We start from the raw sequence: 55,218 nt of genomic DNA on the forward strand, positions 1-55,218 counted from the left end.
CTCCAAGTCTATCCACTCAGTAGAGACATCGAGGCGGTCGATTTCGGCCATGGACATCCGAAGCTTCGACCGCCTCGTTCCTAACTTAACACCACCGTGGCAGTCGGACCAACGTATTTGACCTCGGAGCGCGTACCACGATAGCATGAGGTTTGTCATCGTGGGTTATGGCCGAGTGGGCTCGCGGACGGCAACGATCCTCGCCGAAGAGGGCCACGAGGTCGTCATCGTCGACAACGACATGGACCGCCTCGAGCGCGCCAGCGACGACGCGCTCGAGACGATCCGGGGGGACGGTGCCGACGAGGACGTTCTCGTCGACGCCGGGATCGAGAGCGCCGACGCGATCGGCACGTTCACGCCCGATCTCAACGCCAATTTCGCGGCCTGCATGGTCGGTACGCACCACGGCTGTCGGACCGTTCTGCGGATCGACGAGGACTACCGCGAGGACATCTACGAGAAGTATGCCGAGGAGGTCGACGAGATCATCTACCCCGAACGGCTCGGGGCTGCCGGCGCGAAGACGGCCCTGCTCGGCGGCGACTTCAACGTCGTGGCCGACCTCGCCGCGACCCTCCAGTTGACGGTCCTCGAGATTCGCGAGGGGTCGCCGGCGGTCGGCAAGCGAATGAGCGAACTCGACTTGCCCGAGTCCGCGCGGATCTACGCCCACGGTCGCGCCCGCGAGTCGCTGACGATTCCGCTCCCGGGGACCGAACTCGAGGTCGGCGACGAGGTCGCGCTCATCATCGAAAGCGATCGCACGGACGACGTTCGGTCGACCCTGTTGCCCGCGAACGCCTGATCGAGCGGATCGCTGTACCCGATTCGATTTCCGCTCGGGCGGTATCGTTCATCTGCTACTCTCAAAAGGGGGGAGAGGAACGGGAGTAGGCGCGCAGACGGCTGGATGGGGGAGGGGTGGGGAGACCGTCGCGCGCCTATTCCTTTCGTCACGCTGGGGCCCAATAAAACCGCGTCAGACGACCGACAGACGGGAGTCAGACTCGGTCGGTTTTACCCCGTCCGCGGTGGGCATCCGACCCACCGTCAGGCATCACTTGCCGCCCGGCGGCCGGCAGCAACGACTCGGCCGCGGTTCAGTTCCCGGCCTCGAGACGGAAGACGAGGACGTTCTGGTGGACCATCGAGGGGACGAACGAGAAGGGGTAGCCGTAGACGTGGAGGTCCTTCGTCGGATCGTACCAGATCAGGTTCGCCGCGAGCGTGAGCGGGGCGGTCGACTCGATCGCCCGCGCGAGGTCCGCCGAGAGGAACTCGTAGGACTGCTCGCGGTACATGTCGCCGATGAAGACGACGACGTGACCGTCCGGCGTGACGGCGTCGGTGAACCGGTCGAACTTGTCGGCCATGTCGGCGAGCCACTCGGCTTTCGTTCGTTCGCTGCCGCCTCCATCGTCCGCATCGGTGTCGACGGTCGCGTCACTGGCTTCGGCACCGCCGAACGATCCCAACTTGCTCTCGCGCGTTTCGCGCTCGTTGCGCGTCTGCTCGAGTTCGTCCATGTGCCAGTACGGAACGTCGGTCAGCAGGAGGTCCACGGAGTCGTCGGGGACGTCGGCGAGTAATTCGACGCAGTCCCCGTGGCGCATGTCTTGCTCGGCGAGGGGCGGGTCGCCGCGAGCGCGGCGCTCGTCGTTTTCCGCCTCGAGAACCTCCCGGTAGAGATCGACCCAGCGCTCGGTCCGTTCGAATCCGATTGCGTGCCGCAGGCCGGTCCCCTCGTGTTCGCAGAAACTCGCACCGAGCAGGGTGCCGCCGACGCCCGCAAAGGGATCGAGGACGGTGTCGCCGGCCTTGCTGAACCGGCCGATCAGGTCCGCACAGAGTCGCGGCGGTTTCTGGCCGCCGTGTTCGTTGCGCCGGTCGTGCTGGACGGCAGGCGGGTAGCCCTCGGCGATCACGGACTTCGTGGCGTATTTCCACTCCTTGCCCGTGAGGTCGTTCACTCGATTGCGCTCGTCGTAGATTCCGCGTCCCTCGACGTAGCGCTGGTGGTCGGCAAGGTCGTCGGTATCGATCACCTCGCCGTCTTCGACCGGCAGGGATTCCTCCCGTGCACGGTCGGCGTCGAACGCGCCGTCGTCGTCCGTGAACAGGCGGCTCTGGCGGTGTCGATCCCCGTCGTCTGCCATACCTCGAGTGCTCACTCGGGCCGCTTAAACGCTTGTGCCTCGGGTCGACCTGCGCGGGAGATCGGACCGCTGCGTGCCCGCCATTTTTGGCCGTTCGTCCGAAAGGCGACTGCTATCGATGGTGCTCCTCGAGGATGTCGTTCTGTTCGGCATCGCCGCCCTCGCTCTGTGGCTCGGCGCACGGTCGCTCGTGACCGGCGCATCTAGACTCGCCAGTGCGGCGGGCGTGTCCGCGCTCGTCGTCGGCCTCACTGTCGTCGCGTTTGGGACGTCAGCGCCGGAAATCGTGGTCTCGACCGGGGCCGCAGTCGAGGGTCGGGGTGACGTCGCGGTGGGAAACGTCATCGGTTCGAACGTGTTCAACACCGGCGTCATCCTCGGTCTCGTCGCCGTCATCACGCCGTTTCGCGTGATGGAATCGTTACTCCGCCGCGACGCGATCGCGATGGCGGGGTCGACGATCGTCGCAGCCGCCGTCCTCGCCGACGGCGTCGTTTCGCGACTCGAGGGGGCGATACTCCTCGTTCTCCTGACCTGCTATCTCGGTGTGCTCTGGGTCGCGATTCGAGCGGCAACCGACGGAGACGGCGGGCGAGCGGAACCGATCGACGGCGGTACGACCGCTCTCGCTGAGCGCGACCGACACGACGTTCGTGTCGGTATCGAGGGTGGACGCATCCTCGTCGGTCTCGTCCTCGTCATCGTCGGGGGGCGCGTCCTGGTCGATTCGGCAGTCGGACTCGCCCTCGCCGCCGGTGTTTCGGAGTGGGCGATCGGTGCGACGGTCGTCGCGGCCGGCACCTCGATCCCGGAACTCGTGACCTCCGTCGTGGCCGCTCGCGGGGACGGCGTCAGTATCGCCGCGGGGAACGTCATCGGATCGAACATTTTCAACGTCGTCGGCGTGCTGGGGATCGCCGCGGTGTTCCGGCCGCTCACCGCCGATCCGGCCGTCTTCGTTGCGTTGGCGTGGCTGGGCGTACTGACCGCGTTCGCCACGGCCGTGCTCGCGACCGGACGGCGGCTCACCCGCCTCGAGGGAGTCTCGCTCGTCGTTCTCGGGGTGGGCTACTCGGTCGTGAGTCTGATTCCGTGAGCCGCTGGACACCGACCGGATCGAACGCGTGCCGCCCCGAAAGCCCGGTGACACGAGTGTTAGCGAGACCATTTGTATCCAGCCACCCTCCGTTCGTGTATGAATATGCTCGTCGACGGCGAGTGGCGGACCGACGCCTACGAGTCGACTGGCGACGACGGCTCGTACGAACGCCAGACGACCCCCTTCCGGGACGAGGTTCGGGACGAACCCGACGCTCGGTTCCAGCCCGAGGCCGGCCGATACCACCTGTACGCCGCCTACGCCTGTCCGTGGGCTCACCGGACGCTGATAACGCGGGCACTGTTGGGACTCGAGGACGCGATCTCCGTCTCGATCGTCGACCCGTACCGCGACGCGGACGGCTGGCAGTTCACGCCGGACAAGGAGGGCTGTACGCGTGACCACCGCCACGACGCCGATTTCCTCCGCGAGTTGTACGTGCGCGCGGACCCGGACGCGACCTGTCGCGTAACGGTCCCGGTCCTCTGGGACAAGAAGGAGGGGACCATCGTCAACAACGAGTCCGCGGAGATCATGCGGATGCTCGACACCGAGTTCGACGACGTCGCGTCTCGAGACGTTGATCTCTATCCCGAGGGATACCGCGACGAGGTCGACCGGATCATCGACGAGATCTACGAGCCGATCAACAACGGCGTCTATCGGGCCGGATTCGCCACGGAGCAGGGGCCCTACGACGAGGCGGTCGACGACCTCTTTTCGGCGCTCGATCACTGGGACGAGGTGCTGGCCGATCAGCGCTACCTCGCCGGCGACCGACTGACCGAGGCCGATATCGCGATGTTCACGACGCTCGTTCGGTTCGATAACGTCTATCACACGCACTTCATGTGTAACGTCCAGTACATCCGCGAGTACGACAACCTCTGGCCGTACCTCCGTGATCTGTATCAGACGCCCGGCGTCGCCGGGACGGTGAACATGGCCCACATCAAAGAACACTACTACACGACCCACCCCGACGTGAATCCACACCGGATCGTCGCTCGCGGCCCCGATCTGCACTTCGAGGCTCCCCACGACCGCGACGACCGTCCGGGCGGACCGCCGTCCGATCTCGTCGCGGCGGCGCGTACCGACGACTAGCCGGACGGGACACTCGAGCGGAAACCGAACGGGCCGGCGGCGTTAGGACTCCGCGGCCGTTCGGTCGGCCTCGGCGTCTGCAACATCGGCGTCTTCGGCGTCCGATTCGTCGGCTTCGGTTTCCGGTTCGACGGAGTCGTGGCGGCCGGAGCCGGTGCGCCCGGACTCGCGACGCCAGGTTTCGAAGCTGTGCTCGAACTCCTCGTCCGCGACGAATACTTTCCAGAGAATCCAGACGGGAACGAGAACGGGGATCAACGGGATGAGAACGACCACGAGCACTGCGGCCATGATATAGCCGAACAGTGACATCTGGGTGTTCGGCCCGTAGCCCGTCGACTCGGACACCTTGACTGACATGTGCTCGGCTACGAACGTGTCGGTATTCCGTCTTTCGATCCCCTCGAGCGACCGCGATACCGATGCCGGCAGTCATCCTACCTGTCATTTCGATGGTGGGTTGGTCGAGTGACGACGCGACGCTCCCTACAGGTCGTAGGCCGTTTCGATCGCGAACGTCTCCTCGGGCTCCGGGACCCCGAATTCGGACTGGTGATCGACCGCGGCGGACCGGTCGAGCTCCCGGAAACCGTATTTGTACTCCGGCCCGCGCCGCACGAGTGGCTCCCCGAACACCGCGAGCGTCGGCCCGTACGCCGACGCCAGCGTCTCGAGCGTTTCCCGATCGACGACGACCCACTTGAACGACCCGCTGCCGTCGTCAAGGAGGAGCATGCGGACGTCGATCGCGGCGAGAACGGTGTCGTTCAGTGCCGTCCCGAGGGCTCGACACAGGCGACTCGAGTGCGCGCCGTCGGTCGGCGGGTATCGAAACGCGGCCGTCGCAACGGGGTCGTTCGCATCGTCGACCACGACCAGCCGGAACGCTCTGGGATGATCCGGATGCTCGGGTTCGATCCACTCGTCGCTCCCGATGCTCCGAAATTCGAACCCGTATCCGAACTCGGCCAGCGCTCTGTCGAGCGGCACCTCGAGAGTGCGTTTGTGGTGGTAGGTGTTGTCCGCGGTCACGCCGCGGCCGCTCTCGCTCAGGATGCCCTGTACCGTCCCGGTTTTCGCGCGTTCGGGATCGCTGCCGGTACCGAGCCCCCGTACAACGGCCCCGTCGACGGCGACCGCTTTCGTCGCGTCGCGTATCGAATCGGGAGCCTCGATCGCGCCGCCGACGATCTCCTCGTCGGAGAGACCGAACTGGCGAAGGACATCGACGACGTCCGCCGCAGCGGTGATCGCGTCGTCCGATGGAGAGTCGCGGGCCATGTTTCCCGTATGCGGCCGCGATACCATAATTCGTTCTGTCGCGTTGATATTCTGTTGTCAGGGGGCGGATTGCGGACGGAGTGGAGTCGCGGCCGTTCGTCCGCTGTCGGATCGCCTCATTCGTCGTTCAGAACCGTCTCGGCGTCGTCTCGTGGCCGATAGCCGAGGTCGCGCATCGTCTCGGACAGCGAGAGGAAGCGTTCGGCGTTGGCGGAGATTCCGTGTGCGGTCAGGGGCGACCCGCCAAGGGTTGCCGTCACGGCCGCGTTGAGCAGCCGCCGGCAGTCGTCGGGACTCAGCCACATCGCGCGGGCGTAGCGCTCGCCCGCACCGTCCCGCTCCTGACACTCCCGTCTGAGATCGTCACGGGTGAGCAGCCAGCCGATCCGCAGGTTCACCACCTCGAGGCCGTGGCGCTTCGCGTAGTACGATCCCATGGCTTCGCCGAAGACCTTGGTGACGCCGTAGTAGGTGTCGGGGTCCGCCGGATCGTCGGGTCGGACGATGGCCGGACGGCCCACGGTCGACTCCGGCCGGATTCCCGAGACGGTGTTTCGCATGTTGACCGCGTGGTTCGAACTCGCGAAGACCACCCGCTGGAGGTCGTGCTCGATCGCCGCTTCGAACGCGTTGTAGACGCCGCCGATGTTCGGCCCTCGCACCTCGTCCCACTCGGCCCGCGGCGACGGATTCGCCGCGAGGTGGAGCAACACGTCCTGGCCCTCGAGCGCGCTCGCGAACGCTTCGCGATCCTTGATCTCGAGGGGCTGGGTGTCGAGGTCGTCGGTCTCGCTGTGTGAGAAGCACGTGAGTTCGTGGCCGTCGTCCGGAAACGCCGCGATGGCTTCCCTCCCGACGGTCCCCGATGCGCCGGTGATTGCGATGGCCGTCATACGGACCGGACGGTCACGGCGCGGAAATAGATCGGGCCAGCGCCTTCCGGCCTCGCGCCGGCGACTCGAGATGGTGACGCAACGCTGTCAACGGTCGGCCGCAGACCTTTGTCCGACCCGATCGTACCCGGTCCCGTGACTGCCCCCACGACTTGGGAGGTCGAACTTCGCATCCCCGAGGACGCGGCTCTCGACGCCGCGGGCGAGTCCCGGACCATCGAGGTCCGCGAGGATCAGTCGATCCTCGCGGCGGCCCGATCGGCGGGCCTCTGGCTGTCGGCGGACTGCCAGCAAGGGTGGTGTATCACTTGCGGTGCGAAACTCCGCTCCGGCGAAGTCGATCACAGTCTGGCCAAACGATACTACCCGTCGGACGAGGCGGCGAACTTCGTTCTCACCTGCGTCGCTCGGCCCCGCTCCGACTGCGTCATCGAGGTCGAACAGTCCGAGGCACTGCTCCGGCATCGCGCCGACCACGACAAGCCGCCGGGGCGGTCGAAACTCGATTAGGGGCGAACGCGGTTCGACGTAACCGGACCCGGCACTTGCCCCACGGAACGTTTTCCGCCCCCGCGGCGTACCGGTGAGTATGGCCGACCCACAGTTTACGGGTCTCCTGCTCTACGACGGCGACTGCCCCTTCTGTTCGGCGGCTTCGACCGCGGTGCGACGCCTCGAGTCCGTCGGCGTCGTTCCGTGGGACGACCCGGCCGCACAGGAGTTCCTCGCGGCCCAGTTCGGCGACACTCCCTTCGCGCTCTTTTTCGTCGATATCGAGGCCGAAACGGTCTGGGCGGGGCGGGCTGCCGCCACCGAACTGTGCGAGCGGGCCGGACTGCCCGTGCTCGTCCGGGACATCGTCGACGAGAGCTACGAACGGGTCGCGGACGCCGTACAGTTCGTCTCGGGAACCGATCGAGAGATCGATCCCTATCACGACGCCTATCCGCTGTCCGACGACGCCGCGGCGCTGTTCGATACTCTCGCGACTGCCGGGACGCGGACCCATAGTCCGGACGCCTGAGATTGGTTTCGGCGGCCCGGCCACGACCCTCGTGGGCGAGCGGTTCGATCAAGCGACCGCTCGATTACTGCACCTCGATCGAACCGCGTCTCGAGTACGGCAGTGCCGACCCGATCCGCTACGCCGGATTCGGCGCGGGCAAGGCACGGCGATCCCGCGGCGGCACGAGGTAGTTCGCCCGGTTGCGGACGCTGATATACTGGAGGATGCCGTTGTTCGTCCGCGAGTTGACCGATCCCTCGGTGAGGTCGCTGCCGGTCATCGCCCGCCGCGTCGTCACGAAGTCCTCGATCGAACGCTGCAGGGAGAGGAAGTGGAGGGCAGCCCGGTCGTCGTCGGTCGAGTCGAAATCCCGTCGGAGAATGATCGGTTCGCCGTCCTCGCGGGCGCGAGCCGCCTTTTGCGCGTGACCGACCGTTCCCTCGTTTCGCGCGTCGTCGGCCGCGCTCCCGCCGACCTCGGCGATCCGGCTCGAGTCGCCGAGATTGTGGCCGGCCCCCTCGACGAGCCCGTCTTCGGCGTGGGCCGGGGAGAACATCTTGGCGACGCGCTGGTCGCGGCTGTCCTGTTCGTACCACTGGTGGAGGTGCAGCTGGATCTTCGAGAGGTGAATCGTCGTGCCGCCGGCGAACGGGCCCTCGTCGATCGTCACGCGGTCCTCGCTGGCCTGGGTCTTCCTGAACCCCGATTTGAATCCCATAAACAGCGGCGCGTCCGCCGGAACGGGTTCGCCGTCGGGAATGCCGCTGACGCCGGCCTGGTTGTCCGCCGGGAGGCCGCGGCCGATGAATCCCGTCCGGCGCTCGGCCACGTCGAAGACGCCCGCGAGCGAGCCCTCGACCGCGAGGCCGTTCAGTTCGTCGAGGTCGCCTTTCAGGGCTTCCTCGGCGCTGAGCGTGACGTGGCCGTAGTCGCTGGCCAGATGGACGAGCGCGTCGTACGCGTCGAGTTGCGGGTCCTCGATCGGCGCGAGCGCTTCGGGCGCGGGCAGATCGACGCCGTCGGGGAGGGCGGTATCGAACCGATCGAAGTAGTTCGGCCCGTAGCCGATCGTAAACGCCAGCCCCTCGTTTCCGCGCTTGTAGGCCCGTTCGAGGGTTCGAAGCGCGGCCTCGAGTCGCTCGCGTTCGCGTTCGACCTCGGCCGGGCCGTCGCCGACGTACTCGAGGCCGAGCAGGAGGTGGTGTTCGGGTGGGACGACGTTCCCGTGGTCGTCCGTGGCGAGGAACTCGTTCCAGGCGTGTTGGCGGTCGGGGAGTTCGTCCGGCGCGAGAGCGGCCTGCGGGACGTCTTCGGGCTCCTCGCGCTGGAGACAGGCGGACAGTGCGCTCGCACCACCGATGGCGACGGCACTGCGGACGAACGCGCGACGCGAGAGGCCGTGATCCGAACCGTTCATACGCGACCTTCGGGGGCTGACGAGTAAGGATATTGCGGTCACCCTATCGGGTGCACGTCCGACGAAATCCCGACGTTCGCGGGCTGCAGTTGCAAGCAAAGATTCATGCAGCGAGTGCTGGGAGTGGGTCGGTGGATGTCAAACGACAAACCACACGCGGCGGGCACCGTCGATGCAGGGGAGACGAGCGAGCGCGTCGGCATGGCCGTCCTTCGCGAACGGGGACTCGAGCCCGAGGACCTGCGCGAGAAACTGATCGACGCCATCGGTGCCGAATTCACGACGTACTACTACTACACGAACCTGCGAATGCACCTCGCCGGTCACGAGGATTACAAGGAGATCACCGAGGATGCCCGCCTCGAGGACCGGGCGCACTTCGAGTTGGTCGCACCGCGGGTGTACGAACTCGGCGGTGCGCTCCCCAACGACATTCGCGAGTTCGCGGATCGGGCGTCCTGTCCCGACGCCGCGGTCCCGGTCCCGATGGCCGGCGACGGGAGCTTCGATACCGATTCGCTCAGCGCCGAGGGCATCCTCGAGGTACTGCTCGAGGCCGAACGCTGTGCCATTCGAACGTGGTCGGAGATCTGTGACATGACCCACGGCGTCGATCCGCGCACCTACGACATGGCCCAGCGCATCCTACAGGAGGAGATCGAACACGAGGCGTGGTTCGTCGAACTCCTCTCGATGGAGCGCGACGGCGAGATCAATCCGGCCGGCCACTTCGTCCGGGGTGAGCCGGGCGATGCGCCGCTCTCGACGAACCGGCGGTTCAACGACAGCGCATAGGCGACAGGCACCCTCCGCGGGAGAGACGGTGGCGTTTCGACCGATACAGCCATCCCGCTGAGCGTGGTAGTAAGTTGCATGAACCAGGTCGAGGTCTTCGTCGAGATCGACGCCCCGCCCGCGGTCGTCTGGGAAGCGCTTCTCGCCTTCGACACGTATCCCGAATGGGACCCGATCAGCCGGACGATCGAAGGGGTTGCAGTCGATCCCTCGATGCAACGGACCGGGGACGCGTCGGCCGACCTCGGGCGGTTCCTCGACGGCCCGATGGCCATCACCGTCGAACCCACCCGCCGACTCGCCTGGCTCGACCGGCTCGTGGTCCCGTTCGCGTTCGACCGCTACCACGAGTTTCACCTCGAGCCGATCGACGACGGGCGGCGCACGCGGCTGCTCCAGCGCGAAACCGTTCGCGGCGCGTTCGTCCCGCTGGTCTTCGACGCGGCCCGCGTCGAACGGGCGTTCGTCGCGATGAACGAGGCGATCGCGACCCGCGCCGAGCGACGGGCGAGCGCGACTCCGTGACCGCGCCCCTCCGTCCGACGTGCAGGAGTGCCGGCGTCGTATCCGTCATCGTCGGGCGGTGGTCGAGCGTTCGCGGTGAGTCACTGTCCACCGTCGGCGACGGTCAGGAGAAAGTACTTATATATCGGTTTACAACTCGGGACCGACTCGGTAGTTGGCATGACAGGAGCCTCGTCCGAATCCGCGACTGCGACCGGCGGCGCGACGACGACGCGCGCTGCTGTTCGGGTGCTCGTCCGATCGCGTCTCGGAATCGATCCGCGGGCGCTGGCCGCGTTCCGGATCGGGCTGGGGCTGGTCGTCGTGCTCGATCTGATCGTCCTCCGAGCCCCGGGACTGGTCACGTTCTATACGGACGCGGGAATCCTCCCGCGGTCCACCCTCGACGAACTGTCGCCGACGCTCGCACGCTGGTCGCTGTACGCCCTGTCGGGCTCGGTATGGGTGCAAGCCCTCTTGCTCGCTGTCACCGGTGCTCTCACGGTGTGTGTGCTGCTCGGCTACAGACATCGACTCGCGGCCATCGGATCGGCGCTTCTCCTCACATCGCTGCACGCTCGCAACCCGTACCTGGTCAACGGCGGTGACACGATACTCATCTCGTTGCTGCTTTTCGCGGCGGTGCTCCCCCTCGACGCTCGGTGGGCGATCCGTCCTCGCCAGCGCGACTCCCGCGACGGACAGCGCGTGGTTTCGACGGCGACCGCCCTCCTCCTCTTGCACGTCGTCGTTATCTACGCGATCAACGCGGTTCTCAAGTTCCGGAGCGAGGAGTGGCTCTCCGGCATCGCGGTCCAGCGTATCTTTCGACTCGAGAGCTTCACCGGGTATCTGGGGCCGACGATCGCGGACTATCCCGCCCTCCTGACCGCGATCAACTGGCTCTGGGTCGCCGTTCTCTCGGCGTCGGTCCTGCTCGTGCTCGCGACCGGCCGGCTCCGAACCGCGACCGTCGCCGCCTACGTCGGCGCACATCTCAGCATGGCAGCGACGATGCGTCTGGGTATGTTTCCGCTGATTATGGTCACCGTCCTGGTGGTCTTTCTCCCGCCGCCGGTCTGGGACCGGCTCGAGCACCTCGGTTCGGCAACCGGGCTCGCACGCCGACTCGGCGCGCTTCGGCCACGCGGCGAGCGAACCGAGGCGGGATCGATGTCCCGGTCCGTGCTCTCACCGCGCGTCCGACGCGGCACGCGACTCGCCGCGGCGGCGCTTCTCGTCTGTGTGTTCCTCGCTGCGGCGAGTTGGCAGGTCACGGCGGCGGGTCTGGTCGACAACCCGAGTGCGGGCGGCGACAGCGTTCTCGAACACTCGAGTTGGGCCTTTTTCGCGCCGAACCCGCCCGATACGTACAGTTGGTACGTCGTCGAAGCGACCGACGCGGCCGGGGAGTCGACCGATCTCCTTCGCGGCGGACCGGCGACGTTCGACGGCCCGCCCGACGTCGCCGCGCGGTATTCGTCGACGCTCTGGGAGCGGTACGGACGGAAAGGACAGGGTGCAGGCGAACCCGCGCGCGAGGCCGCGGGATCGTACTTCTGTGCGCAGGCCCCCGATGGCGTCGAGTCGGTAACGATCTATCGCGTCGATCAGTCGGTCGATGCGAACGGCCCGGTCGGCGAGCCGACGCCCCACGAACTGATCGTCAGTCGGTGTTGACGGCCTTCGACGGGTCGACGGTATACGACCGCGGGCGGCCGTCTTCCGAGCGACACACCGAGCGGTGCGATCGCTGCCGGCCGCCGCTCCCGTCCGCAGGTTCAAGTACGGACACGCGGCCAGACTCGCCGTGAGCACCGAACTGCATTCCCGCTTGCGCCTCGAGTGGCTCGATTCGCACCGTTTCGACCGGGTGGCCGATGGGACATAGAGCCCTCGTCGCCTACCGGCGGCCGGATCGCCTCTACGACCTGCGATACAGTCACTGGGGCGGTGAGACGCTATCGCTCGCGGACGAGATCACGGCGACGACGCCCCTCGCGGACGGCGCGGTCGAGGGGCCCCTGTTGGCGGCCTCGATCACGCTCGAGCGAATCCTCCGGGACCACCTCGAGCCCTGCGTGCACGAGGCGTTCTTTCTCGTCGCCCCGGCGGACGACTACGGCGTCGAGGCGTATCGCGTCTGCTGGCTCGAGTGGGGCGACGGTCGCGGCGGCGACCGCGGCGCGATCGTCCCAACGCGGCCCGCCGATGAAGGGGTAGTCACGGTCTGGTTTCGCGCGACCAAGACGGCTCTGGGCGATGTCATCGAGATGGGGGCGCTCCCGCGACGGGCGGCACGGGCGTATCTCGAGGCCCGCGTCTGTGAGGAGCGAGACGGAATCCCGTACACGTACGGCGAGTCGACCGGCGGCGAGTCGACGGATACGCCCACACCGGACCGCTGGTTCGCGGCCGCGAACCGCGACGAACCGACGGACGAGAGTGTCGAGTTCGAGGAGTGAGTCCGAAGCGGGCTCGGACTCACTCCGTCCAGCGAGCGTCCGCGAGCGTCCGCTGGACGGCCTCGTTGCCGACCGCCTCTGCCAGCGTCTCGAACCCGGCCCGCTCGGTCCGGGTGCCGGCGTTGGCAACCAATCGCGAGACGATGAACTCCGGCGTCGACCGGCCCACGGTGTCGAACCGGGGCTGATAATCGACGCGCAACTCGAGGTCGGGGTCGAGCCCCTCGGCGAAGATACCGTCGACCCGCGCTTCGGGCGGCAGGGGCTCTAAGTCGTCCGCGAGGTGGGTGACGAACACACCCAGCGCCTCGCGGTCGACCGAGAGCGTGACGAGCCCGTGGAGCAGGTCCGCCGCGCTGCCGGGTTCCGTGATCGCCTCGAATTCGTCGACCAACAGCAGGGTACGACCCGCCGCCGAGAGCGGCGGGACGATCGAGCGCAGCGTCGATTCGAGGACGCCGGCGTTGAAACTCGCGTGCCGGCGGTGAAAGACCAGCGAGTCGACGGGCGTCACCTCGGCCCGGTCGGCGGGAACCGGCAGTCCCATCATCGCGAGCAAGACGACCTGACACAGCGTCTCGAGGACGGTCGTCTTCCCGCCGCTGTTGGCCCCCGTCAGGATGGCGACACGTTCCTCGCCGGGAACCGCGGTGACGCCGTCGGGCACGCTCGGGATACCGTGCTCCCCGAGCGCGTAGGTGACCGGCTGGACCGACTCGTCGTCGCGGGCTGCGAGGCGCAGGTTGCGCGCATTGACGACGGAGACCGCGGCGTCGTCCTCCGCGACGAATATGGGGCGAGTACAGCCGTACTCGAGCGCGAACCGTGCCAGCGAAAGGTGCAAGGCGATGTCGTCGACCGCTTCGACGGCCCGGTCGACCGCGTCGCGTGCATCGGCCAGCGCGTCCTCGAAATCGGTCGCGACGGTCCGCTCGCGCTCGTCGACCGCTTCGGTGAGGTCACGCCGAAGCGTCCGCAGCGTGTCGCCGACGAAGTCGGTCGCGTCCGTCGCGTCGGTGGGCATCGCGTCCCGCACCCGGTCGATCGTCACGTCCGTCTCGGTCAACAGGCGGTCCTCGAACGACTGGCGGAACCCCTCGGCGTCGTGGACGCCGTCGGCGCGCAGGTCCTCGATCAGCGCGAGCGCGTTCGCGTCCATATCCTCGACGGCCCCGAGTGCGTCCCGGAGGCGATCGAGGTCCCGGTCGGCACCCTTTCGCACGCGGCCGTTGTCGAGTGTCCCCAGCGCCTCGGCGGCCGTCGCGAGTTGCTCGCGCTCGAGGTCAGCGATTACGGCAAACGGGCCGGAATCGACGCCGGCCGCGAGCAGCGCGAGCGCGGCCTCGACGGCGGCGTGTTCGCTGCCGTCGCGCTCGTCGTAGCGTTCGTAGGCCTCGAGCACGGCGGTCCGATCGTCTTCGGAGAGCGCGGCCCAAGCGTCTCGTGCCGCGAGCACGTCGTCGAGACGCTCGTTCATCGCCTCACGGCTGTGGAGCGGCGTTAGCACTCGGATTCGGTCGGCTGCACGCTGGGTGACGGCGTGGTCGACCGCCAGATCCAGCAGGTCCTTGTACGCCGCGCGGGAGTCACTGGTCGCCAACACGTCCATCCCCGACCCGTCGGTCGCGCGACGGAGGATCCGCGTCGCTCGGCCGCGGGCGAGTCCGGCATCGGACAGCGCCCGCACATCGCCGCTTTCGATCGCCCGGATCGCCGCCGTTCTTCCCAACTCGTCGACCAGTGTCGCCCGCGTCTTCGGGCCGACTCCCCAGTACTCCTCGAGTCGCATACGTGGGGCACTCGCGGCGAGTGTCTTGAACACTGTTCATTGGCCGCCGTGGTCTCCGCACAACGACTGCCCGGGCCGGTGTTCGCCTACAGCGGCAGCGAGACGCAGCGGCGGGTTCTCGAATACCACCGCGTGTCCACACACAACATATACACGGGTATGCGTACTAGGCTGGTCTTCGGAGAGCTGAACAAGCACAAACACGGGGGTTTTTATCGGCTCGGTGCCCTACTGACTTCCATGACTGATGGGCGGGGCGAAACTCCCCGGCGAACAGGAATGACCGAAAAGTGCGGCGTCGTCGGCGTCTCACTCGACGGTCGAGACGCGGCACGTCCGTTGTACTACGCGCTCTATGCACTCCAGCATCGCGGCCAGGAGTCGGCCGGGATCGTTACGCACGACGGGTTTCAACAGCACAGCCACGTCGAAATGGGGCTCGTGGGGGACGCGTTCGGGGAGGACGACCTCGACGCGCTCTCCGGCGCAGCGGGGATCGGCCACGTGCGGTATCCGACGGCCGGCTCGGTCGACTCCTCCTGTGCACAGCCGTTCTCCGTCTCGTTTAAGAGCGGATCGCTCGGGCTCTCGCACAACGGGAACCTCGTCAACGCCGACGAGATCCGCGACGAACTCGCTGCCGCGGGCCACGCCTTTACCAGCGACGGCGACACCGAGGTCATCGCCCACGACCTCGCCCGGAACCTCCTCGAGGAGGACCTCGTACGAGCGGTCAAGCACACGATGGGCCGCATTCACGGCTCGTACTCGCTGACGATCACCCACGACGACACGGTTCTCGGCGTGCGCGATCCACAGGGGAACCGGCCGCTGTGTATCGGCGAACTCGAGGACGGCTACATGCTCGCCTCGGAGTCGGCGGCGATCGACACCCTGGACGGGGACCTGGTCCGGGACGTTCGGCCGGGCGAACTCGTCGTCCTCCAGGCGGACGGCGCGGGGTTCGATTCCTACCAGCTCGTCGATACCGAGAACACCGCCCATTGTTTCTTCGAGCACGTCTACTTCGCGCGACCCGACAGCGTCATCGACGAGACGCTCGTCTACGAGGCGCGGCGCAACCTGGGACGCGAACTCTGGGAGGAAAGCGGCGTCGAGACCGACGTCGTGATGCCGGTTCCCGACTCGGGGCGTGCCTTTGCCTCGGGGTACGCCGACGCCGCAAGCGAGACGACCGCCGACGGCGAACCGCGGGATGCGGACGATGACGGCGTCGAGTTCGCCGAGGGGCTGATGAAGAACCGCTACGTCGGCCGGACGTTCATCATGCCGACGCAAGACGAACGCGAACGCGCGGTCCGGCTCAAACTCAACCCGATCAAATCGACGATCGAAGGCAAGACCGTCACCGTCATCGACGATTCGATCGTCCGCGGCACCACGTCGACCCAACTCGTCCAACTCCTGAAGGACTGCGGAGCCGAGGCGGTCCACGTCCGTATCGGCGCTCCCGCGATCGTCGCCCCCTGCTACATGGGTATCGACATGGCCACCCGCGACGAACTGATCGCCGCGGACAAATCGACCGCCGAAATCCGCGACGAGATCGCCGCCGACAGCCTCGCCTACCTCTCGACCGACGCCGTCGCCGACGTGCTCGGCAAGGACCGCATCGATCTCTGTCTGGGCTGTGTCACCGGCGAGTACCCCTACGACATCGACGGCGAGGAGACCGATCGTGACGTGAGCCGGCCCGACGTGGGCGGCCAGCAACTCCCCGCGGACGACTAGAACACCGAACGCATCTTCCTTCCCCTCCACTCGCTTCGCTCGCTCCGGACGAGTCCGAGGCCAAGTCAGGTTACGACCGGTGACTCCCCGCGGAGTGACCTACCGCAGACAGGCCGCCACGACCTCGAGCATGCCCTCGCCGCGGACCTCCTCGGCGAACAGGGGGACGCGGCGAACGTCGGTCCCCCGGAAGAGGTCCTGTGCCTCGGCTAACGCGCCCTGCTGGACGTCCCAGCGGCGCTGACAGAACTCGCAGTCGTCGAGGTTCGGCTGCAGGAACTCGCCGTCGATGTCGTCGGTCACGTTCGACAGCGGTTCCATCACCCGATTGACGACGACGGTGCCGACCGGAATCCCGAACTCCTCGAGTTGCTGGCGCAGGCGCTTGGATTCGAAGACGCTCATCTCCTCGGGCACCATGACGATCCGAAAGTCCGTCCGCGCGGGGTCGCGCAGGGCCGCCCGCAGGCGCTCGATGCGCTCGCGAAGGACCTCCAGGTCCTCGAGGTCGTCGCCGTCGTCCGGCGTCTCGCCGCCGAACATCCCCTTGACGCCATCGAGCATTCCGCCGAGGCGCTGGCGGAGTTTCATCAGTCGACCCATCATCGTGTCCATGATTTCGGGGAGTTGCAGCAGGCGGAGCGTGTGTCCGGTCGGGGCCGTGTCGATGACGACCCGCTCGAAGCGCGCGTCGTCCATGTACTCGAGCAGGAGTTGCATGGCGGCGGCCTCGTCGGCACCGGGCATCGCGCCGCCCAAGAGGGCGTCCATCGGCGAGTCGCCGCCGAGCATGTCGCCGAGGCCGCCAAGCGGCCCGCCCTCGTCCCCCTCGCCGGGGAACGGGGAGCCGCCCGCCTCACTGCCCGCGAAGTGGTCCGTCTCGTCCGCTCCCCCACCTGCCCCGCTGAAGGGCGTGTCTCCCTCCTCGAGCGCGGTTTCGGGATCGATCTCGGCCGCGTACAGCGGCACGTCGTCCCGGATTCGGCCGGGTTCCGCCGGGATGTCGGTCTCGAAGGTGTCGGACAGCGAGTGGGCCGGATCGGTCGAGACGACCAGTGTCGGTGTCCCGCCGCGGGCGCTGTCCAGCGCCGTCGCCGCTGCCATCGTCGTCTTGCCGACGCCGCCTTTCCCGCCGTAGAGGACGTAGTCGGGGCCGTCCATCGGCTCGTCGGACGGCTCGACGTCGATGGTCTCGCGCTCGGCCGGGTCCCCGTCGTCGACGGAGTCGGTCGGCGTCACCTCGATGGTGTGGTCGCCGTCGTCGCGCTCGCTCGTCGCCTCCTCCTCGTCGACCGGTTCGACGTCGATGCCGCTCATACGCCGCTTTTCCCGGTCCCGACACGAGTATTCGTCGGTCTCCGGCGGCGGGGCACGCCGCCCGCGACGTTAGTTCTTCGGCGTCACGTCGAACGTCGGCGTGGCACCGCGGATGGCATCAGCGAGCGCCAGACAGATCGGAACCGTCCACAGCGTCGCGTACAGGGCCTGCGTAAGCGGGTTCGAGACCAGCGAGTACCGGAACCGATCCCACCGGCTGTCGAACGTGACCGCCTCCCAGGCCGCACGGTACGACCGCCAGCTATAGTACCACCAGACGATGCCGTTGAACGCGATGACCGGGGTCAGCGACGCGGGGACGACTCCTGTCGAGTCGGTGACGGTCAGCCACAGGACGGCGAGTCCGGCCGGCAGGCCAAGGACGTTCGTCACCGACAGGAGTTGGGTCAACACGGTTCCCGCCCAGAACCGACCGCGCTCGCGCCCCGACCAGCCCGGCGTCAGCAGGTGCCGGTACGGGCCGCGAACCCAGCGGCGTTTCTGCCGGACCCAGGCCTCGAGGCCGGCCGGACAGAGGTCCTGTACGTAGCGGTCGATGATGCCGAGGGTACAGCCCCGTTCGTGGGCCGCAACGCCTAACGCCATATCCTCGGTCACCGCGTCGAGTTGCCACCGGTCGAGTTCGTACAGAACGGTGGCCGACGTGAAGTACGCCTTCCCGAGCAGTTGGTAGGGGCCGTCGGCCGAGTTCGCATAAATGAGGTCGGACCACGCCGCGATCCCCATCGACTCGAGCAGCGGGAGGAGTCCGTCGTCGACGTTTCGCGCCGTCTGTTTCGCCTGGACGATGTCGTACTCCGTGAGGCCGGCGACGGCGAGTTCGAACGTGTCGAGGGGGACCTGCGTGTCCGAGTCGAAGACCGTTACGACGTCGTCGGGCGCGAGCGAGAGCGTCGTGAACGCGTAGGTCAGGGCGGCGGCCTTCGTCCGCGGGACACCCGTCCCACTGAACGTCCAGTCCCCGGGCGAGCGATCGGCCGCGAGCGCCGCCCGATCGACGGCGACGAACTCGACGTCGAGGTCGTCCTCGCGAGCGGCGGCGGACTCGCGGACCGCCGACACGGTCGGATCGTCGGGTTCGTGGATCACGGAGACGGAAACGGCCGCCGTGGGATACCGCTGGGCGGCGATGTTGTCGAGGGTCTCCGCGAGAACCGCCGGCGTCTCGCGGTAGATCGGCACGAGAACGCGGACCCGACGGACCGCCGACTGTGGAAGCCGGCAACCCGATCGGGCCGTCGGTCGCGGCTCGCTCGCCGGCCGGCTCACGTCCGTCGATGGGGGATCGGCTCCACCACTCACTCCCCCATCAGACCGTGCCGGTACCCGAGTACGGTCGAGATCCGTTCCCGCGACGACTCGCTCGAGGGTCCCGTCATCGACCAGGGCGTCGGGCCGACGAACGAGCAGCGACACCAGCGCGCCGTTGCCGACGCAGTAAGCCAACTGGGTCAGGACGAACACCGCGACGACGGCCTCGAGAAGCATTACGCGGGTAGTCGGCCGCCCGACGTATCGGTATTTCGGCCGGACTGTCGTCGCCGCCGAACGGTCAGGGCCGTCAGTCGAAGTACGCAGCCAACCGCTCGGCCGCCTCCGCGACGCGCGGCGTCACGAGCGCAAACCGCAGCCACTCGGTTCGGGAGTCGCCGAAGGCGTCGCCGGGCATCCCCGCGACGCCGGCCTCGTCGATCAGTCGCTCGACGTTTGCGATCGTGCCCGGATAGCCGTCGAAGCGGGCCATCACGTAGAACGACCCGCTCGGTCTGGTGTACTCCGCGCCCGCCGCATCGAGCGCGTCGGTGAAGGTGTCGACGCGCTCGCGGAGCAGGTCACGATTGCGCTCGTAATAGTCGGGTCCCGTCTCCCGAAGGGCGTTCAGGACCGCGTACTGACCGGGGCGCGTGGTGGCGACGTTGACCAGCATGTGGCGGCTCTTGGCGTCGGCGACGAGCGCCGGCGGGAAAATCGCATAACCCACGCGAGCACCGGTGATCGCCATCGACTTCGAGAAGCCGTTGGTGACGATCCGGTTGGCGGAGTCGGTCTCGAGCGCGCTCGCAAACCGTCCCGAGAGGTCGTAATGGTCGTACACCTCGTCGCTGATGAGGATCGCGTCGTACTCCTCGGCGACGCCGACGAGGTCCCGCATCGTCTCGGCGGAGTAGACCGCCCCGGTCGGATTGTTCGGCGTGGTCACGACGATCGCAGCCGTTTCTTCGCTTGCGGCCGCACGGACGTCCGCGGGATCGAGTCCGCCCTCGTCGTCGGTCGCGACGTACCGCTGGGTGCCCCCGAGCATCGTCGTCTTGCCCGGGTAGTAGGGGTAAACCGGATCGGTCAGCAGGATCTCGTCGCCGCGCTCGCGCTCGAGCGCCCGCGCCATCGCGAGGTAGTTCGCCTCGCCGGTCCCGTTCGTGACGACGACCTGGTCGACATCGACGCCGCGCCGCGCGGCGATCTCCTCGCGTAACTCGAGCAGGCCCTCGCTTGGCGCGTACTGGAACCGGTCGGGTTCGAAGTCGGCGTACTCGTGAAGGCCCTCGCGGAGCGCCTCGGGGGGCTCCCAGTCGGGGTTCCCGCTGACCATGTCGATGACATCGTGGCCCGCCGCGTCCGCGTACTTCATCACGCGGAAGAACAGCGGCGTCTCGTAGTTCATGTCGGATACTTGGCGGTCGCGTCCCGTCTTTCTTTCCGTTTCCCGATCGAGCGGAATTGGTGTCGGTGACTCGAGGGGAGCCGACGCGCTCGGATCTGGGTTGCGTTCGGCCGGTACCCCCCGCATTCACAACGCCGCCGCCCATGGAATCGGGCATGAACGACGCCATCGACCGCGACCTGTCGCGGGACGTTGCCAACGCGCTGTGCGACGCCGAGGAGACCCTGGCCGTCGCCGAATCCTGTACCGGGGGCCTGATCGGCGCGGAGATCACCGCCGTCCCGGGGGCGAGCGACTACTTCGATTCGGGCCTGACGACCTACGCCTACGATGCCAAGCGCCGCCATCTCGGCGTCAGTCGCGAGGCGCTCGACGAGCACGGGGCGGTCTCCGAACCCGTCGCCCGCCAGATGGCACGGGGGATCAGGGACGTCACGGACGTCACTTGGGGCGTCTCGACGACCGGAATCGCCGGTCCCGCCGGCGGAACGGCGGCGAACCCGGTCGGGACCGTCTACATCGGCGTTTCCTACGGGGGGCCGTGGGGCAGCGAGGAGTCCTACGCGACCGTCTCCCGCTACGTCTTCGACGGCGACCGGGCGGCCGTGCGAGCACAGACGGTCGAGCAGGCCCTCACGGACCTGCTCGCCGAAATCGACTCGCGGTGAGGCCGGTCGAAACGAGTCCGGACGACTGACTCTCTCGAGAGAAAACTATTCCCTCGTCGACTCCCCAGATGCGGCTAGATGAACAAGAAAGGGCACGTACTGAATGCCGTCCTCTTGAGTATCGGGCTCGGGTATCTCCTCGAGCCGACGGGCGACCTGGAGACGTTCAAAACGATCGTCATGATCGGCGTCCCGGTTTCGCTCGGCGCACTGTTTCCGGACGTCGACACTGCTTTCGGCAAGCACCGCAAGACGCTCCACAACCTGCCGGTTCTGGCCGGTTTCGTGGCGTTTCCGCACGTGTTCGGAAACCTCGAGTACGTCTGGATCGGCGTGTTGACCCATTACGTCCTCGATGTCGCGGGGAGCAAGCGCGGCATCGCGCTGTTCTATCCCGTCTGGAAGAAGGAGTTCGGCCTCCCGATCGGCGTCGCGGTCAGCAGCGAGCGCGCCGACCTGATGATGGTCGCCGTGACCGTCGCCGAGCTCCTCCTCGTCGCGCTGGTCGTCTTCGAGATTCCCCAGTGGGGGCTCGAGATGGGACGGCGGGGACTCGGGCTCTAGCCCCCGACGCGGGCGACTAGTCATCGCCGCTCGTCGCTATCGAGGGTCGGGCGGCGGAACACGGGACGAAACGGCGGCACATCTATCGCCGGTTCGGCGACCACTCGTCGCAGGCGTCCATGTCGTCCATGGCCCTGTCGTGGCGAGCGCAGTAGGGAACCATCCCCTCGGATGAGCGGACGTATTCGAAGTGTTCGCAGTTCCCACAGTAGCGGTCCGTCGGTTCGTCGGGCGTCTCGGGCGACGGTTCGACGATCTCCGCGTCGCGGCCGTCGCCGGACTCGAGCGGCGAGGTAATATCGCTCGCAGCGGACCCGCCGTCACTGGTCGCAGCGCCGGCGGGGCGGCCGGGTTCGGTGGTGCGGGTTCGCCGCGAGGAAGCGGCCGACCGTCGGGTGGACCGGCTCTCGCCCTCGCTTTCGTCGTACGAAAGCGACGTGCCGCCTGACTCGGTCGCGCTATCCTCGTCGGTCCCGTTGGTCTGCGTTTCGACATCGCCGTTCGGCGTCCCGCCGAGGAAGCCGATGCCGCCCAGCCCGCCCGCATCGCTCGAGTCGTCGACTTCGAGGACGGTCTTGTTGTGGCGGGTGACGTTCATCTCGAGGTTCCCGCCGGGGTCGTTGCGCTGCTTGAACGTGGCGACGGCGCTGAACAGACACCAGATCGCGGGCAGGAGTCCGAGCAGGTAGATCGCGGAGACCTCGAGCGTGAGTTGTTCGCTGCCGTAGCGCCAGTGTTCGGGGTAGGCGTACCAGAAGAGGACGACCCCGAGCAGGCAGAGGCTCGCGCTGATTGCGGCCGTGGCCTGGACGCGACGGCCGGCCGGCAACACGACGAAGACGCCGACGAGGACGGTCGGGACGCTGAGGCCGGCCAGCATGCTCGCGGCGCGGACGGTCGCGAACCGGGCGGACATGTCCCCCGAGAGCGCAACCGCGTATCCGCCGAGGAGGTCGGTCGTCGCCACGAGCACGGCCACGACGGCCATGAGTGCACCGAGGACCACGAGCGCCATCCCCGAATACAGGCGGCGACTCGTCACCCCCGGTGCGGTCCCATCGTAGGCCTCCGTCAGGCTTGTCATACCCGCCCGTTTGGCGTCCCATCACAAAACGATACGTCAGACACACCTCGGCTGTCGGAGAGGTCCGGCCGTGGTCGACACCCGCTTCGATGGCACCCGCTGAAACGAAAGCTTGAATCGCCGCCCTCGCAAACGACCCGCTATGAGCGACGAGGACGAGGACGCGGAGCCGGCAGTCTCGCTCGGAGAGCACACTCCAGTCGAGGGCGCACCGCTTGCCCGCGTGAGTTCGCGGCTGACCTGGCCCAAGGAGAAGAGCGAAGTCCGTCGGCTCGAGGGCGACGCCGTCATTCGAACGCCCGATGGCCCACGGGAACTGTCGACCGTCCTCGAGTCGATCGACGAGACGTATTTCCAGCGCCGCCAGGAGTTCGAGGGGCACGTCCGGGACGTGATCGGGACCGGTCCCGTCCCGACCGCCGACGAGTGACACCGTGGCCTCCGAGTCCGGGCGGCGCGACGGCCAGTGGCTCCCCGATCGCCTGAGGCTCACCTGGGTCAAGCAGTCGTTGCTGTTCGGTGCCGTCCTAACCGTCCTGTGGATGCGCGTCGTTCCCAGTGCGTTGACCCACCGAACCGTCGTCGACGGCGTTCTTCTGATCGGGGGACCGCTCGCGCTTGCGCTCTCGCAGGGAAAGCGAATCGGCTGGCGGATCGATCGGCTCGCGCTCCGAAATACGGTTCTGCTGGCCGCGTTCGTGCTGCCGTTCTACATCGTCGGCTCGACGCTACCGACCATCCGCGCGTTCTATCCGATCTGGGAGACCTCGGCCGCGCCGGCGGCGTTCGTCCCCCACGCGGTCAAACTCCTCGTCCTCGCGTTGGCCGCCGAGACCTACTATCGAGGCTTGCTCTGCGTCGGCGTCAAGAAACTCGGCTTCGGCGCGGTGTTCATCAGCCCCGTGATCTACATGCTCCACCACGCCTCGAAACCGCCGATCGAGTTCGTGCTGTCGGGGCCGACGGACGTCCTGTTCGGTGCCGTCGACTACAAGTCCGACTCCATCCTCCCTTCGGTCGTCGCCCACGGCGGCGGCCTCGTCTTACTCGACTGGCTCGTACTCCACGAGCCGGTGTTCGAACCGACGCTGGTGCTCCGGTTCCTCGAGTGGCTGCCGGTCCCGGTGTAGCGGTGAGCCGCCCGGCGGCTCCGGCCCGATCACGAGGCTCGTTACGGGCCGGCGACGGTCGCCGCCGCCTCCTGTAACCGCGACACACAGTCAGAAACACCAATACTTATGGGTTCTGTTCAAGACGTTGAAATATGGACGCCCGAACGACGTTTCTCGCCCTCCTCGTCGCCGTCCTTTGCGGGCTCGCCGCCCTGTTGGTTCTGCCGCTCGTCGAGTACGTGCTGGCGGCCTGTCTGCTCGCCGTCGTCCTTCGACCGGCCTACGACCGACTCGAGCCGCGAGTCGGCCCGCGGCTCGCCGGACTCGCGTGTACCGGCAGCGCCGTCGCCGCCGGCATCGTTCCGCTGATGCTCGTGTCGCTGGTGGTGCTCCGTACCGGCGTCTCGACCCTCGAGTCGATCGAGAGCGCCCAACTCGTTGTCTCCGCCCGCGAGATGGCTCGGAACGAGTTGGGAATGGGCGACGAGACGGTCTCCGCGCTCGAATCCGCATTCCGGTCGGAACTCGAAGGATCGATCTCCGATGTCGCGGAACTGACGCTGGTCCGCAGCGTCGATCTCGTGACGACAGGCATGGACGTCGCGGTCGGGGTGCTCGTCGTCGTCTTTCTGCTGTACTATCTGTTGGTCGATGGGCCCGCGTTCGTGGCCTGGCTCCGCGAGACCGCGCCGCTCGAGGGGGACGTGCTCGACGAACTGTTCGCAGAAGTCCACGCCGTCACCCGGGCGGCCCTTCGGGCACACGTGTTCGTCGCGATCGTCCAGGGGATACTCGGTGGCCTGGGGCTCGCACTGCTCGGCGTCCCGTACGCGACTACGCTGGCGATCGTCCTCGTGTTCGCGGCGTTTCTCCCGACGGTCGGCGTCTGGCTCGTCTGGGGCCCGGTCACGCTCGCCCACGCGGCCTCGAGCGACCCCGTCCGCGCCGTCGTCCTGCTGGGATACGGGCTCGCCGTGCTCACCGTGGCGGACAATTATCTGCGCGCGTACCTCGTCGACCGGCGCTCGGGGTTACATCCCGCGACGGCCCTCCTGGGGGTCATCGGCGGCGTCTCCCTCTTCGGCGTGGTCGGTCTGTTCGTCGGGCCCGTCGTCCTCGCGGCGTTCAAGGCCTGTCTGACGGTCGTCGATCGACTCGAGGGGACCGCTTCGGATACTCCGGAGTCCGATCTCGGCCGCGAGCGTACCATCGTCGAAACCGAGTGACCGACGAGCTGGCCGCGAGCGGGTCGTCTCAGTCGGCCGTCTGGACTCGTTCGGCACGGTCGGTCGTCGGCACGCCGCGACCGGTCAGCGTCATCGCGAACAGCACGAGCGGCGACAGCAGCCCGAACAGGTAGAACGGCGCGTACTCGAGGGTGGGAACGCCGGTCGCCGAGGCCATGAAGACGCCGCCGGCGTGCCACGGAATGAGTGCGCCGGTGGGCGTCCCGGCCGCTTCGACGGCCCGCGAGAGTTCGTCGCTATCGAGGCCGAACTCCTCGTAGAGGTTTCTGAGCGTCAGCCCGGGAAGGACGATACTCATGTACTGCTGGGCGGTGAGCGCGTTGATAAGGATCGCGGAGAGACCGGTACCGGCGATCAGGCTGCCGGAACTCCAGACGGCCTGCGAGAGCCGGTCGGCGAGCACCGCCAGCACGCCGGTGTGCTCGAGGAGGCCACCCAGCGAGAGCGCGGCGACGACGACGGTAATCGTCCAGGCCGAGCCGGTGAGGCCGCCGGTCGCGAGGAGTTCGTTCACGAGGTCGGTCCCGGTTTCGGGCGCGGTCCCGTTCATGAAGACTTCCCAGGCGGCGACGAAACCCGCGCCCTGGACCAGGATCGAGGTGCAGACTCCGGCGACGACGCCGACTACGAGCGTCGGAAGCGCGGGATAGCCGTAGAGGGCGAGCCCGAAGGTCACGATCAGCGGCAGGAAGACGAGCACGGAGAGGTCGTACGTCCCCGAGAGCGCGGTCTGGATTTCGGCGACGCGATTGACCGGAATCTCGCCACCGGCCCGGAGCCCGAGCACGGCGAAGCCGAGTATCGAGAGCCCGAACGCGATGGCCGTCCCCGTTCGCATGCGGTGGATGTGGTCGTACAGCGACGTGTTCGTCACGCCGGCCGCGAGGTTCGTCGTGTCCGAGAGGGGCGACTGCTTGTCGCCCGCGTAGGCACCCGAAATGACCGCGCCGACGGTCATCGGCGCGGGAACGCCCAGCCCCGCCCCGATTCCGACGAACGCGACCCCGAGCGTCCCAACCGTCGTCCACGAGGATCCGATCGAAAACGCCACGACCGCGGCCAGGACCACCGTGACCGGCAGGAACACCGTCGGCGTGAGCAACTCGAGGCCGTAGTACATCATCGCCGGAATCGTCCCGGCGTCGACCCAGGTGGCGATCAGCGCGTAGATCGTAAAGAGGATCAACAGCGCCTGGCTCCCCATCAGGAGGCCGTTGGTGATCCCATCGGAGAGGTCGGTCCACTGATAGCCGAGATAGCGACCGAACGCGCCGACGAAGACGATACTCCAGAGCAGCGGTACGTGGGGGGCCAGCCCGAGCAGGGCCGACCCGATCCCGAGAAACGTGACGACTGCGAGCACCGGAACGAGTGCGAGAACGAACGACGGCCGTCGTTCGGGGTCGAGGTCGTCGACTGTAGTCGGCGTAAAGTCGAATGTCATCATCGGCGGTATGCATTTCGGGCATAAAAATTGAGCGATTTATTACCTCAGTGTATGCGGGCTGGTAGCAGTGGACACATTATTGTCGAACGAACAGTCATCTCCAACAATATTTCGGCTCGCCCCAGGCTCGAGACGGTCGGTCCCGCGAGAGAACTCACGAAGCGAATCACGACGGGTTCCAGCGGTGGCTGGACCGAAGCACCGCTGTCGGCGGTCTCTCGGTCGTCGGTCGACGCCCCCGTCGCCCGTTACTTCGCGTTCGAGAAGGCGTTCAGATTCGATTGCAATCCGGCCGCGAGTTCGGATTTGCGCCGCAATCGCGCGCCGGAAACCGGCAATCGGGTCGCGACCTCCGACACCGCCCCGTGGAACGTTTCGGCCTCGCCGTACTCGCCCTCGAAGGCGTTGCGAACGCTTTCGCGGACCTGCCAGACGCCGACCGGGGCCCAGTAGTCGTCCGATACTTCACGGAGAACGAGACACTTCGCCTGCCTGCCGATCGACTCGAGGTGCTCGAGGACGCCCAGTCGAGCGGCGTAGTAGGCCCCCGCGGTCTCCTCGACGTAGCTCGAGCGACCCTCGTACCCTTCCGAGGCGCTGGCCATCCAGAGGTCGTCCTCGGGGTTCGGGTTCCAGATGCTGCCGGGGGCTTTCATCTCGACCAGTTCGAACTCCCAGGTGCCCGGCGCGAGGACGATCCAGTACCGGTTACCGACGTACTCGTTGGCCCAGACCTGGACCTCGTCGATACTGGGCGCGTTCCGGATGCGCCCGCGGAGGTACTGCCCGACGGTGTCGTCGACGGCCGTGATCGACCACCGCGTCGGAACCAGCCGGCGCTGTTTCGTCTGCCCGAGCGCGCCCGCCGAGAGGATCGAGTTGATCTCGTAGACGTCGAACCCCCGGCGATAGAGGTAGGTCATCGCGCCCTCGGCCTGCCAGTCGTCGTCTTCGAGGGTCTTCTTGACCGGCCGCGGGACGTGGGGGTTCTCGGTGAGGTCCGCGTTGCGGGCGTTCGCCTGCGGACCACGCGGCGTCGCCACGTCCGTTCCGGCATCGAGTCCGAGATCGGGTTTGTCGTCCAATCCGATCTCGAGGTCGACCGGACGGTCGGCGATGGCGACCTCCCGCTGGACGCCGACGAAGCCGTCCCACGTGTCGTGGACCGACGGGGTCAGCCGGCTGGCGATCGACGGGGACTCGACGTTCGCCCGCTTGCTCGAGTTCAGCAGCCCGGTCCGGCGCTGGAGGACGTCGTCGATCGCGTACCCCTGTCGGTACCAGTCGCCATCGGTGACGTACTCCTCGGCGGCACCCTCGTCGCCGACCGGGGAGAGCAACCCGACGGGAATGTCCGGGTAGTTCGATCGACCGACGAAGATCGACGGCGAAGTCGACCCGACGAGGGTATCACCGCTCAGCGCGTCGTCGAACTTCCGTTCGAACTCCTCTAAGTGGTCCGTGATCGCGTAGGACTTCTCCTTGGCGAGGCGGCGACGCTCGGCCTCCTCGTCGGGCTCCAAGTCCTCGATGTAGTCGTCGAGGCGCATTCACCCGACGTAGGGACGGCACGGTGTTGAATGTTGAGTTCCGGAAGCCGGTCGCTGTGCGGGTTCGTGACTGCCAGCGACCGTGGAAGATGTCAGAGGCAGAGGTTCGGTCGGTCGTCGGACCCCCGAACCTCATTCGAGCGTTCTCGCCGATCCGTAAAGTACCCGCAAGGGCGTTTTCAGGCTCAGAAACTCCGCCCGGAACGGCGTCCTGCATGTCTCGTGTTAGTCTTTCTCGAGGGTGGGCGTGCCTTGAAAAGAGTTAAAAACGGCGGGCGGGAAAGGAGGGGTATGAGTACGACCGACGACCGAGAGACGCGTTCCTGCGTCTCCTGCGGGCTCAACATCGCGGGCACGAACGCCGCAGCGTTCAAGTGTCCCGACTGCGGCCAGCAGATCTACCGCTGTGCCAAGTGTCGCAAACAGAGCAACCTCTACGAGTGCCCCGACTGCGGATTCACCGGACCGTAACTACCATGGGAAAAGTCGCTGCCAAAATCAAGGTCATGCCGGACAGCCCCGATATCGACCTCGACGCGCTTCAGGAGCGCCTCGAGAGTGCCCTCCCCGAGGGCGCGAAGATCAATGGCGTCGAACGCGACGAAGTCGCGTTCGGTCTCGTCGCGCTCTACCCGACCGTGATCGTCCCTGACGGCTCCGGCGGAACGGAGACCGTCGAGGAGAGTTTCGCGGACGTCGAGGGCGTCGAAAGCGTCGGCGTCGAAAACGTCGGCCGTATCTAAGGCCGTTTTCGCGGATTTTAGTCGTTCCAGAACGCCGATAGAGGCGTCCAGTCGCGGCGTTGCGAGCGGCGTCCGTCGCGAACCGCAGCCACCGGACCGTCGCCAATGCGTGTCGTGGTGTGGTGTCGGCCCGGCCGGTCGGCTCCTCCGCCAGCGCTCACGAAATCGGCGGTCCCGTACAGTTCTCTTCGCCTCTGGCTCGAGAGACGACCAGCTATCGTCCCCGGACGCGGAAGCACCGTCGGCTACCGCGCGGTGGGTGTTACTGTTCTTGCTCCCGGTTCGCGCCTAGGTCGGCCTGCGAAACGATTTCCGCGCCGACCGCGGAGAGGTCGACGGTCACGTCTTCGGTCACGGCCTTACTGACCTCGTCCAGGTTGCCCGCGAGCACCGTCAGTACGTCGTCGGGGTTGGTGTAGACCAGCATGTTTCCGTCCTGTCCCTCGGCGACGAGTTGGGTATCGTTCAGGACGACCTGATCGTTCTGGATCGTCGCCGAGACGACCGGCAGCGCCGCCGGCTTCCCCGGTTCGTCGTCCCTGACCTTGCGGATGTGAACCGCGTCGAGGTCGATGACTTCCTTGTACTCCTGAATCTGTTCGGCGCAGTCGACCATGTCGTTGAGGACGGCGGTCCGTTTCTCGTTGCCGTGGTCGCCGTCGAGACAGTGCTGACAGACGCGGAGTTCGAGTCGCATTGTGCGTCGGTTAGTACCGGACACCGATGAGAATTCCGCTTCCGTCCGTTTCCGTTCGCCCGCACACTCGAGTGGGAGCGCACCGTTTCGGAGCGGGACCCCCGCTGGATGGCGGTCCGGCCACGGCGTTACTCGCGCGACTGGCGGGCGATCTCTCGAATGCGTTCGGTCCCCTGGTCCACGTACCCTCCGTGGTAGCAAACGGTGTGATCGATCTCGAGGTCCGCCAGCGTCCTGACGGACTCGATCGCCTGCTCCATTGCCGGCGTGAAGCGAGGCTTCGGACCGGCGAGGGGAGCGTCCCCGTCAGCGACGAGCGCATCGCCGGCGACGAGCAGGTTCGCGTCCGGGAAGTACAGCGAGACGTGTCCGGGTGCGTGCCCGGGCGTCGCGACGACCTCCATCGGCCCCGCGAGCGTCGGGAACCGGACCCCGTCGGCCAGTTCGATATCGACATCGACGGGCGGATAGCGATCGCCGTCGCCCGCGGCCGGTTCCGACTCGCCGGAGACGTACGGCGCTGCCGCGCGGTGGGTCGCGACGACCGCATCGACTCGCTCGAGGAGGGCCGCAAGCCCGCCCGCGTGGTCGCCGTCGCGGTGAGTCACGAGGACGAGCCACACGTCGGCGAGGTCGTACCCCAGCGATCGCAGGTGGGTCCGAACCCCGTCGAGGGCACCCTGCGGACCGGCGTCGATCAGGATCGGGCCGCGGTCGGTTTCGACGAGCGTCGGCGTGATCGTGAGTTCCTGCCCGCCGTACTCGACCGTGATCGGCAGCACGTGGACGCCTGTGTCGTGTTCGTCGTCAGTTGCCGACATACTCGAGTCGTTCGTGCTCGCCATGAAAGCATCATTCGGCTCCGTCCGCGCGACTCGTCCTCGACACCGGTCCCCGGCTCATTGAACTAATACCGTACTAGTTGTCAACAAATAATTTATAGCCGCCGGCTCTAGTGATAAGTAATGAAAATAGAGGCAAAACGTCCTCCGCTCGAGATCGAATCGGATCCGTTCTCGGACGCACAGCGGCGGACGCTCTCGGAAACGGTGCGGCCGCTCGCCGACGCGTACGACGAACTGATCGCCGACCGGGACCGCTCGGCGTGGCGGTGGTTCGACGCGATCGAACCCGAGTTCAGACTGTCGTGCGTGAGCGACGAGTACGGCCAGCGAGTTCGCGACGCGAAAGTACTGGCAACCATGTTCATCACCGTCATCGACGATGTCGCCGAGTGCCACAGCGATCGGACGACCCTGGAGGAGTTGCTCCTGGTCCCGTTCGATTCCCGGCCCGCCGATCCGACCCGAGCGGGCGTCGACGGCGAGTACGTCCGGTTTCAGCAGGACCTCTGGGACGCGCTCGTAGAGCAGTACGCGGCGGGTCCGCGCGCGGCGGAGTTCGCCGATCTGTTCCGGTTCGACGTCCGACAGGCACTGCAGTCGGTCGATTACTCGGCGCTGTTGGCTCAGTACCCGGGCCTCGTCGGCGAACGCGAACTCCGCACGTACGATGTCTACAACATGATGCTCTTTCCGTTCGCCGATATCGATCTCGCCAACGCCCTCGCGTTCGAATCCCGGGAGCTATCGGCCGTTCGGAACGTCGTCGCTCACGGGCAGCGGATGGCACGGATCGGCAACTGGATCGCCACCTGGGAACGGGAACTCGCCGAGGGCGATTACAGTTCGGCCGTCGTGGTTCGCGCCCTCGAGTCGGGGGTCGTTTCACGCGCGGATCTTCAAGCGATCCGGACAGCCCCGACCGATGCGACCGTCGATCCGATCGTCGATCGAATCCGCGAGTCCGGGATCGAGGATGAGTTCATCGACCGGTGGTGTCACGAGTACGAGTCGGCCATCGACTACTGCGGCGAGATCGACTCGCTCGACGTTCGAGCCTATCTCGAGGGGTTCGAGCCGATCTTCCGGTCACAGCTCGCGAGACGGCCGTCGGCCTGACTGATTGCCCGCCGGACCGACGTGACGTCCCGAAACCCGAATCGCGGACCGCAACCGGGACATGGGATCGGTGCGGTCTTGTGGCCCGCCCGCGTACGGCCGGGCATGCCGGTTCCGAAGTCCGAATTCGAGCAGCTTCCGCCGTGTGACTTCTACACGCCCGCGGAGTTGCTCGAGGACGACCAGATGTACACCGTCTACGAGATCGCCCGGATGCTACAGGGAGCCGATCCCGACGCCGAACTCGACCCCGAAACCGAGGACGTCCTGCTCGACTGGGCGATTCCGTGGGTCATGACCAACGCCGACGACCTCGTGGTCGCCGAACCCCGGGACGAAGACGAGCCCGGCTACTACGGCCTGAAAGAATGATCCTCCTCGTGGTCGGTGCCGATCGCGTCGACGCCGGCAAGACCACGTTCTCGGCCGGCCTGCTCGAGCGAACCGGTGCGGTAGGGTATAAGCCGCGCGCCGGCAACGACTTCTGGTTCGACCACGACGACTGCCGGCGAGCGCTCGCCGAGGGCCGCCTCTACGGCAAGGACGCGACACGCCTCTCGGCGGCGGACGGCCGCGATCGACCGCCGGAACGACTCAACCCCGTCCACCGACTGTGGCGGCCCGCTCCCGACGGCGGGACCGGTCTGCTCGGCCGAGCGGACAGGGAGTTCCTCGTCGACCGGATCGGTCGCGACGGCGACGACCCGCTGTTCGTCCGCAACGCGACCGCCGATCTGCCGGCGCAGGTCGCCGACGCGCTCCCGCTCGAGGACGCGATCCCCATCGAGAGCGTCGCCGAGTTCAACGAACTCGCCGAATCGCGGTACGTCCCCGCGTTCGAGCGACTGGCTGCCGACATCGAGGCGACCGATGTCGCCGTCGTCGAATCCTACGGCGACATCGCGCGGCCGCTCGAGGGGCTTGCCCCTTCCTCGATCGCCGCCGTCGCGGCCGTCGAACCCGGCCGCGCGCGGATCTATCCGGGCGATCGCTACTGTCGCGCCTGCGAGATCGCCAGTTCGAGCCCCAGGGACGGGGCCATCGAAAAGCGCGTTCCGAACGTCCTCGACTATCTCGACCCGCTCGAGCACGTGTCGCTTCCGGCACTCGGCAGCGATCGACGGGCCGATCCCGAACGGGTCGCACGCGCGTACGCCGACGCCTACGAGGCGTTGCTCGAGGCCGCCGGACGGGAGTGAGGAGTCGGCCGCCGTCGATCGCGACGAACCGGCGCGTGGCTCTGGACCCGGACTCAGGCCTGCCGTGCCATCCGGGCCGACAGTTCGACGTGCTCGTAGGGCTCCGTCGTCACGCTCGGGCCGTGACCGGTGTGTAGTGCCGCGAGATCGGGGTCGATTCGCTCGAGGACGCGGTCGATACTCTCGATCAGGGTCTCGCGATCGCCTTCCTCGAGATCGGTGCGTCCGAAACTGCCGTTCTGGAAGACGAGATCACCCGCGAACAGCACGCTCGCCGGCTCCGAGTAGAAACAGAGGTGGTCGTTCTTGTGTCCGGGGGTGTGGAGCGCGACGTACTCGTCGTCACCCAACCGGACCGTGTCCTCGTCCGCGATGGGGTGGTCGACGCCCTCGATCGAGGTATCGTACCCCCACGCATCGACGTCGAAGGCGTCTTTCACCGCGGCGAGGTTGCCGACGTGGTCGCGGTGCGTGTGCGTAAGGAGCACTGCCTCGAGGTCGTCGACGCGGGCGCGGACGGCATCGACGACGTCGAAGTTCGCGCCCGCATCGACGAGCACGGGTCGGTCCCCGCTCACCAGAAAGACGTTGCTGGTAAACGCCTGCACGCCCTGCGCGATGTTTGAGATCATGTGACCCGGTACGCGGTCGTCGGGTTTGTGGGTATCGACACGGCGCGTCGATCGCCGAACGCGGCCCGGGTGCGTCGAAATGGGCCTTAGAGTGGCTAAGGAGGGAGTTATGGCGTGGTTTGGAAGTCAAACGATCTGATCCGTGTATTCACAAGGATTTTTAGCTGCGGCACGTAGTGGGAGACGAATGAATCGGCCGGTTTCCGTCGGACTCGTCGCTCTCATCATCCTCGCGTCCGTTGCCGGCGCCAGCGGGTCGGTTGTACTAACGGCCGCCGGGATCGCTCCCCAGTCACCCTCGGAGCCCGCTCCCGCGGACCCGGCCCCGTTCGTCTCACAGGAACGAGACTGGGACGACACGACCTTCGATATCACGGTGTACGAGAACGGCAGCGCGACGTGGACGTTCCGTCACGAACGGCTGTTCGCCAACGAGGAGAACGCGACCGAGGCCGAACGGAACTTCAGGGCGTTCGCCGAGTCGTTCGAGGCCAACGAGACCGGACGGTACGAGGCGTTTATCAATCAATCGCGTGAGTTGGCCGCGGCCGGCTCGCAGAAGACCGGTCGGGAGATGGCTGCGACGAACTTCGATCGGTCCATCCGGGTCGACGAAGGACGGATCAATCCGCGCGGCGTCGTCGAAATGTCGTTCACGTGGACGAACTTCGCCGCCGTCGACGGCGAGACGATCATCGTCGGCGACGTCTTTCGGGGTCTCTATCTGGCCCCCGATCAGTCGATTGAACTCGAGGCGGGCGGTGATCTCCGGTTCCGGTCCGTCAGCCCCGACCCCGACGGCCAGTACGACGGCGGTTCGCTCGAGACCGCGACCTCGGTCGAGTGGAGCGGCGAACAGCAGTTCGACGATGGCCGCCCGCGTGCGGAGTTGACCAGTTCGACCAGCGGTGCCGTCGGGAGCGACGAACAGGGACCGGTCGGTGCGATGAGCGGTGACCGCGGCTGGTATCTCGCCGCCCTCCTCGTCGTCGGCGTCGGCATCGCGGCCGCCGTCTGGTACCGCCGCTACGGGCCCGGAACCGGCGATACCCCTGCCGACACTGTGACCGACCGCTCGGCCGAGCGGACGCCGGAACCCAATATTGCCGGCGACTCGAGCACGGGCGACGGGGCGGCCGACTCGGCTGACGCCGGGGCCGCTCTCTCCGAAGAAGAACTCATGACCGACGAGGATCGCGTCGTCGCGCTCATTCGGGAGAACGGCGGCCGAATGAAGCAGGTCAACATCGTCGAAGAGACCGGCTGGTCGAAATCCAAGGTCAGCATGCTCCTCTCGGACATGGAGGACGAGGGAACGATCAGTAAACTCCGCGTCGGCCGTGAAAACATCATCAGCCTCGAGGGCTTCGAGCCCGAAGCGACGAAATCGCCCTTCGAGGAATAGCGGCGACCGTCGGCGGTGAGTCGCCGGCACGTGATCGCGTGGGACCGTGCGACACCCCTGGATCGAAACGGAATGCTTAAACATCGTACTGCGCTACGATGGAGTGAAGACGAAGCCCGCTCCGATGGTGTAGTCCGGCCAATCATATTGCCCTCTCACGGCAATGACCTGGGTTCGAATCCCAGTCGGAGCACTCCCACTTCTTTCGTCGAGTTGAATCCGACACAGCGTCGGTAATCCGTGTCCCAGCGAGTGACGAGCATCCGGACTCCCCTCGTCTCCGCTGTCGGTTCGAACGGTGACTTCCCGGACACGGTCGTGGCCCTGGTTCCGGCGGTATCGTCCCCACTACATTCGAGAGCAGCGACGAACGGGGCGGTGAGAGAAGCACGCTCCACACTGTTCGCCCAGTCACGAGTACGGGTTCGGATCGGTCGCCTATTCCGTAGCGAACCGAACGCCGGTCGCTCGTCTCGCCGATACCCGACTCGTCTGTCCGGCCGCGGCGTCAGTCGTGTTTGTATCGACTCGGCACGTACTCCACGACCGGCTCGGGGACGGACCCGAACACGACCGGGGCGAGAGTCGCCAGCTGTCGCCGAAGGAGGCCGTACACCCCGCCGACCAGCACGCCGAGACCGACGAGCCAGCGGAATGGCCCCTCGAGGACGATCCAGAGCGGGGCACCGACGGCCAGCGAAAGGACCACGTCTTCCGGTGCGCCGTCGTAGCGAATCCAGCGTTTCGGTGCCCGCCAGCGGTCCCTGACGTGGTCGTACACCGCCCGATCGGAGGTCCCTTCCCACGGCCGAAGCTCGAGGCCGCCACCGTACCGGTCCATTCGAGAGTGGAGTGCGGCACCGGCAAACAGGAAGGCGGCGGCGACAAGCCACGGGGTCGCGACGAGGAGTGCCGCGATCACGACCGGGACGGCAGCGACGACGTACAGCGTCGGATAGTGGAGCGTCCGCCGGTGGCCCGCGTAGAGGTCCAGGTCCGGCAACACGCTGCCGAGGAACCCGCCGACGAGCGCCGCCGGTGCGAGCTCCGGGGCGACGACGACGAGCGGCGCTGCGATAGCCAGTCCCAGCAGCGCGTGTGTCGGGAGCATCATGTATCAGTTCGAAGGGGAGTCAGCGAGATAAGCCCACCGGCGGGTTTATGGACCGATAGTGTGTCGGCCCTGCACATGCCGAGGAACGGCAGCGGTGCTCCTTCGGACCCGACTGTGGACGCGGCGAAGGACGCGTTCGAACGGCTGTTTCGAAGCGGTCGGGCAAACGCCTTCCTCGCGTGGCTGGTGGTCGGGGTCCTCGCGATGGTGTTCGTCGAAAGCGCGCTCGATTTCGACCGCCAGTGGCTCATCTTCGTCGCCGGCGTCGGCACGGTCGTCCTGATTCCGCCCATCGCCGCCGGAGCATGGCGCGTCATGTTGCCCTGGGAACTCCTCGTCCTCGCGACGTTGCCCATCCTCGTTCGGGGACTGTTCGGGGGCAGCGTCGGCACGTTTGCGGCCTATCTCGCGGTCGCGGGGCTGGCGTTGCTCATCACGGTCGAACTCCACATGTTCACGTCGCTGCAGGTGACCCACTGGTTCGCTATCACGTTCGTCGTGTTGACGACGTTGGCGTCGGTCGCGGCGTGGACCATGCTGCGATGGAACCTGGATCGCGTGTTCGGTACGTCCTATCTCTCGACGAACGAGGCGCTAATGACTGAGTGGCTCTCGGTGACCGTCGCCGGATTGGCCGCCGGCGTGTTGTTCGACGCGTACTTCAGACGGCGCGATCGACAACTCCGGCGTGCGCTCAGACGGGTGGTGCGTCGATGAGTCGTCTCCCGCGGCCCTCGATGCGAGCCCAGCGACGGCTCACGCGAGTGCTGCAACTCGTTCTCGTCGGACTCGTCGCCTATGGCATCCTCGCGGGCCAGCCGAAAGCGGTCTTCAACGGCGGCATCGGACTCCTGATCACGTTCCTGCCGGCGTTGCTGGAACGGAACTACGACCTGCCGCTCGATCCGTGGCTCGCCCTGTGGGTTACGTCCGCCGTGTTTCTCCATACGCTCGGGTCGGCGGGCCTGTACGGCCGTATCGGCTGGTGGGACCATCTCACGCACGCGCTGTCGGCTTCGCTGATCGCCGGCATCGGCTATACGACCGCTCGAGCGATCGACCTGCACGTCGCGGACATCCACGTCCCGCGTCGGATCGCGTTCGTCTACATCTTCGTGGTCGTAATGGCCTTCGGCGTCGGCTGGGAACTGTTCGAGTTCGGGCTCGACCGCGTCGCCGCGGAAACCGGGCTCACGATGCCGCTGGCCCAGCATGGTCTCGACGACACCGTCCGCGATCTCATGTTCAATACGCTCGGCGCGCTTCTCGTCGCGATGTTCGGACAGGCTCACCTGACCGGCGTCGCCGAGACGGTCAGAGAGCGACTGCTCTCGGCAGACCTCTGACCACCCGCCGGCACCCCCCTCGAGACGGTGGCCGCTCGCCGGCCGGTTACTCGCCGCCATCCCGATCGACCGAGAGCCCGACGTGTCCCGTCGGGAACTGGCAGAGACGGGGGACGGTCTCGGAGCGGGCGTGGGGGTCGAACGCGGTGGTGGCGATCGCCTGCCAGAGGACGCGTTCGGGATAGGGACGTGCCGACAGGTCGAGCGAAAGCGACTCCGCGAGCGCCTCGTGGTCGAGTTCGCCGTTCGTCGTCGGTACGGGAAGGGGATTCGGCACGGTCTCGAGGTCCACCCCGAAAGACGGGAACAGCCGATAGTCGGCTCCGAGGGCCGGGTGATGTAGTTCCCGCTCGCCGGGAACTCGCACGACGAGTTCGGGCGTGGTCGTCGTCGCTCCGTCGCCACCGTCGGCCCGTTCGACCGTCCGCTCGGCGAGCGAAATCCGGCGTCGTGTTCCCGTTCGAACGGCGTATTCGGTCCCCTCGGCGACCAGTCGAAGGCGCGATTCGCTTCGCTCGAGGACGCGAACGGTCGGAGCGGCGTACGACTCGAGGAGTGCGGTCGTCGACTCGCCGGCGATCGTTGCATCGACTGTGACTACCGTCGCATCGTCCCGAGAGGAAACGAGGTCGAACGCGTTCGACTCGGCCGTCGGGACGACCCCGAGCGTCGCCGGCGTCGCACAGATCCCCTCCCAGGTCGCCGGCGGCCCGCGGTCACCGGTTCCATCCCGCAGCGCCGACCGCCAGTAAAAGATCCGATGCGTGTCGCCGGACGCGTACGGCACGGCGTCCGGGAAGAACGACTCGCCGTAGCCGGTCGGCTCGAGATCGGGGTGCTCGAGTTTGAGTTCGGCGTAGGGGAGTCGGGCGATGATCGGCGCGGGGAACTCGCCGTGCGGTGACCGCTCCCACCGGACTGTCGTCGGTCGGTCCGCCGCCGTCGGTGTCTCGCTCATCGGACGTTGGGTGAGACTTCCGCGGACACGTCCCAAACGCTGTCTCCGGAGATGTTCGGGAGCCCGCACCGACCGCTCTCAAGCGGCCGCCGTGAATCGGGATGCGAATATGTCCGTGACCGAACTTAGCGTCGGTGAGCCACGATGGCTGGGTAGGTGACTACTCGATGGCCGACTCACCGGGGACGATGCGGACGACCGCCGCGACGGATCTCTTCGATAAGTACGTGCTGCCGAAGGTCGCGCTCGTCGTGATCCTGGCGGGCTCGCTGGCCGGGACGTGGGTGAGCGGACGGCTCGGGGGCCAATCGGCGGCCGTCACGCTCGCCAAGTGGCTTTACTTCGTCGCACTGGGGATCCTCACCGGCGGACTCGTCTGGAAACACTGCTTCGTTCGGCCACGGGACCTCGGGACGGATGCCGGCGACTACTGTGCGGAGATGTACGCGCGCTTCGACGAGATCGCGACCGGAGCCGTCGCGGTCCTCGCGGTGACCGGTCCGGTCGTTCTCGCGGCGTACGCTGCGAGACTCGGACGCGGCCCGCTCGTCGTCGGCCTCGGCGTTCTGCTCGCGGCGTGGTTCGGCACCCTCGTCGTGACGACGCGAGGGACCGACCCCGTCGACGAACAGTTCCGGCGACCGGCCGGCCTCCTCGCGCTGGCGCTGGCGCTTGCGGCCGTGGTGGGAACGGGCCTCGCAGAGGTGAGCCTCCGCGGGTTGGGCCCGACCGCGGCGGCCGTCCGAACGATCCACCTCCTCGCGTTCGTCGCGTGGATCGGCGGGGCCGTCTGGAACATCTTCGTCGCCGTCCCCACGGGCCACCAGCAGCCGACGGCCGCCGTCGCGCGAGCCGCCGGCGAGCAACTCGAGCGGTTCCGCTGGGCGGTGCGGTTCATCATCCCGCTGTTGTTCCTGACGGGACTCGTTCAGGCCGTCACGGGCTTCGGCGTTCGGCTCGAGACCTACGTCGCCGCGCCGATCGGGATCGCCGTCCTCGCCAAGGTCGGCATCATCGGACTGCTGGCCGTCATCTTCACGCTCTGTCCGATGTGGCGGGCCTGCTCGCCCATCGACGGCGTCTGTGATCTCGAGGGGATCGGGGAGGGCGAGCCGCCGGCCGCGCCGGCGGAGGAGAACGCCGATGACTGAGGGGGCGGTCCCCGAGACGGCACCCGATGTCGACCCCGATATGACAGTCGACAACCGTGGCACGGGTTGTGCGAGTGGGATCGCTCGCGTCCAGCGCGCGCTCGAGGACTTGGAGGACGGCGCGATACTGCGCGTTCGGAGCACGGATCGGCGGGCGAAAGGCGAGTATACGCAGTTGGCGGCCCAGACCGACCACGATCTGCTCGCGATCGAAACGGACCGGAGCGGGCTGCTTCGGACGGAGTACACGACATACCTCGAAATCGGGGAGGAATAGATCGGTGACCGACTCGCTCTCGCCGGCCGGTTCCTCGGCCCGGTAGTGACCGCCCGAACGTATTCGCGGCCGTGTATTTTCGAACGAAGCCAAAACGGTACGCAGAGACCGATGAGCGATCAACTCGCCGCCAGTACGGTCAGACCACCGTCGTTTCACGAGATGGGACTCGAGGAAATCGCCGATTCCCGCGAGATGCGATTGGAGGAGCGTACGCTGCCGGCCGCGCCCCGCCACGGCGTCACCGATCTGCGAGACCTCCTGGTCGTCGCGGAGCGACGGCCGGGATCGGTTTCGCTGGTCGATACCACCCGCCACGAGCGCGTCGGCCGCGTCGACGGGGTGGGCCGAGCGCCCCACTCGATCGTCTTCCACCGTCAGCTGCCCGAGAACGCTCGCGAGGGCGCGTACGCGTACGTCCAGTCGCGGCAGGGGTGGGTGAGCAAGCTCGATCTCTTCGGCGGCGAACTGGTCGGGCGGATCCGTGCCGGCACGTCGGGGCGGGCGATCACGATCTCGTCGGATTCGGCATTCCTCATCGCAGGCTACTACAATCCCAACCACGCCGTCATCCTCGATGCGGACACGCTCGAGCCGCTGCATCGAATCCCGGCCCACGCGGTCGATCCCGACGGGCAGTCGATCGCCTCGCGGATCTGTACCGTCCGTGACGTACCGGGGGAACGCTGTTTTCTGCTCGTGTTGAAGGATGCGGGGACGGTCTGGTTCGTCGAGTACGATGATCCCGAGTTCCCGATCGTCGACGAGATCGATGTCGGTCGGGTCCTCCACGATGGCGTGTTCTCGCCGGACGACCGCTACTTCTATCTCGCCTCGCAGGCCGAGGACTGCCTCTACGTTCTCGACGTTCGGCAGCGGGAGGTCGTCGGTCGAGTCCCGACCGCCGGACCACCCCATCCCAGCCCCGGCGCGCTCGACGAGCGGCGCGGGCTCGGGATTACGGGCACGGTGATGACCGACGCCGTAACGGCGTGGGACCTCGAGACCGGGGAGCCGATCGCCGACATCCGGATTCCGGGCCACGGCATGTTCTGTACGGCACATCCCGACAGCGAGTACGTCTGGGGCGATGTCATCTTCGACGACACCGACAGGGACAACGACGGGGTCATCTACCAGATCGATCCGGACGAACTCGTCGTCTCGACGGTCATCGACACGACCGAGTGGGCTGACGGGCGGTCACTTCACCCGGAGTTCACCCGAGACGGGGATCACGTCTACGTGAGTTGCTGGGACGCGGGGACGCTACTCGTCTTCGATAGCTCGACGGGAGCGTTGACCGCCGCAATCGATGGCGTGGAAACGCCGACCGGAACCTTTCTCGGCGATCGGGCGACCGAGCCGTGACCGGATGCCGACGGCCACTTGGTCCCCTGTCGGAAGCGCACGTCTCGACCGTCCCGGTTCGATACCGCTCGGTATGGTCGCGCGTGAGCAGGTGTGCAGTGACTGTGGCTGTCTCGCGCCACTCGAAAGCCGCTTAGGGCGGTGTCCATCCCCCGGAAGACGTGGGTATCACCCGCGTCGGTGTCCGCGAACGGATCGCACCCCTCGCCGGACCCGGTCTCGCTTCGAGCCGCGACGCGCGCCATGACAGTTCACCCTTCGGTCGAATTTCGACGCGCGATCATGCCGAGCCCGATCCACGAGATGACGACGTCGCCGTCCTGGGTGATCCCCTCGAGAAGACTGTCGACGTAGCCGCGCTCGGGATCGCTTTCGGAGACGCGCTTGTCGACCACTTCGCTGCGGATCGAGAGCGTATCGCCCGGTCTGACTGGCCGTTTCCACCGAAGTTCGTCGACACCGCGGGCACCCATGCTGGCCCGGTTTTGGAGCGGTCCGTCGACGAGCAGCCGCATGCACATGGCGGCGGTATGCCAGCCCGACGCGACCAGTTCGCCGAACGCGGAGTCCTCGGCGGCCGCCTCGTCCGTGTGGAACGGCTGCGGGTCGTACTGCTCCGCGAACTCGATGATCTCCGCTTTCGTGACGTGATACGAACCGAATTCGTGTGTGTCCCCGATGTCGATATCCTCGTAGTAGCGCATGACTGTGATGTGTGTCATGCGGTGACAAGAGGCTGTGGGACGAGGCAGCCCGGACGGTGGGACCGGATCGGCCGTGGGATTCCGGAGACGCTCGAGAATCCGCCAGTATCCGGTCGTGGCGCGATCGACCGTCGTCCCCTCGGCCTTTCCCAACATCTATTGCCCGTCGAATGACTTCTCCGATATGGCTCTCGAGGCACAATCCGTCCTCGTCACCGGAGGCGCGGGATTTATCGGATCGAATCTGGCAAACCATCTCGCCGAGGACAACGACGTGACCGTCGTCGACGACTGTTATCTGGGAACTCCGGAGAACCTGTCCGACGAGGTCGAATTCGTGGATGCGACCGTCCTCGACGACGACCTGCCGACGGCCGTCGACGTGGTGTTCCACCTGGCTGCGCTGTCGTCCTATGCGATGCACGAGGAGGACCCGACGACCGGTGCCAGGGTGAACGTCGAGGGGTTCGTCAACGTGGTCGAACAGGCTCGTCAGGACGGCTGTGAGACGGTCGTCTACGCCTCGACGTCGTCGATCTACGGCAGCCGGACCGAGCCGTCGCCGGAGGACATGGACGTGCACGTGAACACGGGCTACGAGGCCTCGAAACTGGCCCGAGAACGCTACGGCGAGTACTTCTCGAATCACTACGACATGTCGATGGCCGGGTTGCGCTTCTTTTCGGTCTATCAGGGATACGGCGGTGCCGAGGAACACAAGGGCGAGTACGCCAACGTGATCGCGCAGTTCGCCGACGACATCGCCGCCGGCGAGTCGCCCGTCCTCTACGGCGACGGCACCCAGACGCGGGACTTCACGCACGTCTCCGACATCGTTCGGGGACTCGAGCGGGCTGCGGCGAACGAACTCGACGGCATCTATAACCTCGGGACGGGGGAGGCGTACGACTTCAACACGGTCGTCGAGATGATAAACGACGAACTCGGAACCGATATCCAACCCGAATACGTCGAGAACCCGATTCCCGATTCGGTCTACGTCCACGACACCTGTGCCGACGCCTCGAAGATTCGCGACGAAGTGGGTTGGGAACCACGGATCGACTTCGAGGAAGGAATCCGGCGGGTCTGTTCACAGTATACGGACGGGTGAGCCACCGCGCTGGTTGCCCGGACGGTCGACCGGGACCGATCGGGGTCGCCGTCGACGATCCGACACGGCCGACTTCCGTCCGAGCGTTTGACCGGTGAGATAATCCGGCACCGCTGACTGGCCGCCGTTCGAAATTGAATACCGGTACCGTTCGTGTGGTCCACCCGAACGCCACTGGCTGCAGAAATAATTTATATTCGTAGTAAATATCCGCGGTCTAGTTACGGAACCGATAGCGCCCGAGGCGACGATCGAACGGATAGCGACGGCCACCCGCAAACCGAGTATCGCCACCAGTAACTATCACGGAAAACGATGTATGAGTGGGGTCCTGCTCCTGCGAGGGGTTTTTACCACGTCACGGACATCCACACCATATGCGACTTCACAACAGGGACGTCCGACAAGACGTTCGCGAGCTCGGTGCGTTGCTCGGGACCGTCCTCGAGGAGCAGACGTCCCGCAGATCGTTCGAGACTGTCGAATCCAGTCGCCAGGCCGCGATCGAGTACCGATCGGGGGACCGCGAGTCGCGGGACTCCCTCGTCACGGAACTGGAGGGGCTCTCGCCGCATCAACAGCGGATCGTCGCTCGTGCGTTCACGACCTATTTCGAACTGATCAACCTCGCCGAGGAGCGCGAACGGGTTCGCACGATCCGTACTGAATCCCACGAAGGAACCCTCGACGACAGCCTCGAGACCGCGGCCGAGGAACTCGGCGATGCCGACATCGAGACCGTCCAGCAAGTGCTGGCGGACGTCCTCATCGAACCGACGTTCACCGCCCACCCGACCGAGGCTCGTCGGAAGACCGTCAAATCCAAACTCAGGGATATTTCGACGTCTCTCGAGACCTTAGACGAGCGGCTACTGACCGACAAGGAGGAGCGCCAACTCTGGCGGGACATCGACGCGGAGGTCACGAGCCTCTGGCAGACGCCGCAGGTCCGCAATCGCCAGCCCGAGCCCGAAGACGAGGCCCGAAACGTCCAGTGGTACCTCGAAAACACGTTGTTCGAGGTTGTCGGCGAGGTCTACGACGAACTCGACGACGCGATCGACGCGGAAATCCCCGGCGACATCGAAATCCCGAAGCTCTTCGAGTTCCGTTCGTGGGCGGGCAGCGACCGCGACGGCAACCCCTACGTGACCCCCGAGGTGACCGCCAACACCCTCGAGCGCCAGCGCTCGGTCATCTTGGCGCAGTACCGCACCCAGCTCAAGCGCCTCTCCGGAGTGCTGAGCCAGGACGGGAGTCGGATCGACGCCGGCTCCGAGTTCCAGGCCTCCCTCGAGCGCGATCGGGACCGGCTCCCCGGTAGCGCTCGCACGGCCGAAGAGCGCTACCCCGGCGAGCCATACCGCCAGAAGCTCAAACTCATGCGGGAGCGACTCCGCCGTGTGGGCGATGTCCGCCCGGGCGGTTACGACGACGTCGACGATCTCCTCGCGGACCTCGAGGTCATCGCGACGAGTTTGCGCAACAACGGGGCCGAGAGCGTCGTGGACGCCCATGTCGACCCCATCCGCCGGCAGGTCGCCACGTTCGGCTTCTCGCTTGCCAGTCTCGATCTGCGCGAGCATCAGGCGAAACACACCGACGCCATCGCGGACGCCCTCGAAGCCGAAGGGATCGACTATCACGGCCTGTCGGAGGACGACCGCGTCGAGTTCCTGACCGACGCCGTGTTACAGGACGAGCCGGTGATCGATCTGGGCGACACTGACGAACTCTCGGACGACTCGGCACGGGTCCTCCGGCTGTTCGATAGTCTCGCGGACTGGCAGACCGAATACGGTGTCAACGCCATCGACACCTACTGCATCTCGATGACCGAGGAGCCGAGCCACGTCCTCGAAGTGCTGTTCCTGGCCGATCAGGCCGGCGTCGTCTCCCTCCCCGAGCACGCCGGCATCGACATCGTCCCGCTTTTGGAGACCGAGTACGCGCTCTCGGGGGCGCGGCGGATTATGGGGTCGCTGTTCGAGAACGAGGCCTACGCGCAGGCCCTCGAGGCTCGCGGCCGGACCCAGGAGATCATGCTCGGCTACTCGGACTCGAACAAGGAAAACGGCTTCCTCGCGGCCAACTGGTCGTTATACAAAAACCAGCGCCGGCTGGGCGAGATCTGTGACGACCACGACGTGACCATGCGGCTGTTCCACGGCCGGGGCGGCTCGATCTCGCGGGGCGGCGGCCCGATGAACGAGGCGCTCCTCGCCTTGCCGAACTCGACGGTTACGGGGCAGGTCAAGTTCACCGAACAGGGCGAAGCGATCGCCGAGAAGTACGCCAACCCCCGCATCGCCGAGCGCAACATCGAACAGATGCTCAACGCTCAGCTACGGGCGCGCAAACAGGCGATCGACCAGCCCGAAGAGGTGGTCCACGAGGAGTGGATCGATGCCATGGAGACCATGGCCGACGCCGCCCGCCGGGAGTATCGCGACCTCCTCGAGAGCGACGGGTTCGTCCAGTACTTCGAACAGGCGACCCCCATTACGGTCATCGAAGACCTCGATCTGGGGTCGCGGCCGGCCTCCAGATCGGGCGAGCGCACCGTCGAGGACCTGCGGGCGATCCCGTGGGTGTTCTCCTGGACCCAATCGCGGTGTATCCTGCCCGGCTGGTACGCCATCGCGACCGGCGTCGAGGCCTACCTCGAGGACGGTGGCTCGATGGAAACCTTGCAGGAAATGTACGACGAGTGGCCGTTCTTCCAGACGACGCTGGACAACGCCGCCCTCTCGCTGTCGCGAACCGAACTCGAGATCGCCGAGCGGTACGCCGATATGGCGGCCGACGACCTTCGCGATCGGTTCTTCCCCCGCGTTGCCGGCGAGTACGAGCGAACGACCGATCTGATCACCGAGATCGGCCAGCGCGATACCCTCCATACCCGCGACTGGCTGGGCGAAAACCTCGAGCGGCGGAACCCCTACGTCGACCCGCTGAACATGCTGCAGGTCTACCTGCTCAACCGCACCCATCGGACGGACATCGAGGAGCGGACCCTGCGACTGACGGTCAAGGGAATCGCGGCCGGCATGAAGAACACGGGGTAATCGACTCGCCGCGGCGGGGCGGGCGTCGCGACTCGGGCGGCTCGGACCCCGCTTCGATCGTGAGCGAATCGATGACAGGGGGACAGAAAATCGAAACCGGTAAAAAGGTCACCCGGGTACGTGAGAGTGAGCCGAGATAGCCTAGCCCGGCCAAGGCGGTAGATTCGAAATCTACTGTCCTCACGGACTCGGGAGTTCAAATCTCCCTCTCGGCGCTTTTGCAGCACCAAACCGATGAGCGGCGCGTGACGGTACGTCTCGAGTGCCGGTGGTCCGATCCGACACGGGTTCTCTCGAGGGGTGCATGTCACAACGGGCCGGCAACGCGCGGTGCCGTCCCGGCGGCGGCCGAGCCTCGAGTGCACGGCCGCTCCATCGAGTAGCACGGAGCAGTTCAGTACTGTCCGTTCGTCCCCAGTCCGGCGAGCCAGCGAGACCATCGAGACGGCGTCCGGGACCCCATCACTCGCAAGCAGGGTCTCTATGCGAATACTTCGAATTGTGTGGTGACAGGAGCCACAATGATCGCCACTCCGGAGACAGCAACTCGAACGCGGTGGGGACGATGAGCGCCGACGACGAACCGCCGGACGAGGACGTGTTTCATCCGCTCGGCGAGTCGTGGCAGGACGATCTCGAGGATCTGCTCGAGGAGACGGAGTACGATGCGGAACTCGGGATGGAAATGGGACGGGACGCCATGCGGGTCACGAGCGGGGACCTCTCGGAGGCGGAGTTCTATGAACGGTATCACGACGACGTGATGGCGGAGTTCGGCGAGGACGAACGACCGATCGCCGGTCCGGACGATGGGGACGGCGAGGACGGCGGGATCGGATCGACGCTCGTGGACCTCGCCGGTGGCGACGAGTCCCGTCGGGAGATGCTCAAAAAGGCGGGGGCAGGGATGGGGTTCGCGAGTCTCGGGTGGGGTGCGGTCGAGCAGCAAGAGCCGGCCCAGTCCGTCGAGGAAACGGCGGGCGAAGTCGAGGGCGCGGACGAGGGGACACAGTGGGGCATGACGATCGACCTCGAGCACTGTGACGGGTGTCTCGCCTGCGTGACTGCCTGCAATCAGGAACACAACTGGGACGAAGGCGCGAACTGGATGTACGTGCTCGCCTACGAGGACGGCGAGGTCGAGTCTCCGGACCCCGGTACCGTCGATGTCGAGCCCGGGGAGTGCTCGGACAATCCGGCCGTTCAGGAGTTCAATTATCTCGTCCGACCCTGTCAGCACTGTACCGACGCACCGTGTGAAAAGGTGTGTCCGACGACGGCTCGCCACACGCGCGACGACGGTGGGCTGGTGTTGACCGATTACGAGGTCTGTATCGGCTGTCGCTACTGTCAGGTGGCCTGTCCTTACGGCGTCAACTACTTCCAGTGGGACGACCCCAACGTCGACCGGTCGGAACTCGACTCGGAGGGCATTTACGATAAGCGCGGCCGGCCGGTCAGTCGTCGCGCTCCCCGCGGTGTCATGTCGAAGTGCGTCTTCGATCCGGCTCGCCAGGACGGCAATGCCGGCGAGGCACTGATCGGCACGAGCGCCTGTGAGCAGGCCTGTCCGCCGAACGTCATTCAGTTCGGGGACAAGAACAATCCCGCGAGTGACCCACAGCGATACGAGGCGAATCCGGCCCGGGCCAGAACGATCATCAACCTGTTCGCGGAGTTGCCATCGCCGAATTCGATCGAATCGGCGCTTGCGGGAGTCGACCCGACTCTCGACGCCGTTGTCGAGGCCGTCGACGGCCTGACCATCGAGACGATCGCCCTCGCGAAGGGGATCGAGCTGACCCACACGGAATACGATGAGGAAGCGCCGCCGGGCGATACCCTGCCAGAGAAGGAGCAGACGGTGCTGGACGTCGTGAGCGCGATCGAAGCGACCGGGCTCGACCTCGAGAGCGACGATGCGCTCACGCAACTCGGGCTGACAGTCGAGGGGTTCGAGGGACCGACTCAGGACATCGAGGTTACCAGTCGGGAGGAGGTCGCCGATACGCTCTTCGGGGACTACGTCGACGCACCGGAATCGCAGTTCGAGCTTCTGGCGGACATCGGAACGAACCCGAACGTCACCTATCTCGGACACCAACCCGGACCCGAAGCGCATCAGGTCCCCGGGCCGGTCTCGTACGCGGATGTCGGGATGCTCGACAGGCGACAGGAGGCCCTCGACGAGCAGACCGTCGGCCTCGATTTCTCGTGAGGTCGCCACCGGCCGGGACTCCGACGCCGGCCGACGGCGGAGCCTCGAGCGAGCGGCGGTCGGAGCCGATCAGTCGTCGGCGGGCGTGAGCGGCTGCTGATCGGCAGCGAGCAGCCGATCGAGTGCGTCGACCATCGCCGTCACGCTCGCGCGAGTGATGTCGGCCTCGCTGCGGGCGACCGTCACCGAGCGGCCGTCCCGAACCATCGTTACTTCGACGGTGACGACGGCGTCCGTCCCGCCGGTCACCGCGTCGACGTGGTAGGACTCGAGTTCGGCATCGGCCATCGAGCCGAGTGCCTCGCGGACGGCGGAGACGGCGGCGTCGACGGGCCCGGACCCGGTGCCGCTGGCGACCCGCTCCTCGCCGTCGACATCGAGTCGGACGCTGGCGGTCGGGACGGCCCCGCCGCTGGTGGCCGCGAGATCGAGCAGTTCAACGACGCGCTCGCGATCCTCGCCGGTGACGTCCTCGGCGATGGCGAGCAGATCGGCATCGGTCACCCGGCGACCCCGGTCGCCGAGTTCGGTCACGCGGGTCGCGATTTCGGCGATCTCGTCGTCGGCGGCGTCGACGCCGTGTTCCTCGAGCGTCGCCGCGACGCCCGCGCGGCCGGTGTGTTTCCCCAGCGCGAGTCGGCGCTCGCGCCCGACGGTCTCGGGCGCGTAGGGCTCGTACATCTTGTCGTCTTTGAGCGTGCCGTCGGTGTGGATGCCGCTCTCGTGAGTGAAGGCGTTCTCGCCGATGACGGCCTTGTTCGGCGCGAGTTGAACCCCCGTCGCCCGCGAGACTGTCTGTGCGAGATCGTACAGTTCCTCGAGTGCGAGCGTCTCGAGGTCGTAGACGTGTGAGAGCGCGATGGCAACCTCCTCCAGGGCGACGTTGCCGGCGCGCTCCCCGAGCCCGTTGACCGTACAGTGAACGAGATCCGCACCCGCAGAGACGGCCGCGAGCGCGTTCGTGACGCCCAGCCCGAGGTCGTCGTGAGTGTGGGCGCTGACCGGGCCGAGATCCGCGAGGCGGGAGACCGCTTCGTGGGTGTGTTCCGGCCCGGTGTGACCGACGGTGTCGGCGAAACAAAAGCGGTTCGCACCCGCTTCGAGGGCGGTTTCGGCCAGTCCCTCGAGATAGTCGAGGTCCGCGCGAGAGCCGTCCTCGCCGATGACCTCGACCCAGAGGTCGTGATCGGTGGCGTAGGCGACCAGCTCCGCAGTCGTCTCGAGGTTGTTAGCGCGGGACGTGCCGACTTTGCCCTCGACGTGGCGGTCGCTGGCGGGAACGACGATGTGGACCCCGTCGACGTCACAGTCGAGCGCGAGGTCGATGTCGCCTTTCATCCCGCGACAGAAACTCGTGACGCGGGCGTCGAGATCGAGATCGGTCACCCGTGAGATCGCCTGTCGCTCACCTGCGCCCGTACAGGCGCTGCCGGCCTCGATGACGGCGACGCCGGCGCGCTCGAGCGATCGGGCGATGTCGACTTTCTCGTCGGGTGAGAGCGAGACGCCCGGCGCTTGTTCGCCGTCGCGAAGCGTCGTGTCGAGAAGGCGCACTGTTCGATCCGATGCGATCGTCTGTTCGGGGGAGTGAGTTACAGGCAAGAGTGGTCCAGTACTGGGACTGCGATTACGTTCGGCGGAGAATTTCACGCCCAGCCGGGTCGCCCCGACTTCCTCTATCCTCGTCAGATGGCGTATGATGTGCCATTGTATCTCGTCACATTGTATCACGGTGTCTTAAAACCGCCGGTTCGGAACTATCGCGGCCGGTTTCGCCGGACCGCCGTCGACGGCGGCCGACGGGTGGAGCGAACCGAGGGCTCACTCGGCCTCGAGACGGAGCCGGTCGCCGGGTTCGACATCGGCCGCAGCGCCGGCGGGGAGTTCGACGATCAGGTCGGCCGATTCGCGAGCCACGCTCCGCCACGGGTGGAGGGTCTCGACGCGCTGGACGACGTCGTCGACGACCCACACGGCGTCGATGGGAACGAAGACGAACAGCATGTGAAGGGTGCGGCGTTGCGCCGACTCGAACCGGAACGCCAGCGCGTAGTCGTCCGGAACGCGCCGCCGAAACATGAGTCCGCGTGTCTGGCTCGCGATCGAATCCGCGAGATCGACCGTCGTCGCAAGGACGGAACGGGCGGCCCCGTCGCGGGACGGGTCCGCGGAAGCCGGATCGTGGACGAGTCGCACGCCCTCGAGTGTGAGCGGGGACGGCAAAAACCTTCCCGCTGACGGGGCATCCGCGGGACGACAGCGCCATCGAGTTCGCGTGCGATCAGCCGACGGCCATGATGACGAGTCCGGCCGTCGAGACGGTGTTGATGAGGGCGTGGGTCACGGTGCTGCTGGCGGTCCCCCACCGGTGGCGCACGACCCCGAAGAGAACGGCGAGGGTTAACAGCGTCGTGAGCCGGAGTATCGAGAGATCGACGATCACGTGTTTGAGCGCGAACAGGACGGCCGTTGCCCCGATTCCGACGACGGCTCCCCGCTCCTCGACGAGTTCCGTCTGCACGATCCCCCGCCAGACCTGTTCCTCCGCGACGGGAACCACGAGCCCGTTGCCGACGAGCAGCAGGACCGCCGTCGTCGTCGCCAGTCCGTCTCGAGCACCGGCGGCCGAGTCGAGGCCGAACAGCACTGCATCGAGCCGCGACGCGCCGGCGACCAGTCCGAACCCGACGATCGCAGCGAGGACCCCCATGCCCAGGGAGCGGGGCGTCCACTCCCATCCCCACCGGTCCGGCTCTCGGCCTCGCTCGAGCACGTATCGGCTCAGCACCGCGGCGATGAGCGGAAAGCCGAGGAGCAAGACGAGGGCATCGGCCAGCCCCGGATCGATGCCGACCCTCGCGGCAGCCAGGACGACCCCCCATCGCAGCGTGACTTCGAGGACGATCCAGCCGGTGACGACGACGGCAGCGAGTCGTGTCGGAGACGGTCGGTCCATAGCTGATGGACACTGGCGTAACATATTCTATTTTTCATTCATCGGAGCGCAGTAACTGGACGCCATCTTCAACTGGTCGGTCCCCGAAGAGCGGTCGACCGACAATGGAGAAAACGCCGCAGGGTACCTCGGTCGGCGTCGACGATCCCTACGACTTTGCGGGCGTCTGTGACTATCTCACCGGTGAGGGCCAGTGTCGATACGCTCTCGAGTACGCCGGTCACGACCCCGAATTCGCCCGCGAGCGCGCCGCGGACGACTACGAGTGTCCCGTGGTCGACCCCGGGACGGACTGGTCGTGGGCCGACTGTCCGCACTTCCGCTCGCGCAACCGCGACCGCGAGTGCGTTCGCTGCGGGCTCGCCGAAAAGCGGATGGCTCACGACGACGAGCGCCCGCTGCTCGAGGAACACCACCTTTCCTACGCCGATGGACGACGTCCATCGAGCGATCGGACCGCGACGCGGGCTGCCGACGACCGCGACGAGGAGTCCCTCTCCCACGAGATCACGGTTTTCCTCTGTCGGTGGTGCCATTCGAAAGTCCACGACTCGTGGGCGCGACTCACCGACGACGCCGCGCCCGATCCCGACGCGATCGCGGCGCTCGAGGAGCGGCGCGGCCGCGAGCAGTCGGAACTGGGGTTCGAGTCGGCCGCGGAGCGATACGACGGTGAGCGATGAGGGTCTCGAGGGAACGGACCGGTGATCAGACCAGTTTCCGCAGGAGTCCGTACACGGTATCGCGCAGCCGATCGGGCAGGAAGCGAGCGTATAGCCCGTACTGGGCGAGCGGGCCGACGGGATACCGCGCCGGCGGGTCCGGACTGGTCGCCGACTCGAGGATCGCCTCGGCGACGTCCTCGGCGTCGGAGGCGAACGGGCCGCCGCTGCCGCCGCCGATCAGTTGGGCCTCGTCGTAGAGTTCGTACAGCGACTCGTACGCCGGCGTTCGCTCGTCATCGGGCAGTTCCTCGTCGACCCGGTTCGTGAAGTCCGTCTCGACCGGGCCGGGTTCGATCACGACGACGTCGATGTCGAACTCGTCGACCTCGGCGCGCAGCGAATCGCTCATCGCCTCGAGAGCGTGCTTCGACCCCGAGTACGCGCCCGAGCCGGGGAACGAGATCCGCCCCGCGACGCTCGAGACGTTGATGATCCGACCCTCGCCTTGCGCGCGCATGTGCGGCACGGCGGCGCGGGTCAGCCGGTGGGGGCCGTAGACGTTGACGTCGAACTGCCGGTGGAGATCGACCGTCGCGACGTCCTCGAGCGGTCCCATCTGGGCGTAGCCGGCGTTATTGACGACGCAATCGATCGAACCGGCGATGTCGACGGTCCTCTCGACGACCGATGCGACCTGCTCGGGATCGGTGACGTCGAGCTCGAGGGTCTCGCAGCCGGCCTCTTCGAGGGCCGCGATGTCATCGACGGTGCGCGCCGTCGCGAAGACTTGCCAGTCGTCCGCGAGGAAGGCGCGGGCAGTCGCGCGACCGATGCCGGACGAACACCCGGTGATGAGAACCGATTGCTTGCGCGTATAGCGATCGTCCGCGCTTGTCTCGGTAGTGACTTCGTCGCCGGTTCCGGTGGTCTCGCGACCGCGGTCGTCCTCGACGACGGTGCCACGCGGCTCGTCATCGTCTGTCCCTTCGACGTCCTCAGCGGTGGCCATGCGTGACCGGTTCGTGAGACGATACCTAAGTATCGACGGTTTGTCGCGCTACCCGTACTGTTCGGATTGGGATGAGCTTCGACTGACTCGACCGTTCGGTTCAGGATAGCAAACGGCCGAAAGTCCCACCCACCGCAGGCGGTTCACGGCCGGCTGTGGCCGGTGGACAGTGGCGGAGTCTACTCGCCGATATTTTGCTTCGCTTCGTCTGCGTATTTGTCTGCCAATCGAACCGGCTCTGGGAGTTTGTACGATGAGGAAAGCGCGAGCGCGATATCGGCTGCCGTCTCGGGACCCACGCGGTGGCCGGGACTGACGTAGAGCGGATTGATGTGCCGGTTCGGGGAGTCGTACTGGCGCGTCTGGACCGCGTAGCCGAGCAGGGTGCCGTCCGGCGCGTCGACTCTCGAGTTGGCTTCGATGCCGACCGTCGTCCCCGTCGGGCGGTCGTCGGTGTCCGCCCGGGGCGTGCCACAGAGCAGGCTCTTGGCGACGCCGATGCTGGGCACGTCACGAACGACGCCCATGTGGGTCGCGATGCCGGCCTGTCGAAAGTGGATGCGGCCGCTCCCGTCGAACAGGCACAGATCGGGGTCGACGGACAGGGTCTCGAGCGCCGCGAGGATCGGTGCGCCCTCGCGGAACGACAGGAGGCCGGGAATGTAGGGAATCTCGAGGGGCGTCACCGCGTGGACGCGCTCGATTACCTCGCCGCCGCGGGTGGCGACGACGGCGGAAAGCGCGCGGTCCTGATCGCCATCGTCGTTCGTGAGAAAGGACTGATCGATGCCGACGACGGTTGGCGGATCGCCACCGCTGGCGGTCGTCGCGAGCGGGCTCGAGAGGACGTCGGGATCGAACGAGAAGTCGTCCTCGAAGACGGCGGCGGTCGCGATCTCGCGCTGGAGGGCCTCCATCTCCTCGCGCGAAAGGCCGGCGTCGGGTGCGAGGTCGGGGCGGGGGTCGTGCATCTGTTTGACGGTGATAGACGCCGCGAGAAAATCAGTTGCGGGGTTGTGCGGGTACCCCCCTGAGTTCGGATCAGAAGCGGCCGCGTCCGGGGCCGCCGGGGCCGCCCGGACCGCCCGGGCCACCGGGACCGCCACCGCCGAACTGAAGCTGATTCGGCGCGCTGACGTTCCGGTTCTGTTTGACGTACTGGCCGTACGCGAGGCCGATGACGAGGCCGACGAGGTGGGCCCCGTGAGCGATGCCGCCGCCACCGCCGATAGCACCCGAGAGGAACGTGATGCTGATGACGGCGTAGCCGGCAGTCAGCAGCCAGATCGGGACCGGGAGGATGAAGTAGAGGTAGACCTTGAGCCCGGGGTTCAGGATCGTCAAGACGCCCATAATCGCGAGTGCGGCACCGCTGGCTCCGAGAACGGCAGTTGGGTTTCCTTGGACGACCGAGATCCCGACCTGACTGAGCCCGGCGAGGACGCCGCTGACGATAAACAGGATCGAGAAGTTCCTCGAGCCGACGTAGCGCTCGACCAGCGGCCCGAAGAAGAATATCACGATGCTGTTCCCCACGATATGGAAGAAGCTACCGCCTGGGAGGAGAAACGGTGAGTGGGCGAAGACGGACGTGACCCACGTCCAGACGTACTCCGGATGCTGCGATGAGAGGACGAACAGGGATTGGTGGAGTGAGATACCACCAACGATCAGGGCAGCGGCTTGAAGCGCGTACGTGACCCACATCAGCGCGAGGAACGTGTAGGTCGCGTTCCCGCGGAAGTACGCCAGCGGGCCGCCCGGGCCGGTATCGATCGGGAGTTTATTCATGAGACTCGAGGCCCGGGACGTGCTCCCGCCCGAATTGACGTTGTCGTCGAACCCGCTGTCGAAGACGCCCTGGGGATCGTTCCAGTTTTGCAGCCCCGAGCAGTCGTGGTTCTCGGGGAGCCGATGGTCGGCACAGTAGGTGCCGCCGCAATGCCGACAGTTGTACGGCATGTTTTCGTCTTTCCCACACACGTCGCACTTGGCCATTGATCGGGGGTATGTGGGGAGCCGCTAAGGGATTTGGGGTTTCTGCCGGGATTTTTTCGGCCGATCCCGGCCACTCAGGAGGGGGACGAGAGCCGGCCGTGGAACGCCGTGTGGTTCCGTGAGCGTGCCCCGAGCGGGAGCGGTTCACCGTCGCCGCTCGCTCCGAGCCGGGACTGTACATTTTTGCGTCCCCGCCGCCCATATCGGTGTGTGCAAGAGTACGAGCGCAAGCAACTGCTCGAGCGCGTCGAGCGCGAGGGCGCGACCGTCGGCGCGGACATCCCGGAGACGATCACCGTCCAGGGGGAGGAGATCGACCTCCGGACGTTCGTCTTCGAGATCAAGCGTCGCGAGACGGTGCCGTCCGGCGAACGCGACCGCGTCGAGCAGGCAAAGCGGAACCTGCGGCGCGAGCGACGCGAGCGACTCGAGCGGATCGAGGAGGGCGCGATCAGCCGCGAGCAAGGCGAGGCACTCGCCGGGAGCATCATCGGGATCGATCGGGCGTTGAACGCCCTCGAGAATCTCGGGCCGACGAACCTGGAGCGCGAACAGCAGGTCCAGCAGGCACAGGACCGCAAGCGCTGGCTGTCCTTCCTCAAGAAGGCGCTGGGACGGGAAGACGACGCCAGCGCACGGAGGGGGCGCTGATGGCAACCAACGCGGAACTAGCCGCCCGATTCGAGGAGTTCG

The 55,218-nt window shown here is 66.6% G+C and carries 57 protein-coding genes and 2 tRNA genes (1 of these 59 only partly in view); 34 read left to right on the plus strand and 25 right to left on the minus strand.

Going from position 1 to position 55,218, the window contains the following annotated elements; genetic code table 11:
- Positions 1–145 precede the first annotated feature (145 nt).
- Positions 146–808, plus strand: coding sequence for a potassium channel family protein (locus C487_RS04510; protein WP_049907926.1), 663 nt, complete (start codon positions 146–148; stop codon positions 806–808).
- Between the two features lie 295 nt (positions 809–1,103).
- Here C487_RS04510 and C487_RS04515 read toward each other — a convergent pair whose 3' ends face one another.
- Complete coding sequence (locus tag C487_RS04515; RefSeq protein WP_006184503.1) at positions 1,104–2,159, minus strand: DNA methyltransferase; 1,056 nt, start codon at positions 2,157–2,159, stop codon at positions 1,104–1,106.
- A 118-nt stretch (positions 2,160–2,277) separates the two neighbouring features.
- Here C487_RS04515 and C487_RS04520 point away from each other — a divergent pair, with 118 nt between their 5' ends.
- Together C487_RS04520 and C487_RS04525 are read left to right on the plus strand one after the other, a co-directional pair.
- On the plus strand, positions 2,278–3,255 hold the full coding sequence (locus C487_RS04520) for a calcium/sodium antiporter (protein ID WP_006184504.1): 978 nt from the start codon (positions 2,278–2,280) through the stop codon (positions 3,253–3,255).
- Between the two features lie 99 nt (positions 3,256–3,354).
- Positions 3,355–4,365 (plus strand): glutathione S-transferase family protein, encoded by a 1,011-nt coding sequence (locus C487_RS04525; RefSeq protein WP_049907928.1) that lies wholly within the window; start codon positions 3,355–3,357, stop codon positions 4,363–4,365.
- Between the two features lie 42 nt (positions 4,366–4,407).
- Here the strand turns inward: C487_RS04525 and C487_RS04530 are convergent, their stop codons facing one another.
- The 3 genes from C487_RS04530 to C487_RS04540 form a co-directional block, all read right to left on the minus strand.
- Positions 4,408–4,725 carry a DUF7535 family protein gene (locus C487_RS04530; RefSeq protein ID WP_006184506.1) on the minus strand — a complete coding sequence of 106 codons (318 nt, stop codon included), beginning with the start codon at positions 4,723–4,725 and terminating at the stop codon, positions 4,408–4,410.
- 126 nt (positions 4,726–4,851) lie between these two features.
- Complete coding sequence (locus C487_RS04535; RefSeq protein ID WP_006184507.1) at positions 4,852–5,646, minus strand: hypothetical protein; 795 nt, start codon at positions 5,644–5,646, stop codon at positions 4,852–4,854.
- 116 nt (positions 5,647–5,762) lie between these two features.
- Entirely contained in the window at positions 5,763–6,539 is a 777-nt protein-coding gene (locus tag C487_RS04540; RefSeq protein WP_006184508.1) for an NAD-dependent epimerase/dehydratase family protein, read from the minus strand.
- 135 nt (positions 6,540–6,674) lie between these two features.
- On the opposite strand from C487_RS04540, the gene C487_RS04545 reads away from it, so the two are divergent.
- Together C487_RS04545 and C487_RS04550 are read left to right on the plus strand one after the other, a co-directional pair.
- Positions 6,675–7,049 (plus strand): 2Fe-2S iron-sulfur cluster-binding protein, encoded by a 375-nt coding sequence (locus C487_RS04545; RefSeq protein ID WP_049907939.1) that lies wholly within the window; start codon positions 6,675–6,677, stop codon positions 7,047–7,049.
- A gap of 79 nt (positions 7,050–7,128) precedes the next feature.
- Entirely contained in the window at positions 7,129–7,563 is a 435-nt protein-coding gene (locus tag C487_RS04550) for a thiol-disulfide oxidoreductase DCC family protein (RefSeq protein ID WP_006184510.1), read from the plus strand.
- Between the two features lie 118 nt (positions 7,564–7,681).
- On the opposite strand, the gene C487_RS04555 is transcribed toward C487_RS04550, so the two are convergent.
- A complete protein-coding gene (locus tag C487_RS04555; protein ID WP_006184511.1) occupies positions 7,682–8,962 on the minus strand; it encodes a DUF7405 family protein in 1,281 nt (426 codons plus the stop codon).
- Positions 8,963–9,097: 135 nt separating this feature from the next.
- Here C487_RS04555 and dps point away from each other — a divergent pair, with 135 nt between their 5' ends.
- The 3 genes from dps to C487_RS04570 all read left to right on the plus strand — a co-directional run bounded on the left by dps (position 9,098) and on the right by C487_RS04570 (position 11,941).
- Entirely contained in the window at positions 9,098–9,757 is a 660-nt protein-coding gene (gene dps, locus C487_RS04560) for a DNA protection during starvation protein (RefSeq protein ID WP_006184512.1), read from the plus strand.
- A 78-nt stretch (positions 9,758–9,835) separates the two neighbouring features.
- Positions 9,836–10,282, plus strand: a complete 447-nt coding sequence (locus C487_RS04565; protein WP_006184513.1) for an SRPBCC domain-containing protein — start codon at positions 9,836–9,838, stop codon at positions 10,280–10,282.
- 159 nt (positions 10,283–10,441) lie between these two features.
- Entirely contained in the window at positions 10,442–11,941 is a 1,500-nt protein-coding gene (locus C487_RS04570) for an HTTM domain-containing protein (RefSeq protein ID WP_006184514.1), read from the plus strand.
- Here the strand turns inward: C487_RS04570 and C487_RS04575 are convergent.
- A complete protein-coding gene (locus C487_RS04575) occupies positions 11,928–12,122 on the minus strand; it encodes a hypothetical protein (protein WP_006184515.1) in 195 nt (64 codons plus the stop codon). The two genes, C487_RS04570 and C487_RS04575, sit on opposite strands and share 14 nt — an antisense overlap.
- 19 nt (positions 12,123–12,141) lie before the next feature.
- On the opposite strand from C487_RS04575, the gene C487_RS04580 reads away from it, so the two are divergent.
- The gene (locus C487_RS04580; protein ID WP_006184516.1) at positions 12,142–12,726 is read left to right on the plus strand and encodes a DUF6735 family protein; all 585 of its coding nucleotides are present in this window, start codon (positions 12,142–12,144) and stop codon (positions 12,724–12,726) included.
- A gap of 19 nt (positions 12,727–12,745) precedes the next feature.
- On the opposite strand, the gene C487_RS04585 is transcribed toward C487_RS04580, so the two are convergent.
- On the minus strand, positions 12,746–14,515 hold the full coding sequence (locus tag C487_RS04585; RefSeq protein ID WP_006184517.1) for a MutS-related protein: 1,770 nt from the start codon (positions 14,513–14,515) through the stop codon (positions 12,746–12,748).
- 279 nt (positions 14,516–14,794) lie between these two features.
- Here C487_RS04585 and purF point away from each other — a divergent pair, with 279 nt between their 5' ends.
- The gene (purF, locus tag C487_RS04590) at positions 14,795–16,267 is read left to right on the plus strand and encodes an amidophosphoribosyltransferase (protein WP_006184518.1); all 1,473 of its coding nucleotides are present in this window, start codon (positions 14,795–14,797) and stop codon (positions 16,265–16,267) included.
- 99 nt (positions 16,268–16,366) lie between these two features.
- On the opposite strand, the gene C487_RS04595 is transcribed toward purF, so the two are convergent.
- From C487_RS04595 to C487_RS04605, 3 genes are all read right to left on the minus strand, one after another.
- On the minus strand, positions 16,367–17,584 hold the full coding sequence (locus tag C487_RS04595; protein ID WP_006184519.1) for an ArsA family ATPase: 1,218 nt from the start codon (positions 17,582–17,584) through the stop codon (positions 16,367–16,369).
- A 69-nt stretch (positions 17,585–17,653) separates the two neighbouring features.
- Positions 17,654–19,093, minus strand: coding sequence for a glycosyltransferase (locus C487_RS04600; protein ID WP_006184520.1), 1,440 nt, complete (start codon positions 19,091–19,093; stop codon positions 17,654–17,656).
- Between the two features lie 73 nt (positions 19,094–19,166).
- Positions 19,167–20,267, minus strand: a complete 1,101-nt coding sequence (locus C487_RS04605) for a pyridoxal phosphate-dependent aminotransferase (protein ID WP_006184521.1) — start codon at positions 20,265–20,267, stop codon at positions 19,167–19,169.
- A 155-nt stretch (positions 20,268–20,422) separates the two neighbouring features.
- On the opposite strand from C487_RS04605, the gene C487_RS04610 reads away from it, so the two are divergent.
- Together C487_RS04610 and C487_RS04615 are read left to right on the plus strand one after the other, a co-directional pair.
- On the plus strand, positions 20,423–20,935 hold the full coding sequence (locus C487_RS04610) for a CinA family protein (RefSeq protein ID WP_049907940.1): 513 nt from the start codon (positions 20,423–20,425) through the stop codon (positions 20,933–20,935).
- A 78-nt stretch (positions 20,936–21,013) separates the two neighbouring features.
- The gene (locus tag C487_RS04615) at positions 21,014–21,499 is read left to right on the plus strand and encodes a metal-dependent hydrolase (RefSeq protein WP_006184523.1); all 486 of its coding nucleotides are present in this window, start codon (positions 21,014–21,016) and stop codon (positions 21,497–21,499) included.
- 82 nt (positions 21,500–21,581) lie between these two features.
- Here the strand turns inward: C487_RS04615 and C487_RS04620 are convergent, their stop codons facing one another.
- Positions 21,582–22,583 carry a DUF7139 domain-containing protein gene (locus C487_RS04620; protein WP_049907932.1) on the minus strand — a complete coding sequence of 334 codons (1,002 nt, stop codon included), beginning with the start codon at positions 22,581–22,583 and terminating at the stop codon, positions 21,582–21,584.
- Between the two features lie 142 nt (positions 22,584–22,725).
- Between C487_RS04620 and C487_RS04625 the strand changes: the two genes are divergently transcribed.
- The 3 genes from C487_RS04625 (at position 22,726) to C487_RS04635 (ending at position 24,921) form a co-directional block, all read left to right on the plus strand.
- Positions 22,726–23,013, plus strand: coding sequence for a DUF5789 family protein (locus tag C487_RS04625; RefSeq protein ID WP_006184525.1), 288 nt, complete (start codon positions 22,726–22,728; stop codon positions 23,011–23,013).
- 4 nt (positions 23,014–23,017) lie between these two features.
- Positions 23,018–23,713, plus strand: coding sequence for a CPBP family glutamic-type intramembrane protease (locus C487_RS04630; RefSeq protein ID WP_006184526.1), 696 nt, complete (start codon positions 23,018–23,020; stop codon positions 23,711–23,713).
- Positions 23,714–23,847: 134 nt separating this feature from the next.
- Positions 23,848–24,921 carry an AI-2E family transporter gene (locus C487_RS04635; protein WP_006184527.1) on the plus strand — a complete coding sequence of 358 codons (1,074 nt, stop codon included), beginning with the start codon at positions 23,848–23,850 and terminating at the stop codon, positions 24,919–24,921.
- Between the two features lie 28 nt (positions 24,922–24,949).
- On the opposite strand, the gene arcD is transcribed toward C487_RS04635, so the two are convergent.
- Both arcD and nreA read right to left on the minus strand, forming a co-directional pair.
- Complete coding sequence (gene arcD, locus C487_RS04640) at positions 24,950–26,386, minus strand: arginine/ornithine antiporter ArcD (RefSeq protein ID WP_049907941.1); 1,437 nt, start codon at positions 26,384–26,386, stop codon at positions 24,950–24,952.
- 251 nt (positions 26,387–26,637) lie between these two features.
- Positions 26,638–27,939, minus strand: coding sequence for a DNA repair protein NreA (nreA, locus tag C487_RS04645; RefSeq protein ID WP_006184529.1), 1,302 nt, complete (start codon positions 27,937–27,939; stop codon positions 26,638–26,640).
- 291 nt (positions 27,940–28,230) lie between these two features.
- Here nreA and C487_RS04650 point away from each other — a divergent pair, with 291 nt between their 5' ends.
- Positions 28,231–28,410 (plus strand): HVO_2753 family zinc finger protein, encoded by a 180-nt coding sequence (locus C487_RS04650; RefSeq protein ID WP_006184530.1) that lies wholly within the window; start codon positions 28,231–28,233, stop codon positions 28,408–28,410.
- A 5-nt stretch (positions 28,411–28,415) separates the two neighbouring features.
- On the plus strand, positions 28,416–28,682 hold the full coding sequence (locus tag C487_RS04655; RefSeq protein WP_006184531.1) for an elongation factor 1-beta: 267 nt from the start codon (positions 28,416–28,418) through the stop codon (positions 28,680–28,682).
- Positions 28,683–28,944: 262 nt separating this feature from the next.
- Here C487_RS04655 and C487_RS04660 read toward each other — a convergent pair whose 3' ends face one another.
- Both C487_RS04660 and C487_RS04665 read right to left on the minus strand, forming a co-directional pair.
- Positions 28,945–29,379, minus strand: a complete 435-nt coding sequence (locus tag C487_RS04660; RefSeq protein ID WP_006184532.1) for a hypothetical protein — start codon at positions 29,377–29,379, stop codon at positions 28,945–28,947.
- Between the two features lie 128 nt (positions 29,380–29,507).
- Positions 29,508–30,224, minus strand: coding sequence for an MBL fold metallo-hydrolase (locus C487_RS04665; protein WP_006184533.1), 717 nt, complete (start codon positions 30,222–30,224; stop codon positions 29,508–29,510).
- Between the two features lie 120 nt (positions 30,225–30,344).
- Between C487_RS04665 and C487_RS04670 the strand changes: the two genes are divergently transcribed.
- The 3 genes from C487_RS04670 to C487_RS04680 all read left to right on the plus strand — a co-directional run bounded on the left by C487_RS04670 (position 30,345) and on the right by C487_RS04680 (position 32,539).
- Positions 30,345–31,340 (plus strand): terpene synthase family protein, encoded by a 996-nt coding sequence (locus C487_RS04670; protein WP_006184534.1) that lies wholly within the window; start codon positions 30,345–30,347, stop codon positions 31,338–31,340.
- A 105-nt stretch (positions 31,341–31,445) separates the two neighbouring features.
- On the plus strand, positions 31,446–31,712 hold the full coding sequence (locus C487_RS04675) for a DUF5827 family protein (RefSeq protein WP_006184535.1): 267 nt from the start codon (positions 31,446–31,448) through the stop codon (positions 31,710–31,712).
- A complete protein-coding gene (locus C487_RS04680) occupies positions 31,709–32,539 on the plus strand; it encodes a hypothetical protein (RefSeq protein ID WP_006184536.1) in 831 nt (276 codons plus the stop codon). The genes C487_RS04675 and C487_RS04680 overlap by 4 nt, the downstream gene beginning before the upstream one ends.
- Positions 32,540–32,592: 53 nt before the next feature.
- Here the strand turns inward: C487_RS04680 and C487_RS04685 are convergent, their stop codons facing one another.
- Complete coding sequence (locus C487_RS04685; protein ID WP_006184537.1) at positions 32,593–33,171, minus strand: MBL fold metallo-hydrolase; 579 nt, start codon at positions 33,169–33,171, stop codon at positions 32,593–32,595.
- A 187-nt stretch (positions 33,172–33,358) separates the two neighbouring features.
- On the opposite strand from C487_RS04685, the gene C487_RS04690 reads away from it, so the two are divergent.
- Together C487_RS04690 and C487_RS04695 are read left to right on the plus strand one after the other, a co-directional pair.
- Entirely contained in the window at positions 33,359–34,576 is a 1,218-nt protein-coding gene (locus C487_RS04690) for a helix-turn-helix transcriptional regulator (protein ID WP_006184538.1), read from the plus strand.
- A 118-nt stretch (positions 34,577–34,694) separates the two neighbouring features.
- Positions 34,695–34,769, plus strand: a tRNA-Glu gene (locus C487_RS04695).
- A gap of 315 nt (positions 34,770–35,084) precedes the next feature.
- Here C487_RS04695 and C487_RS04700 read toward each other — a convergent pair.
- Positions 35,085–35,690 (minus strand): metal-dependent hydrolase, encoded by a 606-nt coding sequence (locus tag C487_RS04700; RefSeq protein ID WP_006184539.1) that lies wholly within the window; start codon positions 35,688–35,690, stop codon positions 35,085–35,087.
- Between the two features lie 114 nt (positions 35,691–35,804).
- Between C487_RS04700 and C487_RS04705 the strand changes: the two genes are divergently transcribed.
- Together C487_RS04705 and C487_RS04710 are read left to right on the plus strand one after the other, a co-directional pair.
- Entirely contained in the window at positions 35,805–36,407 is a 603-nt protein-coding gene (locus tag C487_RS04705; RefSeq protein ID WP_006184540.1) for a hypothetical protein, read from the plus strand.
- A 20-nt stretch (positions 36,408–36,427) separates the two neighbouring features.
- A complete protein-coding gene (locus C487_RS04710; RefSeq protein ID WP_006184541.1) occupies positions 36,428–37,036 on the plus strand; it encodes a hypothetical protein in 609 nt (202 codons plus the stop codon).
- Between the two features lie 46 nt (positions 37,037–37,082).
- Here the strand turns inward: C487_RS04710 and C487_RS04715 are convergent, their stop codons facing one another.
- Positions 37,083–37,994: a hypothetical protein gene (locus C487_RS04715; protein ID WP_006184542.1), complete on the minus strand. Its 912-nt coding sequence runs from the start codon at positions 37,992–37,994 to the stop codon at positions 37,083–37,085.
- A gap of 167 nt (positions 37,995–38,161) precedes the next feature.
- Between C487_RS04715 and C487_RS04720 the strand changes: the two genes are divergently transcribed.
- From C487_RS04720 to C487_RS04730, 3 genes are all read left to right on the plus strand, one after another.
- On the plus strand, positions 38,162–39,145 hold the full coding sequence (locus tag C487_RS04720; protein WP_006184543.1) for a hypothetical protein: 984 nt from the start codon (positions 38,162–38,164) through the stop codon (positions 39,143–39,145).
- Positions 39,138–39,422 carry a sulfurtransferase TusA family protein gene (locus C487_RS04725; RefSeq protein ID WP_006184544.1) on the plus strand — a complete coding sequence of 95 codons (285 nt, stop codon included), beginning with the start codon at positions 39,138–39,140 and terminating at the stop codon, positions 39,420–39,422. The genes C487_RS04720 and C487_RS04725 overlap by 8 nt, the downstream gene beginning before the upstream one ends.
- 111 nt (positions 39,423–39,533) lie before the next feature.
- Positions 39,534–40,793, plus strand: a complete 1,260-nt coding sequence (locus C487_RS04730; protein ID WP_006184546.1) for a cytochrome D1 domain-containing protein — start codon at positions 39,534–39,536, stop codon at positions 40,791–40,793.
- A gap of 251 nt (positions 40,794–41,044) precedes the next feature.
- Here the strand turns inward: C487_RS04730 and C487_RS04735 are convergent, their stop codons facing one another.
- Positions 41,045–41,497 (minus strand): MaoC family dehydratase, encoded by a 453-nt coding sequence (locus C487_RS04735; RefSeq protein WP_049907943.1) that lies wholly within the window; start codon positions 41,495–41,497, stop codon positions 41,045–41,047.
- A gap of 184 nt (positions 41,498–41,681) precedes the next feature.
- Between C487_RS04735 and C487_RS04740 the strand changes: the two genes are divergently transcribed.
- The 4 genes from C487_RS04740 to C487_RS04755 all read left to right on the plus strand — a co-directional run bounded on the left by C487_RS04740 (position 41,682) and on the right by C487_RS04755 (position 47,897).
- Positions 41,682–42,611, plus strand: a complete 930-nt coding sequence (locus C487_RS04740; RefSeq protein ID WP_006184548.1) for an NAD-dependent epimerase/dehydratase family protein — start codon at positions 41,682–41,684, stop codon at positions 42,609–42,611.
- Positions 42,612–42,988: 377 nt separating this feature from the next.
- Positions 42,989–45,679 carry a phosphoenolpyruvate carboxylase gene (gene ppc / locus C487_RS04745; RefSeq protein WP_006184549.1) on the plus strand — a complete coding sequence of 897 codons (2,691 nt, stop codon included), beginning with the start codon at positions 42,989–42,991 and terminating at the stop codon, positions 45,677–45,679.
- A gap of 130 nt (positions 45,680–45,809) precedes the next feature.
- Positions 45,810–45,894, plus strand: a tRNA-Ser gene (locus C487_RS04750).
- 350 nt (positions 45,895–46,244) lie between these two features.
- Entirely contained in the window at positions 46,245–47,897 is a 1,653-nt protein-coding gene (locus tag C487_RS04755; protein WP_006184550.1) for a 4Fe-4S ferredoxin N-terminal domain-containing protein, read from the plus strand.
- 69 nt (positions 47,898–47,966) lie between these two features.
- Here the strand turns inward: C487_RS04755 and C487_RS04760 are convergent, their stop codons facing one another.
- From C487_RS04760 to C487_RS04770, 3 genes are all read right to left on the minus strand, one after another.
- A complete protein-coding gene (locus tag C487_RS04760) occupies positions 47,967–49,499 on the minus strand; it encodes a (R)-citramalate synthase (protein WP_083864493.1) in 1,533 nt (510 codons plus the stop codon).
- Between the two features lie 219 nt (positions 49,500–49,718).
- Positions 49,719–50,093, minus strand: coding sequence for a DUF192 domain-containing protein (locus C487_RS04765; protein ID WP_006184552.1), 375 nt, complete (start codon positions 50,091–50,093; stop codon positions 49,719–49,721).
- 85 nt (positions 50,094–50,178) lie between these two features.
- The gene (locus tag C487_RS04770; protein WP_006184553.1) at positions 50,179–50,853 is read right to left on the minus strand and encodes a CPBP family intramembrane glutamic endopeptidase; all 675 of its coding nucleotides are present in this window, start codon (positions 50,851–50,853) and stop codon (positions 50,179–50,181) included.
- A gap of 104 nt (positions 50,854–50,957) precedes the next feature.
- On the opposite strand from C487_RS04770, the gene C487_RS04775 reads away from it, so the two are divergent.
- Positions 50,958–51,536, plus strand: a complete 579-nt coding sequence (locus C487_RS04775; protein ID WP_006184554.1) for a DUF7097 family protein — start codon at positions 50,958–50,960, stop codon at positions 51,534–51,536.
- A gap of 25 nt (positions 51,537–51,561) precedes the next feature.
- On the opposite strand, the gene C487_RS04780 is transcribed toward C487_RS04775, so the two are convergent.
- From C487_RS04780 to C487_RS04790, 3 genes are all read right to left on the minus strand, one after another.
- Positions 51,562–52,527, minus strand: a complete 966-nt coding sequence (locus tag C487_RS04780) for an SDR family oxidoreductase (protein WP_006184555.1) — start codon at positions 52,525–52,527, stop codon at positions 51,562–51,564.
- Between the two features lie 179 nt (positions 52,528–52,706).
- Positions 52,707–53,498 (minus strand): endonuclease V, encoded by a 792-nt coding sequence (locus C487_RS04785; protein ID WP_049907945.1) that lies wholly within the window; start codon positions 53,496–53,498, stop codon positions 52,707–52,709.
- 70 nt (positions 53,499–53,568) lie between these two features.
- Positions 53,569–54,525 carry a rhomboid family intramembrane serine protease gene (locus tag C487_RS04790; RefSeq protein ID WP_006184557.1) on the minus strand — a complete coding sequence of 319 codons (957 nt, stop codon included), beginning with the start codon at positions 54,523–54,525 and terminating at the stop codon, positions 53,569–53,571.
- Positions 54,526–54,735: 210 nt separating this feature from the next.
- Between C487_RS04790 and C487_RS04795 the strand changes: the two genes are divergently transcribed.
- Complete coding sequence (locus C487_RS04795) at positions 54,736–55,176, plus strand: DUF5788 family protein (protein WP_006184558.1); 441 nt, start codon at positions 54,736–54,738, stop codon at positions 55,174–55,176.
- On the plus strand, positions 55,176–55,218 hold the 5' portion of the coding sequence (gene polX / locus C487_RS04800) for a DNA polymerase/3'-5' exonuclease PolX (protein WP_006184559.1). It continues 1,709 nt past the right edge of the window; the window shows 43 of its 1,752 coding nt (coding positions 1–43); its start codon is at positions 55,176–55,178; the stop codon falls past the right edge of the window. The genes C487_RS04795 and polX overlap by 1 nt, the downstream gene beginning before the upstream one ends.

This window comes from Natrinema pallidum DSM 3751, assembly GCF_000337615.1.
In the GTDB taxonomy this organism is placed as follows: Archaea; Halobacteriota; Halobacteria; order Halobacteriales; family Natrialbaceae; genus Natrinema; species Natrinema pallidum.

Bases quoted from the DNA above. Each gene is read 5' to 3' on its own strand.
- C487_RS04605 (WP_006184521.1), bottom strand. From the start codon at position 20,267: ATGAACTACGAGACGCCGCTGTTCTTCCGCGTGATGAAGTACGCGGAC.
- C487_RS04755 (WP_006184550.1), top strand. From the start codon at position 46,245: ATGAGCGCCGACGACGAACCGCCGGACGAGGACGTGTTTCATCCGCTC.
- C487_RS04680 (WP_006184536.1), top strand. From the start codon at position 31,709: ATGATCCTCCTCGTGGTCGGTGCCGATCGCGTCGACGCCGGCAAGACC.
- C487_RS04610 (WP_049907940.1), top strand. From the start codon at position 20,423: ATGAACGACGCCATCGACCGCGACCTGTCGCGGGACGTTGCCAACGCG.
- C487_RS04665 (WP_006184533.1), bottom strand. From the start codon at position 30,224: ATGGCGAGCACGAACGACTCGAGTATGTCGGCAACTGACGACGAACAC.
- C487_RS04580 (WP_006184516.1), top strand. From the start codon at position 12,142: ATGGGACATAGAGCCCTCGTCGCCTACCGGCGGCCGGATCGCCTCTAC.
- C487_RS04735 (WP_049907943.1), bottom strand. From the start codon at position 41,497: ATGCGCTACTACGAGGATATCGACATCGGGGACACACACGAATTCGGT.
- C487_RS04790 (WP_006184557.1), bottom strand. From the start codon at position 54,525: ATGGCCAAGTGCGACGTGTGTGGGAAAGACGAAAACATGCCGTACAAC.
- C487_RS04520 (WP_006184504.1), top strand. From the start codon at position 2,278: ATGGTGCTCCTCGAGGATGTCGTTCTGTTCGGCATCGCCGCCCTCGCT.
- C487_RS04565 (WP_006184513.1), top strand. From the start codon at position 9,836: ATGAACCAGGTCGAGGTCTTCGTCGAGATCGACGCCCCGCCCGCGGTC.
- C487_RS04770 (WP_006184553.1), bottom strand. From the start codon at position 50,853: ATGGACCGACCGTCTCCGACACGACTCGCTGCCGTCGTCGTCACCGGC.
- C487_RS04570 (WP_006184514.1), top strand. From the start codon at position 10,442: ATGACAGGAGCCTCGTCCGAATCCGCGACTGCGACCGGCGGCGCGACG.
- C487_RS04540 (WP_006184508.1), bottom strand. From the start codon at position 6,539: ATGACGGCCATCGCAATCACCGGCGCATCGGGGACCGTCGGGAGGGAA.
- arcD (WP_049907941.1), bottom strand. From the start codon at position 26,386: ATGACATTCGACTTTACGCCGACTACAGTCGACGACCTCGACCCCGAA.
- C487_RS04775 (WP_006184554.1), top strand. From the start codon at position 50,958: ATGGAGAAAACGCCGCAGGGTACCTCGGTCGGCGTCGACGATCCCTAC.
- C487_RS04510 (WP_049907926.1), top strand. From the start codon at position 146: ATGAGGTTTGTCATCGTGGGTTATGGCCGAGTGGGCTCGCGGACGGCA.
- C487_RS04660 (WP_006184532.1), bottom strand. From the start codon at position 29,379: ATGCGACTCGAACTCCGCGTCTGTCAGCACTGTCTCGACGGCGACCAC.
- C487_RS04675 (WP_006184535.1), top strand. From the start codon at position 31,446: ATGCCGGTTCCGAAGTCCGAATTCGAGCAGCTTCCGCCGTGTGACTTC.
- C487_RS04655 (WP_006184531.1), top strand. From the start codon at position 28,416: ATGGGAAAAGTCGCTGCCAAAATCAAGGTCATGCCGGACAGCCCCGAT.
- C487_RS04685 (WP_006184537.1), bottom strand. From the start codon at position 33,171: ATGATCTCAAACATCGCGCAGGGCGTGCAGGCGTTTACCAGCAACGTC.
- C487_RS04725 (WP_006184544.1), top strand. From the start codon at position 39,138: ATGACTGAGGGGGCGGTCCCCGAGACGGCACCCGATGTCGACCCCGAT.
- C487_RS04650 (WP_006184530.1), top strand. From the start codon at position 28,231: ATGAGTACGACCGACGACCGAGAGACGCGTTCCTGCGTCTCCTGCGGG.
- C487_RS04635 (WP_006184527.1), top strand. From the start codon at position 23,848: ATGGACGCCCGAACGACGTTTCTCGCCCTCCTCGTCGCCGTCCTTTGC.
- C487_RS04710 (WP_006184541.1), top strand. From the start codon at position 36,428: ATGCGAGCCCAGCGACGGCTCACGCGAGTGCTGCAACTCGTTCTCGTC.
- C487_RS04730 (WP_006184546.1), top strand. From the start codon at position 39,534: ATGAGCGATCAACTCGCCGCCAGTACGGTCAGACCACCGTCGTTTCAC.
- C487_RS04670 (WP_006184534.1), top strand. From the start codon at position 30,345: ATGAAAATAGAGGCAAAACGTCCTCCGCTCGAGATCGAATCGGATCCG.
- C487_RS04700 (WP_006184539.1), bottom strand. From the start codon at position 35,690: ATGATGCTCCCGACACACGCGCTGCTGGGACTGGCTATCGCAGCGCCG.
- C487_RS04620 (WP_049907932.1), bottom strand. From the start codon at position 22,583: ATGACAAGCCTGACGGAGGCCTACGATGGGACCGCACCGGGGGTGACG.
- C487_RS04555 (WP_006184511.1), bottom strand. From the start codon at position 8,962: ATGAACGGTTCGGATCACGGCCTCTCGCGTCGCGCGTTCGTCCGCAGT.
- C487_RS04785 (WP_049907945.1), bottom strand. From the start codon at position 53,498: ATGCACGACCCCCGCCCCGACCTCGCACCCGACGCCGGCCTTTCGCGC.
- C487_RS04530 (WP_006184506.1), bottom strand. From the start codon at position 4,725: ATGTCAGTCAAGGTGTCCGAGTCGACGGGCTACGGGCCGAACACCCAG.
- C487_RS04625 (WP_006184525.1), top strand. From the start codon at position 22,726: ATGAGCGACGAGGACGAGGACGCGGAGCCGGCAGTCTCGCTCGGAGAG.
- purF (WP_006184518.1), top strand. From the start codon at position 14,795: ATGACCGAAAAGTGCGGCGTCGTCGGCGTCTCACTCGACGGTCGAGAC.
- C487_RS04780 (WP_006184555.1), bottom strand. From the start codon at position 52,527: ATGGCCACCGCTGAGGACGTCGAAGGGACAGACGATGACGAGCCGCGT.
- C487_RS04715 (WP_006184542.1), bottom strand. From the start codon at position 37,994: ATGAGCGAGACACCGACGGCGGCGGACCGACCGACGACAGTCCGGTGG.
- ppc (WP_006184549.1), top strand. From the start codon at position 42,989: ATGCGACTTCACAACAGGGACGTCCGACAAGACGTTCGCGAGCTCGGT.
- C487_RS04550 (WP_006184510.1), top strand. From the start codon at position 7,129: ATGGCCGACCCACAGTTTACGGGTCTCCTGCTCTACGACGGCGACTGC.
- C487_RS04595 (WP_006184519.1), bottom strand. From the start codon at position 17,584: ATGAGCGGCATCGACGTCGAACCGGTCGACGAGGAGGAGGCGACGAGC.
- C487_RS04615 (WP_006184523.1), top strand. From the start codon at position 21,014: ATGAACAAGAAAGGGCACGTACTGAATGCCGTCCTCTTGAGTATCGGG.
- C487_RS04585 (WP_006184517.1), bottom strand. From the start codon at position 14,515: ATGCGACTCGAGGAGTACTGGGGAGTCGGCCCGAAGACGCGGGCGACA.
- C487_RS04535 (WP_006184507.1), bottom strand. From the start codon at position 5,646: ATGGCCCGCGACTCTCCATCGGACGACGCGATCACCGCTGCGGCGGAC.
- C487_RS04525 (WP_049907928.1), top strand. From the start codon at position 3,355: ATGAATATGCTCGTCGACGGCGAGTGGCGGACCGACGCCTACGAGTCG.
- nreA (WP_006184529.1), bottom strand. From the start codon at position 27,939: ATGCGCCTCGACGACTACATCGAGGACTTGGAGCCCGACGAGGAGGCC.
- C487_RS04515 (WP_006184503.1), bottom strand. From the start codon at position 2,159: ATGGCAGACGACGGGGATCGACACCGCCAGAGCCGCCTGTTCACGGAC.
- C487_RS04690 (WP_006184538.1), top strand. From the start codon at position 33,359: ATGAATCGGCCGGTTTCCGTCGGACTCGTCGCTCTCATCATCCTCGCG.
- C487_RS04600 (WP_006184520.1), bottom strand. From the start codon at position 19,093: ATGCTTCTCGAGGCCGTCGTCGCGGTGTTCGTCCTGACCCAGTTGGCT.
- dps (WP_006184512.1), top strand. From the start codon at position 9,098: ATGTCAAACGACAAACCACACGCGGCGGGCACCGTCGATGCAGGGGAG.
- C487_RS04720 (WP_006184543.1), top strand. From the start codon at position 38,162: ATGGCCGACTCACCGGGGACGATGCGGACGACCGCCGCGACGGATCTC.
- C487_RS04740 (WP_006184548.1), top strand. From the start codon at position 41,682: ATGGCTCTCGAGGCACAATCCGTCCTCGTCACCGGAGGCGCGGGATTT.